At 70.7% G+C, this 57,671-nt stretch carries 45 protein-coding genes and 1 tRNA gene (2 of these 46 only partly in view); 16 read left to right on the top strand and 30 right to left on the bottom strand.

The window, feature by feature from the left end; translation table 11 throughout:
- The 3 genes from ACZ7PG_RS48830 to aceA form a co-directional block, all read right to left on the bottom strand.
- On the bottom strand, positions 1–163 hold the 5' portion of the coding sequence (locus ACZ7PG_RS48830; RefSeq protein ID WP_155545874.1) for an acyl carrier protein. It extends 110 nt beyond the left edge of the window; 163 of the gene's 273 nt are visible here — the first part of the coding sequence; it begins with the start codon at positions 161–163; the stop codon falls past the left edge of the window.
- Between the two features lie 57 nt (positions 164–220).
- Complete coding sequence (locus ACZ7PG_RS48825; protein WP_470246075.1) at positions 221–868, bottom strand: hypothetical protein; 648 nt, start codon at positions 866–868, stop codon at positions 221–223.
- 70 nt (positions 869–938) lie between these two features.
- Positions 939–2,234 carry an isocitrate lyase gene (aceA, locus tag ACZ7PG_RS48820; RefSeq protein WP_470246074.1) on the bottom strand — a complete coding sequence of 432 codons (1,296 nt, stop codon included), beginning with the start codon at positions 2,232–2,234 and terminating at the stop codon, positions 939–941.
- A gap of 190 nt (positions 2,235–2,424) precedes the next feature.
- Here aceA and ACZ7PG_RS48815 point away from each other — a divergent pair, with 190 nt between their 5' ends.
- A complete protein-coding gene (locus tag ACZ7PG_RS48815; protein ID WP_470246073.1) occupies positions 2,425–3,843 on the top strand; it encodes a UbiD family decarboxylase in 1,419 nt (472 codons plus the stop codon).
- A 91-nt stretch (positions 3,844–3,934) separates the two neighbouring features.
- Here ACZ7PG_RS48815 and ACZ7PG_RS48810 read toward each other — a convergent pair whose 3' ends face one another.
- From ACZ7PG_RS48810 to ACZ7PG_RS48770, 9 genes are all read right to left on the bottom strand, one after another.
- A complete protein-coding gene (locus ACZ7PG_RS48810) occupies positions 3,935–4,522 on the bottom strand; it encodes a UbiX family flavin prenyltransferase (protein ID WP_470246072.1) in 588 nt (195 codons plus the stop codon).
- On the bottom strand, positions 4,515–5,672 hold the full coding sequence (locus tag ACZ7PG_RS48805; protein ID WP_470246071.1) for a Rieske 2Fe-2S domain-containing protein: 1,158 nt from the start codon (positions 5,670–5,672) through the stop codon (positions 4,515–4,517). The genes ACZ7PG_RS48810 and ACZ7PG_RS48805 overlap by 8 nt, the downstream gene beginning before the upstream one ends.
- Positions 5,672–7,033, bottom strand: coding sequence for a M20 family metallopeptidase (locus ACZ7PG_RS48800; RefSeq protein WP_470246070.1), 1,362 nt, complete (start codon positions 7,031–7,033; stop codon positions 5,672–5,674). Before ACZ7PG_RS48800 ends, ACZ7PG_RS48805 begins: the two co-directional genes overlap by 1 nt.
- A complete protein-coding gene (locus ACZ7PG_RS48795; RefSeq protein WP_470246069.1) occupies positions 7,030–7,896 on the bottom strand; it encodes a VOC family protein in 867 nt (288 codons plus the stop codon). The genes ACZ7PG_RS48800 and ACZ7PG_RS48795 overlap by 4 nt, the downstream gene beginning before the upstream one ends.
- Positions 7,897–7,916: 20 nt before the next feature.
- A complete protein-coding gene (locus ACZ7PG_RS48790; RefSeq protein WP_470246068.1) occupies positions 7,917–8,786 on the bottom strand; it encodes an alpha/beta fold hydrolase in 870 nt (289 codons plus the stop codon).
- 57 nt (positions 8,787–8,843) lie between these two features.
- Positions 8,844–8,922: transfer RNA gene (locus ACZ7PG_RS48785), tRNA-Trp, on the bottom strand.
- A 56-nt stretch (positions 8,923–8,978) separates the two neighbouring features.
- Positions 8,979–10,067 (bottom strand): NAD(P)/FAD-dependent oxidoreductase, encoded by a 1,089-nt coding sequence (locus tag ACZ7PG_RS48780; protein WP_470246067.1) that lies wholly within the window; start codon positions 10,065–10,067, stop codon positions 8,979–8,981.
- On the bottom strand, positions 10,067–11,146 hold the full coding sequence (locus tag ACZ7PG_RS48775) for a hypothetical protein (RefSeq protein WP_470246066.1): 1,080 nt from the start codon (positions 11,144–11,146) through the stop codon (positions 10,067–10,069). Before ACZ7PG_RS48775 ends, ACZ7PG_RS48780 begins: the two co-directional genes overlap by 1 nt.
- A gap of 14 nt (positions 11,147–11,160) precedes the next feature.
- Positions 11,161–12,126 carry a hypothetical protein gene (locus ACZ7PG_RS48770; RefSeq protein WP_470246065.1) on the bottom strand — a complete coding sequence of 322 codons (966 nt, stop codon included), beginning with the start codon at positions 12,124–12,126 and terminating at the stop codon, positions 11,161–11,163.
- A gap of 231 nt (positions 12,127–12,357) precedes the next feature.
- On the opposite strand from ACZ7PG_RS48770, the gene ACZ7PG_RS48765 reads away from it, so the two are divergent.
- Positions 12,358–13,419 (top strand): LLM class flavin-dependent oxidoreductase, encoded by a 1,062-nt coding sequence (locus tag ACZ7PG_RS48765; RefSeq protein WP_470246064.1) that lies wholly within the window; start codon positions 12,358–12,360, stop codon positions 13,417–13,419.
- Positions 13,420–13,626: 207 nt separating this feature from the next.
- Here the strand turns inward: ACZ7PG_RS48765 and ACZ7PG_RS48760 are convergent, their stop codons facing one another.
- A complete protein-coding gene (locus tag ACZ7PG_RS48760) occupies positions 13,627–14,289 on the bottom strand; it encodes a GOLPH3/VPS74 family protein (protein ID WP_470246063.1) in 663 nt (220 codons plus the stop codon).
- Between the two features lie 312 nt (positions 14,290–14,601).
- Here ACZ7PG_RS48760 and ACZ7PG_RS48755 point away from each other — a divergent pair, with 312 nt between their 5' ends.
- The 3 genes from ACZ7PG_RS48755 (at position 14,602) to ACZ7PG_RS48745 (ending at position 18,101) form a co-directional block, all read left to right on the top strand.
- Positions 14,602–16,203 (top strand): beta-N-acetylhexosaminidase, encoded by a 1,602-nt coding sequence (locus ACZ7PG_RS48755; RefSeq protein WP_470246062.1) that lies wholly within the window; start codon positions 14,602–14,604, stop codon positions 16,201–16,203.
- Positions 16,188–16,943 (top strand): class I SAM-dependent methyltransferase, encoded by a 756-nt coding sequence (locus tag ACZ7PG_RS48750; RefSeq protein ID WP_470246061.1) that lies wholly within the window; start codon positions 16,188–16,190, stop codon positions 16,941–16,943. Before ACZ7PG_RS48755 ends, ACZ7PG_RS48750 begins: the two co-directional genes overlap by 16 nt.
- 150 nt (positions 16,944–17,093) lie before the next feature.
- A complete protein-coding gene (locus ACZ7PG_RS48745; protein ID WP_470246060.1) occupies positions 17,094–18,101 on the top strand; it encodes a hypothetical protein in 1,008 nt (335 codons plus the stop codon).
- Positions 18,102–18,160: 59 nt separating this feature from the next.
- Here ACZ7PG_RS48745 and ACZ7PG_RS48740 read toward each other — a convergent pair whose 3' ends face one another.
- Together ACZ7PG_RS48740 and ACZ7PG_RS48735 are read right to left on the bottom strand one after the other, a co-directional pair.
- Positions 18,161–19,594 carry an AMP-binding protein gene (locus ACZ7PG_RS48740; RefSeq protein ID WP_470246059.1) on the bottom strand — a complete coding sequence of 478 codons (1,434 nt, stop codon included), beginning with the start codon at positions 19,592–19,594 and terminating at the stop codon, positions 18,161–18,163.
- Positions 19,591–20,721, bottom strand: coding sequence for an acyl-CoA dehydrogenase family protein (locus tag ACZ7PG_RS48735; RefSeq protein ID WP_470246058.1), 1,131 nt, complete (start codon positions 20,719–20,721; stop codon positions 19,591–19,593). Before ACZ7PG_RS48735 ends, ACZ7PG_RS48740 begins: the two co-directional genes overlap by 4 nt.
- 86 nt (positions 20,722–20,807) lie before the next feature.
- On the opposite strand from ACZ7PG_RS48735, the gene ACZ7PG_RS48730 reads away from it, so the two are divergent.
- Positions 20,808–21,980, top strand: coding sequence for a macrolide family glycosyltransferase (locus ACZ7PG_RS48730; protein ID WP_470246057.1), 1,173 nt, complete (start codon positions 20,808–20,810; stop codon positions 21,978–21,980).
- A 59-nt stretch (positions 21,981–22,039) separates the two neighbouring features.
- Here ACZ7PG_RS48730 and ACZ7PG_RS48725 read toward each other — a convergent pair whose 3' ends face one another.
- The gene (locus ACZ7PG_RS48725; RefSeq protein ID WP_470246056.1) at positions 22,040–22,873 is read right to left on the bottom strand and encodes an ABC transporter permease; all 834 of its coding nucleotides are present in this window, start codon (positions 22,871–22,873) and stop codon (positions 22,040–22,042) included.
- A 1-nt stretch (position 22,874) separates the two neighbouring features.
- Entirely contained in the window at positions 22,875–23,846 is a 972-nt protein-coding gene (locus ACZ7PG_RS48720) for an ABC transporter ATP-binding protein (protein WP_470246055.1), read from the bottom strand.
- A gap of 271 nt (positions 23,847–24,117) precedes the next feature.
- Here ACZ7PG_RS48720 and ACZ7PG_RS48715 point away from each other — a divergent pair, with 271 nt between their 5' ends.
- A complete protein-coding gene (locus ACZ7PG_RS48715) occupies positions 24,118–24,333 on the top strand; it encodes a hypothetical protein (RefSeq protein WP_155545855.1) in 216 nt (71 codons plus the stop codon).
- A 75-nt stretch (positions 24,334–24,408) separates the two neighbouring features.
- Here ACZ7PG_RS48715 and ACZ7PG_RS48710 read toward each other — a convergent pair whose 3' ends face one another.
- The gene (locus tag ACZ7PG_RS48710; RefSeq protein ID WP_470246054.1) at positions 24,409–34,662 is read right to left on the bottom strand and encodes an SDR family NAD(P)-dependent oxidoreductase; all 10,254 of its coding nucleotides are present in this window, start codon (positions 34,660–34,662) and stop codon (positions 24,409–24,411) included.
- Positions 34,659–35,879, bottom strand: coding sequence for a macrolide family glycosyltransferase (locus ACZ7PG_RS48705; protein ID WP_470246053.1), 1,221 nt, complete (start codon positions 35,877–35,879; stop codon positions 34,659–34,661). The genes ACZ7PG_RS48710 and ACZ7PG_RS48705 overlap by 4 nt, the downstream gene beginning before the upstream one ends.
- Positions 35,880–36,043: 164 nt before the next feature.
- Here ACZ7PG_RS48705 and ACZ7PG_RS48700 point away from each other — a divergent pair, with 164 nt between their 5' ends.
- The 4 genes from ACZ7PG_RS48700 to ACZ7PG_RS48685 all read left to right on the top strand — a co-directional run bounded on the left by ACZ7PG_RS48700 (position 36,044) and on the right by ACZ7PG_RS48685 (position 41,396).
- Positions 36,044–37,489 carry an NDP-hexose 2,3-dehydratase family protein gene (locus tag ACZ7PG_RS48700; RefSeq protein ID WP_470246052.1) on the top strand — a complete coding sequence of 482 codons (1,446 nt, stop codon included), beginning with the start codon at positions 36,044–36,046 and terminating at the stop codon, positions 37,487–37,489.
- A complete protein-coding gene (locus tag ACZ7PG_RS48695) occupies positions 37,468–38,484 on the top strand; it encodes a Gfo/Idh/MocA family protein (RefSeq protein WP_470246051.1) in 1,017 nt (338 codons plus the stop codon). The genes ACZ7PG_RS48700 and ACZ7PG_RS48695 overlap by 22 nt, the downstream gene beginning before the upstream one ends.
- The gene (locus ACZ7PG_RS48690; protein WP_470246050.1) at positions 38,484–39,269 is read left to right on the top strand and encodes an NAD-dependent epimerase/dehydratase family protein; all 786 of its coding nucleotides are present in this window, start codon (positions 38,484–38,486) and stop codon (positions 39,267–39,269) included. Before ACZ7PG_RS48695 ends, ACZ7PG_RS48690 begins: the two co-directional genes overlap by 1 nt.
- A 489-nt stretch (positions 39,270–39,758) precedes the next feature.
- Positions 39,759–41,396 carry a beta-1,3-glucanase family protein gene (locus ACZ7PG_RS48685; protein ID WP_470246049.1) on the top strand — a complete coding sequence of 546 codons (1,638 nt, stop codon included), beginning with the start codon at positions 39,759–39,761 and terminating at the stop codon, positions 41,394–41,396.
- Here ACZ7PG_RS48685 and ACZ7PG_RS48680 read toward each other — a convergent pair.
- Complete coding sequence (locus tag ACZ7PG_RS48680; protein WP_470246048.1) at positions 41,330–42,688, bottom strand: glycosyltransferase 87 family protein; 1,359 nt, start codon at positions 42,686–42,688, stop codon at positions 41,330–41,332. The genes ACZ7PG_RS48685 and ACZ7PG_RS48680 overlap by 67 nt on opposite strands.
- Before the next feature lie 181 nt (positions 42,689–42,869).
- On the opposite strand from ACZ7PG_RS48680, the gene ACZ7PG_RS48675 reads away from it, so the two are divergent.
- The gene (locus ACZ7PG_RS48675) at positions 42,870–43,610 is read left to right on the top strand and encodes a ribonuclease activity regulator RraA (RefSeq protein ID WP_470246047.1); all 741 of its coding nucleotides are present in this window, start codon (positions 42,870–42,872) and stop codon (positions 43,608–43,610) included.
- On the opposite strand, the gene ACZ7PG_RS48670 is transcribed toward ACZ7PG_RS48675, so the two are convergent.
- The 5 genes from ACZ7PG_RS48670 to ACZ7PG_RS48650 form a co-directional block, all read right to left on the bottom strand.
- A complete protein-coding gene (locus ACZ7PG_RS48670; protein ID WP_470246046.1) occupies positions 43,607–44,869 on the bottom strand; it encodes a mandelate racemase/muconate lactonizing enzyme family protein in 1,263 nt (420 codons plus the stop codon). The two genes, ACZ7PG_RS48675 and ACZ7PG_RS48670, sit on opposite strands and share 4 nt — an antisense overlap.
- Positions 44,866–46,878: an ABC transporter permease gene (locus ACZ7PG_RS48665; protein ID WP_470246045.1), complete on the bottom strand. Its 2,013-nt coding sequence runs from the start codon at positions 46,876–46,878 to the stop codon at positions 44,866–44,868. The genes ACZ7PG_RS48670 and ACZ7PG_RS48665 overlap by 4 nt, the downstream gene beginning before the upstream one ends.
- Positions 46,875–48,311, bottom strand: coding sequence for an extracellular solute-binding protein (locus ACZ7PG_RS48660; protein ID WP_470246044.1), 1,437 nt, complete (start codon positions 48,309–48,311; stop codon positions 46,875–46,877). The genes ACZ7PG_RS48665 and ACZ7PG_RS48660 overlap by 4 nt, the downstream gene beginning before the upstream one ends.
- A gap of 102 nt (positions 48,312–48,413) precedes the next feature.
- Positions 48,414–49,562 carry a Gfo/Idh/MocA family protein gene (locus ACZ7PG_RS48655; RefSeq protein WP_470246043.1) on the bottom strand — a complete coding sequence of 383 codons (1,149 nt, stop codon included), beginning with the start codon at positions 49,560–49,562 and terminating at the stop codon, positions 48,414–48,416.
- A 50-nt stretch (positions 49,563–49,612) separates the two neighbouring features.
- The gene (locus ACZ7PG_RS48650) at positions 49,613–50,308 is read right to left on the bottom strand and encodes a FadR/GntR family transcriptional regulator (protein WP_470246042.1); all 696 of its coding nucleotides are present in this window, start codon (positions 50,306–50,308) and stop codon (positions 49,613–49,615) included.
- A gap of 123 nt (positions 50,309–50,431) precedes the next feature.
- Between ACZ7PG_RS48650 and ACZ7PG_RS48645 the strand changes: the two genes are divergently transcribed.
- The gene (locus tag ACZ7PG_RS48645) at positions 50,432–51,589 is read left to right on the top strand and encodes a mandelate racemase/muconate lactonizing enzyme family protein (protein ID WP_470246041.1); all 1,158 of its coding nucleotides are present in this window, start codon (positions 50,432–50,434) and stop codon (positions 51,587–51,589) included.
- Here ACZ7PG_RS48645 and ACZ7PG_RS48640 read toward each other — a convergent pair.
- Together ACZ7PG_RS48640 and ACZ7PG_RS48635 are read right to left on the bottom strand one after the other, a co-directional pair.
- Positions 51,571–52,428: a VOC family protein gene (locus tag ACZ7PG_RS48640; protein ID WP_470246040.1), complete on the bottom strand. Its 858-nt coding sequence runs from the start codon at positions 52,426–52,428 to the stop codon at positions 51,571–51,573. The genes ACZ7PG_RS48645 and ACZ7PG_RS48640 overlap by 19 nt on opposite strands.
- Entirely contained in the window at positions 52,425–53,585 is a 1,161-nt protein-coding gene (locus ACZ7PG_RS48635) for an FAD-dependent oxidoreductase (protein WP_470246039.1), read from the bottom strand. The genes ACZ7PG_RS48640 and ACZ7PG_RS48635 overlap by 4 nt, the downstream gene beginning before the upstream one ends.
- A 9-nt stretch (positions 53,586–53,594) precedes the next feature.
- Between ACZ7PG_RS48635 and ACZ7PG_RS48630 the strand changes: the two genes are divergently transcribed.
- On the top strand, positions 53,595–54,371 hold the full coding sequence (locus ACZ7PG_RS48630; RefSeq protein WP_470246038.1) for a TetR/AcrR family transcriptional regulator: 777 nt from the start codon (positions 53,595–53,597) through the stop codon (positions 54,369–54,371).
- A 60-nt stretch (positions 54,372–54,431) separates the two neighbouring features.
- Here the strand turns inward: ACZ7PG_RS48630 and ACZ7PG_RS48625 are convergent, their stop codons facing one another.
- The 3 genes from ACZ7PG_RS48625 to ACZ7PG_RS48615 form a co-directional block, all read right to left on the bottom strand.
- Positions 54,432–54,629, bottom strand: coding sequence for a hypothetical protein (locus ACZ7PG_RS48625; protein ID WP_470246037.1), 198 nt, complete (start codon positions 54,627–54,629; stop codon positions 54,432–54,434).
- 212 nt (positions 54,630–54,841) lie between these two features.
- Complete coding sequence (locus ACZ7PG_RS48620) at positions 54,842–55,222, bottom strand: hypothetical protein (protein WP_470246036.1); 381 nt, start codon at positions 55,220–55,222, stop codon at positions 54,842–54,844.
- 104 nt (positions 55,223–55,326) lie between these two features.
- Positions 55,327–55,605, bottom strand: coding sequence for a hypothetical protein (locus tag ACZ7PG_RS48615; protein ID WP_470246035.1), 279 nt, complete (start codon positions 55,603–55,605; stop codon positions 55,327–55,329).
- A gap of 276 nt (positions 55,606–55,881) precedes the next feature.
- Between ACZ7PG_RS48615 and ACZ7PG_RS48610 the strand changes: the two genes are divergently transcribed.
- Positions 55,882–56,982 carry a sensor histidine kinase gene (locus tag ACZ7PG_RS48610; protein ID WP_470246486.1) on the top strand — a complete coding sequence of 367 codons (1,101 nt, stop codon included), beginning with the start codon at positions 55,882–55,884 and terminating at the stop codon, positions 56,980–56,982.
- Positions 56,979–57,671, top strand: partial view of a response regulator gene (locus ACZ7PG_RS48605; protein ID WP_470246034.1) — the 5' portion only. It continues 111 nt past the right edge of the window; only the first 693 of its 804 coding nucleotides appear in the window; its start codon is at positions 56,979–56,981; the stop codon falls past the right edge of the window. Before ACZ7PG_RS48610 ends, ACZ7PG_RS48605 begins: the two co-directional genes overlap by 4 nt.

Raw genomic sequence — 57,671 nt, 5'->3', positions numbered from 1 at the left:
GGAGGTAGGCGACCAGCCGGGTGGTTTCGATCGAGTTGAGCAGGCCCCAGTCCAGCAACGGCGTGGTCGTGGTCAGTTCCCCCACGTCCTTGCCGTCCAACAGGTGCTTCTCGACGAACTCAACGAGCTTCCGCGTGATGTCCACGCGCTCGTCGTCTGCCATGTTCTTCCTCCAGTGACGGCACAGCTCCACGCACGGATGTGCTGGAATTCGGGAAAATCAGTCGGTGCCCGCGTCGTGCGTGGCCTTGTTGCGCGCGCCACGGCGGGGACGCTCGAGCCGCTCGGTCTCGGCGTTGATGTGCTTGCGCGGGGCGAAGGCGACGTACCGGCCGCCGGACATCTTGGCCTTGAAGTTCTTCATCCAGCCGTGGTGCCCGAAGTTGCCGTGCTTGTCGAAGCCGACCAGCGAAATGCCGCTGCGGTCGTAGTGACCGCCGACGAGCAGGCACCACTGCCGGAAGTCGGGGTACTCGTTGGTGAGGTGGCGGTAGGTGAGCACGAACGCGAGGTAACGGCGGAAGTCCATGCCGTCGAGACCCTCTTCGTCGTAGACCCGGGAGATCGCCTGCGTGCTCTGGCCGAGCATCTCCGGGATCGGCGAGGCCGAGCAGACGAGCCAGTGCGACTCGTCGGTCATCGGGCTCTTGATCATGTTCTGCTCGACTTCCCAGCGGAAGTTCGTGTTCAGCTTGCCGGTCTCGATCATCTGCGCCTCGGAGATCTCCTGGGGCACGTAGATGAGCATTTCGTTGGTGGTCTCGAGCTCATCGATCTCGGCCTGCGTGAACGGGCAGGGCTTCACCGCGATTTCAGTGGTCCCATAAACTCCGTACACCATGTCTTCGAGGTTTTCGGGCATGCGCATGAGCGACCGTCCTGAATGGTTTTTTGTGTCGTCGGCTTGGTTTCTAACACGGAACCGTCTTGGGAAACGCTCAGTAGAATTGGGACTTCTCCGTGGAGTCCATCAGCGCGACGGTGTTGCTGGACGGGTTGACCACCGTGCTCACCAGGTCGAAGTAGCCGGTGCCGACCTCGCGCTGGTGCCGCGTCGCGGTGTAGCCGGCGGCCTCGGCGGCGAACTCGCGCTCCTGGAGCTCGACGTAGGCCGTCATGCCTTCGTCGGCGTAGCCGCTCGCCAGCGCGAACATCGAGTGGTTCAGCGAGTGGAACCCGGCGAGGGTGATGAACTGGAACTTGTAGCCCATGTGCCCCAGCTCGCGCTGGAACTTCGCGATCGTCGCGTCGTCGAGGTGCTGCTTCCAGTTGAACGACGGCGAGCAGTTGTAGGCCAGCAGCTGGTCGGGGTACTCGGCCTTGATCGCCTCGGCGAACCGGCGCGCGACCTCGAGGTCCGGCTTGGACGTCTCCATCCACAGCAGGTCGGCGTAGGGCGCGTAGGCGAGGCCGCGGGCGACGCAGGGCTCGATGCCGCCGCGGACGCGGTGGTAGCCCTCGGGGGTGCGCTCGCCGGTCAGGAACGGCTTGTCGCGGTCGTCGACGTCGCTGGTGATGAGGTTCGCGGCCTGGGCGTCGGTGCGGGCGATGACGAGGCTGGGGACGTCGCAGACGTCGGCGGCCAGGCGCGCGGCCTGCAGCGTGCGGACGTGCTGGGAGGTCGGGATGAGCACCTTGCCGCCGAGGTGGCCGCACTTCTTCTCCGCGGCCAGCTGGTCTTCCCAGTGCACGCCGGCGGCGCCGCCGGCGATCATGCCCTTCATGAGCTCGAAGGCGTTGAGCACGCCGCCGAAGCCGGCTTCGGCGTCCGCGACGATCGGGGCCAGCCAGTGCGGGGCGTCCTTTTCGTCCTCGGCCCAGCTGATCTGGTCGGCGCGCAGCAGCGCGTTGTTGATCCGGCGCACGACCTGCGGGACGGAGTTGGCCGGGTAGAGGCTCTGGTCCGGGTAGGTGTGGCCGGAGAGGTTCGCGTCGGCGGCGACCTGCCAGCCGGAGAGGTAGATGGCCTTGAGGCCGGCGCGCACCTGCTGCACGGCCTGGTTGCCGGTCAGCGCGCCCAGCGAGTGGACGTAGTCCTCGGTGTGCAGGAGGTTCCAGAGCCGCTCCGCGCCCAGCCGGGCGAGCGTGTGCTCTTCGGTCACGCTGCCGCGCAGCCGCAGGACGTCCTCGGCGGAGTAGTCCCGGCGGACTCCGCGCCACCGGGGGTCCTCGGCCCAGGACCGGGCCAGTTCGGCCGCCGCGGCTTCGCGGGGCGGCGCTGCGGTGACGGTCATGTCGTTCTCCTGACGTACGACGACGCGCGGCTTCGTGGACGAATCCATTTAGCACCCGGCAACCCCTGCCGAGCGCCACCGCGGGACGAGGACGGAGCATTTCCCTAGTTCTTGCCGGTCGCGCCCCGCCGAGTCCGTGACCGGGGCCGATACTCGGTTCGCGAGCCACGGTGCGAACGGAAGGCGTTTGATGGCGAAGGATCTGCGGACATTCCTGGCCGAGCTGGACCCGGACCAGATCAAGGTCGTGCGCAAGCCGGTCGACCCCGAGTTCGAGGTCACCGCGCTCGTCGACCGCATGGAGGACGATCCCGCCTACCCCGGCTTCCCGGCGGTGCTGTGCGAGAACGTCGGCGGTTCCGAGATCCCGTTGCTCATCAACCTGCACGGCACCTACGAGCGGCTCGCGCGCAGCATCGGCTCGGACGTCCACTCGATGGTCCCGGAATACGCGCTGCGCGAAGGGTCCGGGATCAAGCCGGTCACCGTGGACTCCGCGCCCGTACAGGAAGTCGTGCTCACCGGCGACGACATCGACGTCGGCCTGCTGCCCCTGCTCAAGCACCAGGAGCTGGACGCGGGCAAGTACATCACCTCGGCCGTGACCATCTGCCGCGATCCCGACAGCGGAAAGATCAACGCGGGCATCTTCCGCCACCAGCAGCAGGGCCGCGCCCAGGTCGGCATCCAGGTCAACCCGGCCCACCACACGGCTTACGTGCTGCGCAAGCTGCGCGAGCAGAAGAAGCCGATGGAGGTGGCGCTCGTCATCGGCCACCACCCTGCGCTGCTGATGGGCGCGGTGTCCAAGCTGGAAGGCATCGGCGGCGAGCTCGACGTCGTCGGCGGCCTGCTGGGCGAGCCCCTCGAAATGGTGCCCTGCAAGACGGTCGACCTCGAGGTGCCGGCCCGCGCGGAGATCGTCATCGAGGGCGTGATCGACACCGACCCCGACGCGACGGCCGTCGAAGGCCCGTTCGGCGAGTACCCGCGGTTCTACACCCGCACCGGCCCGCAGCCGTACGTCAAGATCACCGCGATCACCATGCGCCGCAAGCCCATCTTCGTCGACGTCTTCAACGCCCACACCGAGCACAGCATGCTGGGCGGGCTCCCCCGGATGGGCAGCATCTACCGCCGGGTCAAGGAAGCCGTCCCGACGGTGACCGGCGTGCACCTGCCGCTGTCGGGCATGGCGCGGTCGCACCTGTACCTGTCGATGAGCAAGCGCGTGGAAGGCGAGCCGAAGCTCGCGGCGTGCGCGGCGCTGGCGGTGGACCCGTTGCTGAAGCACGTGTTCGTGGTCGACGACGACGTCGACGTGTTCAACGAAGTCGAGACGCTGTGGTGCCTGGCGACGCGCTTCCAGGCCGACCGCGACCTGACGATCATGCCCGGCTTCCTCGGCGGCCAGCTCAACCCGGTGACCTACGGGCACAACCGGGAGGAGAAGGGCCCGATGGAGACCAAGCTGATCTTCGACTGCACGAAGCCCGTGCCGCCGGCGGTGTTCCCGCCCTCGTGCCGGGTCCCGCCCGATGTCGTCGCGCGAGTGGACCACCGCGCACTGCTGGAAGACGGGGACGCGCTCGCGTCCTACTTGGACTGAAGGTCGCCCTCACCGGTCCACCGCCGGTGGGGGCGATCTTCCACCACCCACGAAGAAGGCCCCCTCCGGCGGAGGGGGCCTTCTCAGTAGGTCAGTGGGTCGACGGGCCGTGCCAGCGTTCGACCAGCTCGTCCGGCGGCTTGATCCCCAGCAGGTCGCACAGCCGGCCGACCTGGTGGTCCACCAGGTCGCCGAGCGACTTCGGGCGCCCGTAGAACGCCGGCATGAGCGGCGCGATGATCCCGCCCATCTCCGTCACCTGCGTCATCGCGCGCAGATGCCCGAGGTGCAACGGCGTCTCGCGCAGAGCGACCACGAGCTTCCGCCGCTCCTTCAACGTCACATCGGCCGCCCGCACCAGCAGGCTGTCGTTCTGCGACCACGCGATGGCCCCGAGACTCCGGACCGAGCACGGCAGCACGATCATCGCGTCGATCGGGAACGACCCGCTCGAGATCGGCGCCGCGATGTCGCCCGGCCGGTAGGTGCGGTCCGCGAGGGCCTCGACGTCACCGGGCTTCCAGTCCGTCTCGAACGCGATCGTCTGCCGCGCCGCCGGCGTGGCCACCAGGTGCGTCTCGACCTCGGGCATGCCCTTGAGGATCTCCAGCAGGCGGATCCCGTAGATCGCCCCGCTGGAGCCGGACATCCCGATCACCAGCCGCGTCGGCTCAGTCATGCTTCGCCCGCCTCCGCTCCGCTTGCTGCTCTTTCACGAGGTCGACCGGGCCGCGCCGGGCCTCCTCCTCGACCATCCGCCGCCACTCGGTCAGCGAGACGTCGGGGCGGTACAGGCGCTCCGGCGGGGCGTCGGTGACCTCCACCATCAGCCGGTCCTCGTCGTTGAACATGCCGTGGAACACCCAGCGGGCCCACGTCCAGTAGTAGAGCCAGAACTTGCGGTTGCGCCACTTGCCCTGGTTCATCACGGCGAGCTGGACGTACGTGTGGTCCTCCGCCGTCGCGGCGACCCACCACTCGAAGTGCGACCACTCCGCGTACTTCACCCGCAGCGTGCCCGGCAGCCGCAGCGACACCTTCGTCTTGTTGCCCTCGCGCCGCCGGTACCACTTCTTCTTGGGGAAGTCGCCAAGGCCGGGGAACGAGGCGCTGTAGTGCATCTTGTCCTTGCGGCGGGTGATCCACGGTCCGTCGCGGATCACCTTCATCTCGCTCCACACCGGCATCTTGACGCGCTTGGTCCACAAGGCGTTGCGGTGCAGCCATTTCGCGTGACCGTCGTCGAAGCCGTTCTCCGCGCCGAAGCGCCAGTTGCCCTCGCGCACGGTGATGCGGCCGACGACGACCGCGTCCGGGTCGAGCAGCTCCTCCGGGACGTCCTCTTCGAACGGCCGGGCCGGGCCGTCGCCGAGCCACACCCAGACCAGGCCGCGGGCCTCCTCGACCGGGTAGGTGCGCACGGTGACCTTGCCGCAGATCGGCGACTCGGGGCCGTCGGTGATCGCCGCGACCAGCACGCCGGTCTCCAGGTCGAACGTCCAGCCGTGGTAGCAGCAGCTCCACGTGCCGGGGAACTCCTGCGAGGACATCTTGTGGCTCAGCGGGACCCCGCGGTGCGGGCACCGGTCGTGCAGCGCGCGGACCTCGCCGCCGTCGCGGATCAGCATGATCTTCTCGCCGAGCACCCGGACCGGGTGCGGCTTCTTGCCGATCTTGCGCGACCACGCCACCGGGTACCAGTACTCGCGGAAGCCGAGCGCCGCGGCTTCGTAGCGCGGCCAGGTCGACCAGTCCCGGCGGCCGGGGCCACCGACGGTCGCCTGCCGGCGCGCCGGGCGGACCTGTTCGTCATCGACGGTGTCGGTCATCAGTTGTCTCCTCGACTGCTCGCGGGAGGCTCACACAGTTCGGCGCGCTGCCGGGTGGTCACGTCCACCACGACGCCGACCAGCAGGTCGACGAGCCGCCGCATGGCGGGCAGGTCCGCGACGCCCATCGAAAACCCTTCGAACGGCCCGGGTACGGCCGCCATCGGCAGGCCGATCCGCGCGGTCGGGATGCCGTGGCGGCGCAGCACGCCCCCGTCGGACAGCCCGCTGCCCGGCTTGCCCGGCACGTGCGGGCGGCCTTCGACCTCTTCCCAGGCCCGGACCAGCCGGGTGACGACCGGGCTGTCGGCGGGCGTGGCCGACCCCGCCTGGCCGGCCACCAGCTCGACCTCGATCCCGACGGCGGGCTCCGACGCCCGCAGCTCGGCGACGATCGCCTCGAACTGGCCGGCCACGGCGTTGACCGTGGTGCGCGGGTTGACCCGCAGGTCGACCCAGAACTCGCAGGTCGCCGGGTTGAACGCGGGCTTGGTGCCGTCGCCGGCCCGGATCGCGGTGACGGCGCCCTGCGGCGCCACCTGGCCGGATGAGTTGCGCGCGGTGTACTCGGCGAACCAGCTCTCCAGCCGCCCGACCATCCGGGCGGCGGCGACGATCGCGTTGTTGTAGCTGCCCTTGTGCCGGCTGCCGGTGTAGCCGACCGAACCGCGCACGACGACGCGGAAGATCGCGAAGCCGACCTCCTCGTGCACCACCGAGTAGCCCGGCTTGAGCACGATCGCGAGGTCCGAGGAGCACTGGCCGTGGTCCATCAGGAACTGGGTGCCGACGCCCATGCCCGAGTTGCGCCGCGAAGACAGCTCCCCCGCCAGCACCGGCATGCTGCCGCCGACGAGCGCGACCACCAGCTGCCCGTCCAGCGGCACGCCGGAGCGGTGCACGGCGAGCGCGGCGGCCAGCGCGCAGCTGGCGAACGCCTTGGGGTTCTCCGCGCCGAGCCCGACGACCTTGTCGCCGTAGCGCTGCGCGGGCAGCGTGAAGTCGTCCCGGGGCCGTTCCCCGAGCCACGGCGCGTCCTCGCGGCCCGGCGCGAACGCGGTGTCGAGCGGCGCCAGCACGAGCAGCTGCGCACCCGTGCGGCCGGTGCCGACGCGGGTGACGAGGTTGGCCTGGCGTTCGTCGATCGCCTGCACGCGGCTGTCGATCCCCGCCGAGGTCATGACGTCGCGGAAGTACTCGGCCAGCTCCCGTTCGCAGCCGGTCGGGCTGGGGATGTCGGTGGCCGCCTGGCACAGCAGCGCCAGCTCTTCGTCGTCGACCGAGGCGCGGGCGGCCTTGACCCATTCCCGCTGCCAGCCGGACAGCTGCGTGATGTCCGGGTCGATCGGGTCGGGGGTCATGAGGTCTTGATCTCGGTGCCGGACACGTGGTGGTGCCCCCACAGGCTGGTCGGCCCGGCCAGCTGCCGCGTCGACCAGTCGGCGGTGTCCACGTCCAGGCCGTCCCAGCCGTACTCGATCTCCCAGCCCGAAGGCGTCTCGAGGTAGAACGACACGGCCCGGTCGTTGGTGTGGCGGCCCAGCGTGCGCGTGACGATGCGGCGGTCGTAGGCGACGTCGATGGTCGAGCCGACGTCGTCGAGCGTCGTCGTCTCCAGCATGATGTGCCGCAGGCCGGGCTCGTCGGTGTCCACCAGCGCGATGGAGTGGTGGCGCGGGTTGCAGTGCAGGAACGCGATGAAGCCCTTGAACGTGTCGCTGACGCCGAAGCCGAGCGTGTCCACCAGGAACGCCAGCGTCTCGGCGTAGTTCGTGACGCCGACGACGGCGTGGCCCATCCCGTGCTCGCCGGTCCGGTAGCCGGTCAGCGTGCGGGTCAGGCGCAGCGGCCGGAAGTCGGCCTCCTGCCCGTAGAACAGCTCGTGGCGCAGCCCGGACGGGTCCTCCAGCCACGCCATGCCCGCGACGCGGCGGTCGGCGCACTCGGCGGCGGTCGCCCGCGTCACCGCGACGCCGGCCGCGGCCAGCTCGTGTTCGAGCGCGGCGAGGTCGGCGGCGCTCGCCAGCTCCCAGCCCAGCCAGGACAGCGCTTCGCTCTCGCCGTGGCGCACGTCGAAGCGGTAGGCCCGCTCGTCCATGCGCAGCAGCAGGCGCCCGTCGTCGATCCACTGGCCGGGCAGGCCCAGGACGTCCGCGGCGAACGTCTCCCAGGCCGGAAGCTCCCTTGTGGACAGTCCGACGTAGGCGAGACTGCGGATGCGCATGGGATTCGTCCTCCTGCTGGTCACTCCGCACGGCCCAGGAAGTCGAGGACCACGCGGTCGTGCTCCTCGGGCTGCTCCCACTGCGGCCAGTGCGCGGCGTCGGCGACGCTGTGGAAGGCCGCGCCCGGGATGAGTTTCGCGATCCGGCGGCCCACGTCGGGCCCGCTGCCGGGGTTGTGGTCCGACCACAGCACCAGCGTCGGCACGCTCACCGTCGTCAGCCGGTCTTCGGAGATCTTCCGGTTCGGCCCGGAGCCGAACCCGAAGGAGTTCTCGAACACCGTGCGCAGCGCGGCGTTGGTCGCGGGCTCGGCGTAGATCCGGCGGCGGACCTCGACCAGCTCGTCGGTGACCCGGTCGGGGGTGGCCATCAACCACTCGAGCCGGGTGCGGATGGTCTCCGGGGTCGGGTTTTCGATGGCGGCCAGCGAACGCGCGCGCAGGGCCTCACGCCCTTCGGCGGGCCGCTCGTTGACCGAACCCGGCGCCCACTTGATGCCCGCGGTGGTGTTCAGGACCAGCTTCCCGACCCGGTCGGGGTGCTCCAGCGCCAGCGTCAGCGCGACCCAGCCGCCGAGCGACTCGCCTTCGATGTGCGCGCGCTCGATGCCCTGGGAGTCCAGCAGGTCGAGCACCTGCTCGACGTAGGTGCCGACGGCGTCGTGGGTGAACTCCGGCTTGGCCGAGAAACCGTGCCACAGCAGGTCCATCGCCATCGTGCGGTAGTGCCCGCCCAGCCGGTTCACGTTGCGCGCGTACGCCTCGGCGTGCCCGCCGACGCCGTGCAGCAACACGAGCGCCTCACCGTCGCCGGCCTCGATGACGCGGCTGGGGTAGCGGTCGCCGAGCAGGTGGGTCCGGCTGCCGAGCAGCTCGGTCCAGATGGTCACCTCGGTCACTCCCAACGGTTCGGCGGGACCGGCCGGAACCGGTGGCACTGGTGTTCGTGGCAGGGGCGGCAGGACTCGAACCTGCAACCGTCGGTGTTGGAAACCGCTGCTCTGGCCAATTGAGAGCTACACCCCTTCGCGACCGGTTTCCCGGTGCGAGATCATTATGCGGCGGATTTTTTGGGGAACTTTCTAGCTTCTCCCGAAGCGGTCCGGCGTGAAGACGTCGACGAGCTCATCGCCCACGCCGTCGACGATGCGACCGGCAAGCGCGCGGCCGAACAGCGGCCCGAGGGTGACCCCGGCGCTCGCGACGGCCTCGTAGTACCCCGGGACGGCCGCCAGCGGGCCGACGCTCGGGAGCTCGTCACGGGCGCACCGCGCGTCCACCACCTCGGCCGTCCGCACGGTCGCGGTGCCCAGCAGCGGGACCACCTTCGCCGCCCGGTCCAGGAGGTCCTTGACGTACTCGGGTTCGGGCTCGCCCGAGCGCGGGGGCAGGCCGCGATCGACGCGGTCCGAGCGCAGGACGACGCGGCCGGGCCCGTCCGGGCGGATGCTGACCTCGGGTGCGCGCAGGATGTAGTCGAGCGGGTCGCCGTCGACCAGCAGGTGGGCGATCAGGCTGCGCCGGGGTTCACCGAGGAACGGGCGGGCGCCGGCCAGCGCGCCGATCTCGTCCGCGGCCGAGCCGGCGGCGTTGACCACGGCATCGGCCTCGATCCGGCGGCCGTCCGCGAGCCCGACGCCGTCGCTCGACACCGACGTCACTTCGGCGTTCAGCTCCAGCGTGGCACCGAGGGAGACCGCCTCGTCCAGGAGGTGCCGGGTGAACGCGACCGCGTCGATCCAGCCTTCGGCCGGGAGGACGGCGACCGTGCCCGTCGAGGGGAAGACGACCGACGAACCGAGGGCGCCGGCCGCTTCCGCACCCGCGTGCCGGTCGACCGGGCAGCCCCACTCGTCGAGCTGGGCGAGGTAGCCGGCGAACGACTCGTCGTCGGTCCAGGCCACCGTCCCGGTGCGGTGCCACCACGGCGCGGGCGCGAACTCGCCGGCCAGCGCCGCGTGCTCGGCGATGCCGGCCTGGTTGAGCTCGAAGTACGACTTGGGGAAGCGCCGGTACGCCGTCGCGGTGGCGAACCCGATCTCCGTGGTGCCCGAGGCGGGCCGGTCCGCGCGGTCGACGCAGTGCACGCGGGCGCCGCGCCGGGCGAGGTGGTAGGCCACCGAGGCACCGATGACCCCGGCGCCGACGACGACCACCGTCGGCGGCGCCATCAGTAGAGCCCTTCCGGCGCGGCCTGGCTCACCTGCAGCGGGCGCACGTTGTAGACGCCGTCGACCGGCCATTCGCCCTTGGTGTCGTAGCGGGTCGCCTCGTCGCGTTCCATCAGGTTGGGCAGGAACAGGTCCTCGTGCAGGACGGTCAGCTTCAGCTGGCCCGACTGTCCTTTGTCGACGGTCCGGCGGAAGTCTTCCGGGTCCACCACGGACATCGTCACCTGCGGGTACGTCGGCGCGTAGGGCAGGATCGCGCCGCCGTCCTCCGGGTGCAGGCTGACCGCATTGCCGAAGGTGTTGCCGTAGCCCGACCGCACGAGCCCGCCGTCGAGGGCCTTGACGAAGTCCTGGTACATCTGCGGGCTCATGTGCGTGCCGCCGAGGCGGACGCCGTCGAGCGCGGCGACCAGCTCCGGCTGCCGCGCGATCAGCTTCTGCAGCAGCGCGGGGGTGGTGTTGAGGTAGTGGACGTGCTGGGAGCGCAGGCAGTCGACGATCTGGCCGAGGACGTGCTCGGTGTACTCCCCCAGCTCCTTCATCTTGCCGGCGCGGATGAGCTGCTTGATCCACCGCGGGTCCATGTCGATGCCGTAGACGAGGCCGGCCAGCTGCTCGGAGAGCTCGATCGCGCCGTTGCCGATCTGGTGCGGCCCGCTCGGCGTCGCCTGGAGCCAGGTGCGGCCGGCCTTATAGCCGTCGAAGAGGTACGACCAGCGTCGCCATTCGACGCGGTGGGTCATCATGTCTTCGGTGTAGAACACGCGCACGGGGTCGCCGGTGGTGCCGCCGGACTCCCAGACACGCCCGATCAGCGGGCGCGGCACGGTGCGCGGGACGAGGTCGCCGGGGTCCAGGCCGCGCAGGTCGCCGGGCGGGAACGGGCCGAACTCGGCGAGCTGGTCGTAGCGCGTGATGTCCATCGGGTCGAACGACAGCTCGGTCGCGCGCTTGAGCCAGTAGGGGCTGCCGAGCTCGGGGTTGAAGTGCCGTCGCACCACGTGCCGCGTCCACGCGTCGAGGTCGAGGGACAACCAGTGGTCGGTCAGGCTGGCACGTTCGTGCGTGCGGGTGCTCACGGTCTCTCCTTGCTTCACGCGCTGGGGGCGACGAGGTCGACCGCGTAGTCGTAGATCGCGGTCATGGCTTCGGTGACGTGGTGCGGCTCGGTGATGCGCACGACGGGGAACGGGAAGTCGAGCACACCGGCGGGCAGCGTGGGGCCGAGCACGAAGGCGAGCCGGACGCCCTGGTCCTTCATGCCGGCGCAGACGTGCGGCAGGCTCATCGTGGTGGTCTTGTTGCGCCGGAACAGATCGCGGACGTCGTCGGCCGTCGTCAGCGCGCGTTCTTCGAGGAACGAGCACACCGGGATCCGCGGGCCGGCAACGGTCATGGCCTCGACGGTCGGGGCCATGAAGTCGGTCGCGTACTGGCGCAGCGGGGAGTGCACGGCGAACGGCTGGCCGTCGATGACGCTGATCATGCCGGGCGGGCTCTGCGCGACGAGCTTGTCGAGGGCCTCGGCCGTGCCGCTGAGCATGAGCAGCCGGGCGGTGCCGTTGGAGAGGACGCCGAAGTCGCCGCCGAGGTACACGTCGGGGCGCCGGTCGCCGTAGTAGAACGTCGGGTCCTCGGTGACCGGGAGGAAGGCGATGGCCGCGCCCTGCGCCGGCGGGGCGGGGACGGGCAGCGGCGTCTTGGCCTCGCGGACCAGCAGGTCGAACAGCGTCCGGCGGTCCACGGCGCCCGCGACGGAGCTCGCGATCAGGCCGCCGAGGCTGATGCCGCCGGCGACGGCCGGGTGGATGTCGGACTCGGCGAGCACGTCGTGGATGCCGAACGCCAGCGCGGCCAGCCGGATGCCGGCGAGGCTGAAGCGGTCGTGGTCGTTGCGGGACTCGAGCTCGCCGCGCAGCAGGGCGCGCGGTTCGATGCCGGTCCAGTCGCGCACCTGCTCGTAGGAGCGGCGCATGGCCGGGTACGCCTCGTAGAGGTGCGCGCCGTGTTCGGGGTCGGGATCGGAGATGTTCGCGCCGAAGAGATATCCCAGAGTCACCGAATTCCCCTAACGTGTCCGACACGGCTGCCGCGACGCTACGCACGCTCTTGGGGGCGAAGCCGGGCTAGCATGGGGTCTCTAGGCAAAACCTCAGCTCCGGGCGCGGGACTCCTTAAGAGTTCCCCCAGGGTTCGCCTGCTAGGGCGGCTGTCGCGGGCGCGGCGGGTGGAAAAAGGTGGCAGCCGGCCCATCCAGGCTCGCCACCCTATTCGCCGGAGGTATCAGAACGTGGAGTATGGCGTCTCGCTGTTGCCGGACTGCGACCCGGAGACCACGACCGCCTCGCAGTACTTCCAGGATGTGCTGCGGGTCAGTGTGCTCGCCGATCAGCTCGGCCTGAACTACGTCAAGATGACCGAGCACTACCTGCGCTCCTACGGCGGATATTCCCCCAGCCCGCTGGCGTTCCTGTCGGCCGTGGCCGCGCGCACCGAGTCCATCCGCCTGATGACCGGCGGCATCCAGGCCTCGTTCCACCACCCCATCCAGATCGCCGCGCACGCGGCACAGGTCGACGTGATGAGCGGCGGCCGCCTGGACGTCGGTTTCGCGCGGGCGTTCCTGCCGTACGAGTTCGAGGCGTTCGGCGTCGACATGGACACCAGCCGCGAACGGTTCCTCGCCACGATCGAAGCGGTCGTGCGGCTGTGGAACGAAAAGGACGTCACCGAGAAGACGCCGTTCTTCGAATACGAGAACGCGAACTCGCTGCCGGCCCCGGTCCAGGAGGACGGCCCACCGGTGTGGGTGGCCGCGCTGGCAACCCCGGCCAGCTTCGACTGGACCGGCCGCAAGGGCTTCAACCTGCTGATCAGCTCGACCCAGCTCAACGAGATGGCCCGCAAGCGCGAGTACGTCGAGCTGTACCGCAGTTCGTTCCTCGAGAACCACGGAGATTCCGGCCGCAAGCCGAAGTTCGCGGTGAGCATCCCCCTGCTGATCGCCGACACCGACGAAGAGGCCCGCGACCTGGCGGTGCCGTTCATGGTGAAGTCGTTCAACGCCTTCAAGGAGGCGATCCTGTCCTGGCACAACGTGGAATCCCCGGCATACGAGGGCTACACGGCAATGGCCCGCCAGATGGCGAGCTTCGACCTGGAAACCGACGGACTGGAGTCCAAGGCGGTCGTCGGCTCACCGGAAACGGTACTGGGCCGCATCGAAGAGGTCCGCGACGTACTGGGCCCGGACGTGATCCTGTGGAACCTCGACTTCGGCGGCCAGTCGTACGAAACAATGTCCCGCACGTTGAACCTGTTCGCGGACAAGGTGATGCCGGCCCTCGGATGACCCCTCCCAGGGGTGAAGAAGCGGAAGGGCCCGGTGGCCGCAAGGCCACCGGGCCCTTCCGTCAAGCAACGGACGAACGTGAACCCAGACTCCCCCCTGCACCCCGATCCGAAGCACAAACACGGCCGGCGGCACCGGGTCAAGGCATCTTTCCCGCCTTGACGCGGTACCGCCGGCCGTAGTCACAATGAAGCTTCGGGGTGCCCGTCAGCCGCTGAACCCCAACCCACCCTGAGCAGCGATCATCGTCAACCGAATACCGCGCAGCGCCTTCTCCAACCCAGGAGCCACCTCACCAACCCGGTCAGTCAGCTCCTCGATCCGATCCTTGTACTCACCCTTGCTCTCCTTGCGCGTGACAACACTCGGCACCGTCCCAGCGGCAGCCAGCGCAACGAGCGCCGCGTCATCCGCACCGACCTGCGAAGCCGGGGTAGACCCGTGCAGCACCTCGACGGCGTGCTCCTGCAGCGCCTTGGCCAGCGCCGGGTCGGTGACGGTCACGTGGGTCTTCGGCACGACGCCCATGACCTTCTTCTCCTCGACCGTGAGCAGCTTCTGCTCCACCAGCTGCTCCTCGATCGCCTCGAGGGTCTCCTTGTAGTCGTGCCGCAGCCACGACTTCCAGCTGCGCTTCTCGTTGCCGATCTGCGCCAGCAGCCGGTCGAGCACCGGGTCGCCCGTCGGGTCCGACTTGACCAGCACGGCGTCGCCGTCGTCGTCGGCGATGTTGCCGCGCAACGCCAGCTCGGTCAGCACGCCGGCGCGGGTCAGGAACGCCGTGCGGGTGCGGTCGTAGAGGTCTTCCTTCTCCAGGTCGTAGGCGAGCAGGTAGGCGCGGTAGTGGACGGCGGTCGGCGTCTCGGTCATGTCGGTCACCCGTTTCTGTGTCGGTCGGCGGTACGGGCCGGGGTCCCCGCGTCCGGCCGGATTTCCCCCTGGCGGACGCGCCTGGCAGTGCGTGCTTACCCGATCTTGGCCGCTCGGACACCCGTGAAAAACGGCCAAAGGTTGACAGTCGGTGACGGAAGGTTGTCGGCTCACAACCTTAGTTGTTCCGGCGTCCGGAGTAGCGGGGCTTAGCAGTCTCCCCAGACGTCGGCCGATCGGGTGGACTCGCGCCCCACCAGGCCGTTAAGAGGTAGAGGCCACTCTCTTTCCACTATCCGCAATGGACGGCTCATGACCGCTCGAACTGCCAGGCGTGGGGTGCTGCTCCTCTCCCTCCTCGGCCTGCTCGCCCCCGGGGTGCCCGCCGGCGCCGCACCGCAGCCGGTTACGGCCGCATCCACCCTCCAGCAGATCGTGCCCGCCCCGGTGTCGGTGACGCCGGACCCGGCCGTCCGGTACCTGCTCGGGCCGGCGACGGTGGTGTTCACCTCCGGCGACGCCGACGCCCGCCAGGTCGGCGACTACCTCGCCGGGCTGCTCCGCCCGGCGACGCGGTTCCGGGTCCCCGTGATCCCCGCACCCGCGCTCCCCGGCGTCCCGAAGGCACTCCCCGGGATCTCGCTGCTGCTCGGCGGCGCCGACCCGCGTGTCGGGGCCGAGGGGTACCAGCTCGACTCCACCGCGACCGGCGTGACCATCCGGGCCGCGAAGCCCGCCGGGCTGTTCAACGGCGTGCAGACGCTGCGTCAGCTCCTGCCCGCGTCGCTGAGCGGGACGCTCACGGTGCCCGGCGGCCACATCCTCGACTACCCGCGGTACCCCTACCGCGGCGCGATGCTCGACGTGGCACGGCACTTCCTGCCGGTGGCCGACGTGAAGAAGTACATCGACGACATCGCGCTGTACAAGGTCAACAACCTGCACCTCCACCTCACCGACGACCAGGGCTGGCGGCTGCAGATCACCGGCTGGCCCAACCTGACCGTCAAGGGCGCGAGCACCGGCTCCGGCGGCGGGGCCGGCGGTTTCTACACCCAGGCCCAGTACCGCGACATCGTCGCCTACGCGCAGAGCCGGCACATCACGGTCGTGCCGGAGATCGACATGCCGTCGCACTTCGGCGCGGCGCTGGCGTCGTACGCCGAGCTCAACTGCGACGGGGTCGCGGGACCGGTCTACACCGGGCTCACCCCCGCGCCGCGGTCGGACCTGTGTGTCGACAAGCCGATCACGTACAAGTTCATCGGCGACGTGCTCGGCCAGCTCGCGGCCCTGACCCCGGGTGGCTACCTCGACGTCGGCGGCGACGAGATCCAGGACCTCGACGACGCGCAGTACACCGCGTTCATGGCGAAGATCGCGCCGATGGTGGCCAAGCACGGCAAGAAGCTGCTGGGCTGGGCGGAAATGCTCACCGCGACCCCGCCGCAGGGCGCGACCGGCGAGTTCTGGATCTACGACGGCACCCAGAACGAGGTCGGCGAAGCCAGCCAGAAGGGCGCGAAGCTGATCATGGCGCCGTGCGTCTACACCTACCTGGACATGAAGTACGCGCCCAACGTTCCCGCCGGTGACCTCGGCCTGGAGTGGGCGGGCGACATCAGTGTCCAGGCCGCGTACGGCTGGGACCCGACCGCGGTCGTGCCCGGCGCACTGAACTCGAACATCGACGGCGTCGAAGCTCCCTTGTGGACGGACACCGTGCGCAGCCTCGACGACGTGCGTCTCTTGGCATTCCCCCGGCTGCCCGCCATCGCCGAGATCGGCTGGTCGCCGCAGGCGAGCAAGGACTGGACGTCGTTCGCGTCCCGGCTGGCGGCGCAGGGACCGCGCTGGAAGGCGCTCGGCGTGAAGTACTACGCGGCCCCGGAAATCCCGTGGCCGAAGAACTGACCCGGCGGGAGAAGCCGACGATGGCGAACAAGGACGGGCAGGTCTGGGAGGCCTACTGGAAGGACCTCCCGGACCGCGTGGGCGCGGCGTTCTGGGACTGCGAGCCCGCCGACGGAGCGGCCGCGCACGCGGAGCTGTTCAAGGCGCACTTCGACCCGGCGCTCCCGCTGGTCGACCTGGGCTGCGGCAACGGCACCCAGACGAAGTACCTGGCCGGGCTGTACGACCGGGTCGTCGGCGTCGACATCGCGGAAGCGGCGTTGAGCCGGGCGCGGGCGGAGAACGCGGCGGACAACGTCTCGTACGAGCTGCTCGACGTGCTCGACAGCGCGGCCGTGGCGGAGTTCCATTCGCGCTATGGCGATGTGAACATCTACCTGTCGGGCGTGATCCACCAGCTGCCGGTCGAGAAGCGGGTGGCGTGCGCGCGGAACCTGGCCGCGCTGGCCGGGGAACGCGGGTGCGTGTTCAACCAGGAGCTGACACCGGCGAGCTACACGTACATGCAGCAGCTGATCGCGGACCCCGCGAACGACCTGCCCAAGCTGGAGCGCGTGTCGATCTACTTCGGCATCGGCCTCCAGCCGGCGGCGGGCGAGGCGGAGCTGGAGACGGTGTACGAGGTGGGCGGCTTCACCATCCTCGACGGCGGCGAGCTCCTGCTGCGCACAACGGAGACCCTGGCGGACGGCTCGGGGTTGAACCTCCCGACCCACTACGTCATCGCGCGAGCCTCCTGAGGGCTGCCGCAGGGGTCGTGAGTGAGAAACAGTGTTCTAACCCTGTTTCTCACTCACGACCCTCTGGGCGAGTTATCCACATCGGTCTCGGCTATCCACAGATTTCGCGAGTGGCGTTTCAGCGACGCCGCGAACCGGGATCGTCGTCCCATGCCCCAGAACTGCCGCTGGTCGGCGGACCAGATACCAGACTCTTCGCGTCCCGACTGGCTGACGCTGCTGGCCGACCAGCGCGGCGTGGTCAGCCTCCGGCAGCTGCGCACGTACGGCCACAGCTCGGACGACGTCTCCGCCAACCTGGTCGCCGGACGCTGGCAGCGCCTGCTGCCTCGCGTCTATGCCACCTTCACCGGAGACCCATCCCGGCCTGCGCGCCTGCAAGCCGCGCTGCTCTACGGCGGCACTCATGCGGTGCTCAGTCACCACACGGCCGCCGAAGAATGGCGGCTGCTGCCGATCGCCGACCGGCCTGTCGAGATCACCGTGCCCTACAGCAGCTCAGCTGTCTCGCAGCCGCCGAGTGTCGTCGTCCATCGTTCGCGAGCCTTGCGGCACACGACCCTCGACACCGCGCCTCCCCGTACCCGCGGGCCGGACACCATCCTCGACCTGGCTGTGTCACAGCGAACCGCCCGCGAGGCGACGATGCTCGTCGTCGATCTGGTGAGCCGGAGTTCGATTCCGCTACCAGCCGTTCAAGACTGTTTTCTACTGCGGCCCCCGTATCGCCATCGGGCAGCTATTCGCCGGGGGCTCGAGCTCATCGACAACGGGTTGATGTCCGCACTCGAGGTCGAGTACCTCGAAAGGGTCGAGGAACAGCATGGTCTGCCCCGCGGTGACCGGCAGACGCCATTCGCAGTGGACGGGAAGACCCTCTGGGAGGACGTGACCTATGACAGCCATGGCGCCACGGTCACGATCCGGCTGGATGGCCGTGCCACTCACGCAACCGGCGGCGTCGCCTTCCGGGATCGTCGCCGCGACAACGCCGCAGAACTCGCTGGTCGGGCCAGACTGGTCTACGGCTGGCAGGACGTGCACACTTCGCCGTGCGCCGTGGCTGCCGAGGTCCGGAGGATCCTGCTTCGCGAAGGCTGGGACCCGACGGGCAGTCGAGCCACGACCTGCCACCGCTGCAGGCCGGGGCGGTCGTGAGTGAGAAACAGTGTTCTAACCCTGTTTCTCACTCACGACCCCTGGAGACCACGGGAACGTCAGTGTGCGGCGGCCAGTGCGGCGCGGTCGGTCTTGCCGTTCGCCGTGCGGGGCAGCTCCGCCACCGCGCTCACCTCGTCCACGATCATGTACTTCGGCAGGTGGGCCGCGCAGTGGGCCTTCATGCCCAGCAGTGTCACGCGCTCGCCCGGGCGGGGGACGATCACCGCGCGCAGGCGGGCGTCGATGCCCGCTCCCGCGACGATCACCGCCACCTCGGCCACCGCCGGGTGGCGGGCCAGCGCCGTCTCGATCTCGCCCAGCTCGATGCGGTGGCCGCGGAGCTTGACCATCGCGTCGCGGCGGCCGGCGTACTCCAGCTCGCCCGCCTCGTCGTACCGGCCCACGTCGCCGGTGTGGTAGCCGCCCAGCTGCGGCGCCGCACCCCAGTACCCCAGCATCACCGTCGGACCCTCGACGACGATCTCGCCCTCGGGAGACAGCGTCAGCGTCGCCCCCGAGCACGCCCGCCCGATCGGCAGGCCACCGGTCCGCGCGAGATCTGCCGCCGTCACCTCGTAGCTGGTGACAACGTTCGTCTCGGTCGGCCCGTACCAGTTGAACAGCCGGACGTCCGGCCACGCGCGACGCAGCGTCTGCACCCCGGCGATCGGGAACGGCTCGCCGGCGAACACGCAGACCCGCAGGGACTCCGGCGCCGGCCGGTCGAGCAGGCCGCCGTGGCGCATCATCAGCAGCAGCGCCGACGGCACCGAGTACCAGACGCTGATCCCGCGCCCGTGCAGGAACTCCGTCAGCTCGGCGGGCGAGTACGACAGGTCCGCGCCGGCCAGGTCCACCGACGCCCCGGCGAAGAACGCGCCGTAGAGGTCGAACACCGACAGGTCGAAGTTGAACGGCGCGTGGTTGGCCAGCCGGTCGCCCGCGTGCAGCCCGGTCTCCGCCGCGGCCCACCCGACGAACGCGAGCGCGTTGCGGTGGCTGATGAGGACGCCCTTCGGCGCACCCGTCGAGCCGGAGGTGTAGAGGATGTACGCGGGCTCGTCCGGCCCGACGTGCTCGAGCGGCGGGCTCGGCCGGTCCACAACGGACAGTGCGTCGAACGAGCTCAGCGGCGGCGGGTTCGGGCCCCAGTCGGCCGTCTCGTCGGTGACCACCAGCGCGGGCGTGCAGCCCTCGGCGATGAGCCGCACCCGCGAGACCGGGTTCGACGGCGCGACCGGCACGTAGACCGCGCCCAGCCGCAGCGACGCCTGCATCAGCGCCACCACCTCGACGCTCTTCTCCGCCCAGATCAGCACCCGGTCGCCGCGGCGGACCCCGGCCGCGGACAACCCGGCGGCCTGACGGTCGGCCAGCTCGTCGAGCTCGCGGTAGGTCACGGTCGTGGCGCCGCAGTGCACGGCCGGGGCGTCCGGCGTGCGCTTGGCAGCGTCTAGAACCAGCTGGTGCAGCAGTTCCACCCTGTTCACATCCCCAGTTCCATCGCGACCAGCTGCCGTTGCACGTCGGAGGCGCCGGAGAAGATCGTGCCGCCGATCGCGTCCCGCAGCGCGGCTTCGATCCCCTGCTCGCGCAGGTAGCCGCGGCTGCCGAACAGCTGCACGGCGTCGGTCGCGCTCGCCACCGTCCCCTCGGACACCGCCAGCTTGGACAGCGCCGCGAACAGCGTCGCGTCTTCGCCCTGATCCAGCGCCCAGCAGGCCCGGTACAGCAGCAGGCGGGCGCTTTCGGCCCGCAGTTTCATCTCCACGATCCGGTTGGACACCGACTGGAACTCCGCGAGCCGCTTGCCGAACTGGCGGCGGTCGCGCACGTGCGCCAGGCAGCGCTCGATCAGCCGGTCCTGCACGCCCAGGTACAGCGCGAACAGGCAGGCGCGCTCCCAGCCCATCGAGTGCTGGAAGATCGCCGAGCCCTGGCCCGGTTCGCCGAGCACGGCGTCCGCGGGCACAAAACAGCCGCTGAAGGTGACCTCGGAGGCCACGCAGCCTTCCATCCCGAGCTTGGCGAACGGCTCGCCGAAGGTGATCCCCGGCGAGCGGGCGTCGACCACCGACGCCGTGATGCCCCAGTGCCCGGCGGCCGGGTCGGTGACCGCGTAGGTGACGAGGACGTCGGCGACGGGACCGTTGCTGACGAAGCTCTTGACGCCGTCGAGCACGAACCCGCCGTCCACAGGCGTGGCCGTGGTCCGCAGCGCGCCGACGTCGGACCCCGCTTCGGGCTCGGTCATCGCGTTGCCCGCGATCAGGTCGCCGGCGGCGAGGCCGGGCAGGAGCCGCTCGCGCAGGGCCTCGGGGGCGAAGTCGACGATGGGCATCGTGCAGGCGAACAGGTGCGCGGCCGCGCCGAAGACGAGGCCGGTGTCCGGGCAGCCGCGCCCGGCGGCTTCGAAGACCCGCGCGGTGTCGAGCGCGGTCAGACCGCCACCGCCGTGCTTCGCGGGCACGCTGGCGCCGAGGACGCCGAACTTGCCCAGCAGGGCCCACTTCTCGCGGCTGAACACGTACTCGGGTGCGGCCGGGAAGGCCGCCCGCGTGTCGGCCACCGTCCGGTCGTAGCGCTGCCGCTGGTCCGCGGTCCAGCCGAACTCCATCCGCCCACCTCCACCAGGGTTCGCGCCCGAGGCTAACGGCGGGACGTCTGGCGAAATCCCAGAATGCGCGGTGCGAGCATGGCCAGGTGACCCGACACGTCGTGCTCTGCACCCTGCCCGGCTACGGGCACGTGACCCCCGTCCTGGACGTCGTCGGCGAGCTGGTCCGGCGCGGCCACCGGGTCACGGTGGCGACAGGCAGCGCCTTCGCCGACCGGATCGCGGCGGCCGGCGCCCAGCCGCTCGTTTACCACGGACCGGCCGACGACCCGGGTTCGCACCGCCTGGCGGCCGCGCTGACCGGCGCGTCCAGCTGCCTGGCGCCGCTGGAGCCCGTCCGGAAGCTGCTGGCGGACGACCCGCCCGACGTGCTCGCCTTCGACTCGACCATGTGGATCGCGGGCCGGGTGCTCGCCCACGACGTCGCGTGCCCGACCGTCCAGCTCTCGGCGTGTTTCGCGTCCAACGAGCACTATTCGCTGCCGGCGCACGTGGCGCGTTACCCGGCTCCGGAGTCCACAGAGGACTCGTATGATTTCCTGGCCGACCTGAACGCCCTCCTGGCGGCCGAGGCGCCGGGACAGACGGCGGAACAGTTCCTTGACGACGGACGCGACCAAAAGCTCGTCCTGATCCCCCGCGACTTCCAGTACGCGGGCGAGACGTTCGACGCGCGGCACACGTTCACCGGCCCGTGCTTCGGCCCGCAGCGGCCGCTGACGGGCTGGGAGCCGCCGTCGAACGGGAACCCGGTGCTGCTGGTGTCCCTCGGGACGTCGGCGTTCAACGACCAGCCGGACTTCTTCCGCCAGTGCGCAAGCGCTTTCGCGGACCTGCCGTGGAACCTGGTGATGACCCTGGGTGGCGGCGTGGACCCGGCTTCGCTGGGCGCGTTGCCGCCGAACGTCGAGGCGCGCCCATGGGTTCCGCACCCGGCGGTGCTGCGGCACGCGTCGGCGTTCGTGACGTCGGCGGGCATGGGCAGCGTCATGGAGGCGTTCTACTGCGGGACGCCGCTGGTCCTGGTGCCGATGCACGGCGAGCAGGAGGTCAACACCGAGCGGGTGGTGGAGCTGGGCCTCGGCGTGCGGCTGCCCCGGGAGGACCTGGCGCCGGAGTCGATCCGTGACGCGGTCCTCGCAGTGGCGGCCGACGAAGGCATCAGCGCACGCATGCGGGCCATGCGGGACCACACGCACGACGGCGGCGGCGCGATCACGGCGGCCGACCGCATCCTCGGCGCAGCAAAAAGGTCGTGAGTGAGAAACAGGGTTAGAACACTGTTTCTCACTCACGACCTCTTGCCGCGGGAGACCGCTCAGCCCGAGTCGCGCTTGCCCATCAGGGAGAACGCCACCACCAGCGCCACCGCGACCCACGTCAGCAGCGTGCCGCCGCCGGTCAGCGGACCGAGGTACGTCGCCGAGTCCGTCTTCAGCTGGGCCGTGCTCAGCTGCTCCGCCGCCGACGCCGGGAAGTACGCCAGGATGTCGCGCTGGACCCACGCCGGCAGCAGCGCGCCGAGGATCGCCGGGGCGAAGATGAAGCCGATCGCCGTCGCGATCGCGCCCGCCGCGCTGCGCATCATCACGCCGAACGCCAGCGCCAGCAACGCGAACGCCGCGAACTCCGCGCCCCAGCCGAGCAGGCTGCGCAGCACGCCCGGGCCGCCGAGGCCCAGCGTCGGGATGGCCGGGTTGATGCCGAGGACCAGCTGGCCGATGAAGAACGCCGCCGCCGCGAACAGCGTGCCGAGCACGAACGCCAGCAGCCCGACGACCACGGCCTTCGAGACCAGGACCCGGCCGCGGTGCGGGGTGATGGCCAGCGTGAGGCGCATCATCCCGGTCGAGTACTCACCGGACACGGCGAGCACGCCGAGCACCGAGATGAGGATCAGGCCGAGGTTCATCCCGACCATGGCGGTGCCCGCCGAGTCGAAGTCCGCCGTCTGGCCCGCGGGCAGGTTCTTGTAGTCCTGCTCGGTCAGGAAGCTGAACAGCACGGAGAACCCGACGCTGACCACCGCCGCGGCGATGACGACGAGCCAGGTCGACCGGACCGACCTGAGCTTGGTCCACTCCGCGGCGAGCGTGTTGCCGATGCCGGGCGACGTCTTCGTTTCCGGCAGCGAAGCCGTTGCGGTCGTCACGTTACTCAGTCCCTTCCGACGCGAGCGCCCGCACCGTCTCGAGTACCTTGTGCTCCTCCGGCGGCGCGCCGTTGTGCGAGCGGTACTGCACGCTGTCCTTGGTGAGGTCCATGAACGCGGCCTCGAGGCTCGCGCGGACCGGCGTGAGCTCGTGCAGCCCGAGCCGGCGCTCCAGCGCGAGGTCTCCGATCTCCGGCGAGTCCAGGCCGACGACGTTGAGCGAACCGTCGTCGAGCTTCGTCACCTTGCCGCCCGCCCGCTCCAGGGCTTCGGCGAGCTCGGCGGCCTGCGGCGAGACCACGTGGACGTGGCTGCGCGCGCTGCGCTGGGTGAAGTCGGCGATCGGCATGTCGGCGATGAGCTCGCCCCGGCCGATCACGATGACGTGCGCGGCGGTCTCTTCCATCTCGTTCATCAGGTGGCTGGAGACGAAGACCGTGCGCCCTTCGGCGGCGAGGTCCTGCATCAGCGTCCTGATCCAGTAGATGCCCTCGGGGTCGAGGCCGTTGACCGGCTCGTCGAACAGCAGCGTCGGCGGGTCGCCCAGGAGGGCGGTCGCGATGCCGAGCCGCTGGTACATGCCGAGGGAGAAGTTGCCGACCTTCTTGCCGGCGACCTCGGTGAGGCCGACGGTGTCGAGCACCTCGTCCACCCGCTTGCGCGGGATGCCGCCGGCCTGCGCCACCCACTGCAGGTGCCGGTACGCCGTGCGGGCGCCGTGGACGGCCTTCGCGTCGAGCAGCGCCCCGACCTCCCGCATCGGCGCGGGCAGGTCCCGGTAGGCCTTGCCGTTGACCGTGACCGAGCCGCCGCTGGGGGCGTCCAGGCCGAGGATCATCCGCATCGTGGTCGACTTGCCCGCCCCGTTGGGCCCGAGGAAACCGGTCACGACGCCGGGCTTGATGTCGAACGACAGGCCGTTGACGGCCGTCGTGTCCCCGTATCGCTTCGTCAGATCTCGTGCTGTGATCACGCGCCTGCTCCGTATTCGATGCTGTAGTGCTTGAGGACGAGTCAACCCGTTGCCACCGCTGTCGTGCTACTGCACAAGGTGGCTTGTCGCCACAACCAAAGTTGCAACCCCCGTACGGGTGTGATCTTCCCAGTACCCAGGGCGACCGGCAACTCGGGAATGTCAACTTTCGATGGTCCGAAGACGACTTTCGAGGACTCACAACGCTGATCGCCGTGTGCTTGAATCGATGACAAGAAATTTCGTCGTCTACCGTTCCAAGGAGTTTCCCATGGCCAAAGAACAAGGCGGCCGTCCGTTCGTTTCCCTCGTCATGGGGCTGATCCTGGTCGCGGGCGGGGTCGCGATCATCATCAACGCGGGCGAGCACACCATCGGCGTGATCGGCGGCGGCGTCACCATCGTCGTGGGTCTGCTGTTCTTCGTCCGCAGTGCCACGTCGCGGAAAACGACGGCCGCGGGACGGCGTCGATTCTTCATTTCCTGAAAACAGTTCCAGGGGCGCGAAACGGCCGCCCTGGTGTCCCGGTCGGGGGGGTCACCAGGGCGGCCGCTCGCCGTTTCAGGCCTCGTCCGGGCCGAGCGCCATCCGCACGAGGTCGTCGACGTCCAGGTCGCCCAGTTCGTCGTCCTCGGGGTCGGCCACCGGGGCCGGTTCGCGCCCGCTCAGCTTCAGCAACGCGTCCAGCAGCCCCGCCTCACGGAAGCGCGCGACCGGGATCGAAGCCAGCGCCGCGCGGATCTCCCGCTCGTCGTCCGCCTCGCCGGCGTCGTCCGGGAACAGTTCCTCGCCCACGTACCCGGCCAGCGCCGCCGGGGTCGGGTAGTCGAAGATCAGCGTCGCCGGCAGGCGGATCCCGCTCGCCGCGCTGAGCCGGTTGCGCAGCTCCACCGCGGTCAGCGAGTCGAAACCCAGCTCCTTGAACACCCTCAGCGGGTCGACGGCCTCGCCGCCGCCGTAGCCCAGCACCGCGCCCACCTGCGCGCAGACCAGGTCCAGCAGCGCCTGCCGCCGGTCCTCGCCGGACGTTCCGGCCAGCCGCTGCCGCAGGTCTGGACCCGCCTGCGGGGACCCGCCGGCCGTCCGGCGCCGCGCGGCGGTCCGGACCACTGCGCGCAGCTGCTCCGGGACGTCCGCCGAGCCCAGCACGCGCGCGTCGACCAGCATCGGCACCAGCACCGCGTCGGGCGCGCCCAGCGCCGCGTCGAACAGCGCCAGGCCCTGGTCCGCGGGCAGCGGCGGCAGCCCGGACCGCGCCATGCGGCGCACGTCGGCGTCGGACAGCGCGGCCGTCATGCCGCCGGTCGGCAGCCACGGGCCCCAGGCCAGCGCCAGGGCGGGCAGCCCCGCCGCACGCCGTCGCCGGGCCAGCCCGTCCAGGAAAGCGTTTGCCGCCGCGTAGTTGCTCTGCCCGGGCGCCCCGAGCACCCCCGCCGCCGACGAGAACAGGACGAACGCCGACAAATCGAGGTCCCGGGTCAGCTCGTCCAGGTTGGCCGCCGCGGCCACCTTGGGCCGCAGCACGGCATCCAGCCGCTCGGGGGTGAGCGCTTCGACGAGCCCGTCGTCGAGCACCCCGGCCGCGTGCACCACGGCGGTCAGCGGGTGCTCCGCCGGCACGTCGGCCAGCAGCTTCGCCAGCGCTTCCCGGTCCGCCGCGTCGCACGCCACGACCGAAGTCGCGGCTCCCAGCGAGGACAGCTCGGCCCGCAGCTCTTCGACGCCCTCGGCCGCCGGGCCACGACGGCTCGCCAGCAGCAGGTGCCGGACGCCGGACTCCGCGAGGTGCCGGGCCAGCAGGCGGCCGAGTCCGCCGGTGCCGCCGGTGATGAGCACGGTGCCGCCGGGGTCGAGCGGCGCGGGCACGGTCAGCACGACCTTGCCGACGTGCTTGGCCTGGCTCACGTGCCGGAACGCCGCGGGCGCGCGCCGGACGTCCCAGGTGGTGACCGGGATCGGGGTCAGCACCCCGGCCTCGAACCACGCCAGCAGCCGGTCGAACAGCTCGCGGATCCGGTCGTACCCGGCTTCGACCAGGTCGAACGCCTGGTACCGGACACCTGGGTGGTCCGCCGCGACCCGCTCGGGGTCGCGCACGTCGGTCTTGCCCATCTCCAGGAACCGGCCACCGCGGGGCAGCAGCCGCAGCGACGCGTCCACGAAGTCGCCGGCGAGCGAGTCGAGCACGACGTCGACGCCGCGCCCGCCGGTCGCCGCGCGGAACTCCGCCTCGAAGTCCAGGGTCCGCGACGACGCGATGTGGTCGTCCGCGAGGCCCGAAGCCCGCAGCGTGTCCCACTTCCCGGCGCTCGCGGTGCCGTACACCTCGGCGCCGAGCTGCCGTGCGAGCTGGACCGCGGCCATGCCGACGCCACCCGCCGCCGCGTGCACCAGGACGCTCTCGCCCGGGCGCAGGTCGCCCAGGTCGGTCAGGGCGTAGAGCGCGGTCAGGAACACCACCGGCACCGAAGCGCCCTGCGCGAACGACATCCCGGCCGGCAGCCGGCAGAGCATCCGTTCGTCGACCTCGGCCACCGGCCCGAACGCGCCGCCGAACATGCCCATCACGCGGTCGCCCGGCGCGAACCGGGTGACGCCGTCGCCCACGGCCGTAACGACTCCGGCGCCCTCCAGCCCCGGCGCGGTGGCCGGGCCCGGGTACATGCCGAGGGTGTTGAGCACGTCCCGGAAGTTCACGCCGGCCGCGCGCACGGAGATCCGCACCGCGCCCGGCGCGACCGGCCCGGCGAACTCGGGGCAGGGCACGACGGTCAGCCCGTCGAGGGTGCCGCGCTCGGCGATGTCGAGCCGCCAGTCGCCGGCCGGGACGGTGAGCGCGTCGGATTCCTTCGCCAGCCGCGCCACCCGCGCCACGCCCGCCCGGACCGCGACCTGGTTCTCCCCCGCCGCCAGCGCGGTGGCGGGCTCGGCCGAGCCGTCGGAGTCCACCAGCACGAACCGGCCGGGGTGCTCCGACTGCGCCGAGCGCACCAGGCCCCAGACCGCCGCGAGGGCGGGATCGGCCGTCCCGTCGCCCTCTTCGGTGACGACGGCGCCGGAAGTCAGCAGCGCGAGCTTCGCCGCGGTGAAGCGGTCTTCGGCGAGCCAGGTCTGGACGAGCGCGAGCGCGTCGTGGGTCGCCTCCCGCACCGGCCGGGTCGCGAACGGGAGCACGACGACGTCCGGGACCTCGGTGACGTCGGCGAGCGAGTCGACGACCGTCCAGGACGGCTCGATGACGTCGCCGTCGTGGACGGGCCAGGTGAGCCGGTACAGCGCGTCCGGCCGGGCCACGAGCTGGTCCGGCGAGAACTCCCGCAGGGCCAGGGACTCCACGGTCGCGACGGCCCGGCCGGCGGCGTCGGCGATCGTGATCGCGAGGGACTCGGCGCCGGTCTTGGTGAGCCGCACCCGCAGGCCACGAGCGCCTTCGGCGTGCAGTGACACCCCGCGCCAGGAGAACGGCAGCCTGCCGTTCGGGGCGGGGGCGAACGGCAGGAACGCCGCCGCGTGCAGGACCGCGTCGAGCAGCGCCGGGTGCAGCCCGAACGCCGAAGCGTCCGCGTCCTCGGGCAGCTCGACCTCGGCGTACACGTCGTCGCCGTGCCGCCAGGCCCGGCGCAGGCCCTGGAAGACCGGCCCGTAACCGAACCCGCTGTCCGCGAGCCGGTCGTAAAGCCCTTCGGTGTCCACGGTTTCCGCGCCCGGCGGCGGCCACTCGGTGAGGTCGTCGCCGCGCGCCGGGACCGCCGGGGTCAGCACGCCGCTCGCGTGCAGCGTCCACGGGCTGTCGGGGGCCGCGTCCTCGGCGCGCGAGTGGATGGTCAGCGAGCACGCCCCGGACTCGTCCGGCGCGCCGGTCAGGACCTGCAGCGCGACGCCGCCGGTCGCGGGCAGCACCAGCGGCGCCCCGAGCGTCAGTTCTTCGAGCTGCGGGCGGCCGGCGCGGTCGCCCGCGTCGACGGCGAGCTCGACGAACGCCGTCCCGGGGAAGAGCACCGAGCCGCCGATGCCGTGGTGGGCGAGCCAGGGGTGGGTGCGCAGGGAAAGCCGGCCGGTGCCGAGGAACCCGGCGGACCCGGCCAGCTCGGCGGTCGCGCCGAGCAACGGGTGGGGACTGGCCGCGAGCCCCGCGGTCGCGACGTCGCCGGAGCGCCCCGCGGCCGCGGGCCAGAACCGGCGGCGCTGGAAGGAGTAGGTCGGCAGCTCGGTCCGCTCGCCGGCCGGGACCAGCGTCGTCCAGTCCGGGGAAAAGCCGTGGACGTGAGCCTCCGCCACGGCGGTCAGCACGGCCTCGACGTCGGGACGCTTGCGCCGCTGGGTGGCGGTGACGAACACGGGCCGGTCCACGCAGTCCCCGACCATGGCCGCGAGCACGGCGTCCGGCCCCAGCTCCACGAACCGGGTGACGCCCTGGGACGCCAGCCCGCCGACGCCGTCGGCGAACCGGACGGCGTCGCGCACGTGCCGGACCCAGTGCTCGGGCCCGGCGGCGGTGACGAGCCGGCCGGTGAGGTTCGAGACCAGCCCGATCTTCGGGTCCTGGTAGGACAGTCCGGCCGCGACCTCGCGGAACCGCGTGAGCATCGGGTCCATCAGCGGGGAGTGGAAGGCGTGGCTCGTGCGCAGCCGCTTGGTTTCCCGGCCCAGCCGCGTGAAGTGCGCGGCGATGCCGAGGACGTCCTCTTCGACGCCGGACACCACGACCGACGCGGGCCCGTTGACGGCGGCGATCCCGGCCGACGCGGTGAGCAGCGGCCGGACCTCGTCCTCGGTCGCCCGCACGGCCACCATCGCGCCGGTCGCGGGCAGCTCCTGCATGAGCCGGCCGCGCGCGGCGACCAGGGTGCAGGCGTCGTCGAGGCTCAGGACGCCGGCCACGTGGGCGGCCGCGAGCTCACCGATCGAGTGGCCCATGACGAAGTCCGGGGTCAATCCCCACGACTCCAGCAGGCGGAACAGCGCCACCTCGACCGCGAACAGCGCGGGCTGGGCGAAGCGCGTCTGGTCGAGCCGATCGCCGCCCTCGGCGATCACCTCGCGCAGCGGCAGGTCGAACCGCGCGCAGGCCGCGTCGAAGGCGTCGGCGAACACCGGGAACTCCTCGCGCAGCGCGAGTCCCATGCCCGTGCGCTGGGCGCCCTGGCCGGTGAAGAGGAACGCCGACCGGCCCTCGTCGGAGACGCGGCCGCGCATGACGCCGGGGCCTTCGCCGCCCTCGGCGAGCAGCCGCAGGTTCGCCACCGCGGTGTCGCGGTCGGGTGCCAGGACGACGGCCCGGTGGTCGAACGCGGTCCGGGCGGCCAGCGCGGAGCCGATGTCGTGCGCCGCCACCGGAAGCACCGCGGCGGCCTGCGCGGTCAACGCCGCCTCGGTGTGGCCGGACAGCGGCCAGAGCAGCGACGGCGTCTCGTCCACAGTGGACGAAACGTAGGCGGGCGCCTGTTCCAGCACGACGTGCGCGTTGGTCCCGCTGAAGCCGAACGCGGACACCGCCGCCCGGCGTGGCCGGTCCACCGAGGGCCAGGCGACCGGCTCGGTCAGCAGCCGGACGTGCCCGGCGGACCAGTCGACCCGCTCCGAAGGGACGTCGGCGTGCAGCGTCCGCGGCAAGACCTCGTGGTTCAGGGAGAGGACCATCTTGAGCACGCCGGCCACCCCGGCGGCGGCCTGGGTGTGCCCGAGGTTCGACTTGATCGCGCCGAGCCACAGGGGACGCTCGCGGTCCTGCCCGTAGGTGGCGAGCAGCGCCTGGGCTTCGATCGGGTCGCCGAGCCGCGTGCCGGTGCCGTGCGCCTCGACGGCGTCCACCTCGGACGGCGCCAGCCCGGCGTCGGCGAGGGCGGCGAGGATGACGCGTTGCTGCGAAGGGCCGTTCGGGGCGGTAAGCCCGTTGCTCGAGCCGTCCTGGTTGACCGCCGAGCCGCGCAGCACCGCCAGCACCCGACGGCCGTTGCGCTGGGCGTCGGAAAGCCGTTCCAGCAGCAGGATCCCGGCGCCCTCCGACCAGCCGGTGCCGTCGGCGGCGTCGCCGAAGGCCTTGCAGCGGCCGTCTTCGGCCAGCCCGCGCTGGCGGCTGAACTCCACGAACCCGGCGGGTGTGGACATCACGGTGACCCCGCCGGCCAGCGCCAGCGAGCACTCGCCGGACCGCAGCGACTGCGCCGCGAGGTGCAGGGCGACCAGCGAGGACGAGCACGCCGTGTCGACGGTGACCGCCGGACCTTCGAGCCCGAACGTGTAGGAGACCCGGCCGGACAGCACGCTCGCCGCGTTCCCGGTGCCGAGGTGCCCGGCGACGTCGTCGGCCGAGTCCCGCAGCAGGGTCGAGTAGTCCTGGCCGTTGGTCCCGGCGAAGACACCGGTGCGGCTGCCGCGCAGCGCCGACGGGTCGATCCCGGCGCGCTCGAAGACCTCCCAGGCGGTCTCCAGCAGCAGCCGCTGCTGCGGGTCCATGGCGACGGCTTCGCGCGGCGAAACCTCGAAGAACTCCGGGTCGAACCCGGCCGCGTCGGCGAGGAAGCCGCCTTCCCGCGTGTAGCAGGTGCCGGGGTGGTCGGGGTCCGGGTGGTAGAGCGTGTCGAGGTCCCAGCCGCGGTCGCCGGGGAACGGCGAGATGACGTCGCGCCCGGCTTCGAGGAGCTCCCACAGCTGCTCGGGCGTGCTGACCCCGCCGGGGAAGCGGCAGCTCATCGCCACGATCGCGATCGGCTCGTCGGCGCTCGTGCGCGTCGGTTCGGCGGGGACGAGGTCGGCCGCGCCGAGCAGGTGCTCGGCGAGCGCACGCGGCGTCGGGTGGTCGAAGACGATTGTCGAAGGCAGAGTCAGGCCGGTCTCGCGGCCGAGGGCGTTGCGCAGCTCGACCGCGGTCAGCGAGTCGAAGCCGAGGTCGGCGAACGGCCGGTCCGCGCGCACGGTCGCCGTCGACGCGTGCCCGAGCACGGCGGCCACCTGGGCGCGGACGAGGTCGAGGGCGGCGGGCAGCCCGGTCAGGCCGGCCGGTGTGCCACCACGTTTCCCGGTGAGCCCGCCGAGCAGCGGCCGGGTGTGGTCCAGGTCGTCGACGGCGAAGTCGATCGGCACGACCACCGCGTCGGGTCCGGCGATCGCGCGGTCGAACAGGCGCAGCGCGTCGCCGGCGGGCAGCGGCCGGATGCCGCCTTGGCGCATGCGCGCGACGTCGGAGTCGGTCAGCTGCCCGGTCATTCCGCCGTCCGGGACCCAGGGACCCCAGGCCAGCGACACCGCGGGCAGCCCGTTCGCCCGCCGGTGCTCGGCGAGCGCGTCGAGGAAGGTGTTGCCCGCCGCGTAGTTGCCCTGCCCGGCGCCGCCGAGAACCCCGGCGGCGGAGGAGAACAGGACGAACGCGGACAGTCCTTCGGTGAGTTCGTGCAGGTACCAGGCCGCGTCGAGCTTGGGCCGCAGGACGGCGTCGAGGCGCTCGGGCGTCAGCGAGGCGACGACGCCGTCGTCGAGCACCCCGGCGGCGTGCACCACCGCGCTCAGCGGGCCGATCTCGCCGAGCAGCCCGGCCAGTGCTTCCCGGTCGGAGACGTCGCAGGCGGCCAGCACCACGTCGGCGCCTTCGGCCGCCAGCTCGGCCTGAAGCTCTTGCGCACCAGGCGAATCTGGTCCCCGACGGCTGGCGAGAACGAGACGGCGGACGTCGTGAGCGCGCACCAGGTGCCGGGCGAGTTCGCCGCCGAGCGAGCCGGCCCCGCCGGTGACGAGCACGGTGCTTTCGAGGCGGCCGACTTCGTCCGAAGTGGACTCCACGAGCCGCGGGACGGTGACTTCGCCGTCGGCGTAGGTGGCTTCCGGCTCTTCGACGGCGAACGCGGCGGGCAGTTCGGCGGCGTCGGCCAGAACGAACCGGCCGGGGTGCTCGGCCTGCGCCGAGCGGACCAGCCCCCGCACCGCGGCACCGGCGAGCCCGCGGGTGACGAAGACGAGCTTGGAGTTCGCGTAACGGTCGTCGGTCAGCCAGGTCCGCAGCACTTCCAGGGCTTCCCGCGCCAAGCGGTGGGCGGCTTCGACGACGTCGCCTTCGGCCTCGCACCGGAAGTACACCACCGGCGGGACGTCGGAGCCCAAGGCGTGCCAGTCGACGGCCGGGCTGGTGGCGGTCGCCGGGACCCGCTCGACGCGGTACAGGGCACCGGCCGGCTTGACGGCGTGCTGCCCGTCGAGCCAGTAGCGCTCCCGCTGGAAGGCGTACGTCGGGAGGTCGACGACGCGCCCGCCGCGGCCGGCGAACACGGCCGCCCAGTCCGGGGAGAACCCGGCGATGTGCATCCGTCCGACGGCTTCGGTGAAGGTGCGCACCTCGTCCCGGTCCCGGCGCAGCACCGGCACCACGACCGCGCCCGGCACGCAGTCCCCCGCCATCGCGGCGGCCGCACCGCCGGGTCCGGGCGTGACGAACCGGGTCACCCGGTGCTCGGCGAGCCAGCGCATGCCGTCGTGGAACCGGACGGTGGCGCGGACGTGCTCGACCCAGTACGCGGCGGACGCGACGTCCGACGGCTCACCGGTCACGTTGGACACCACGGGAATCTTCGGCGCCGCATAGGAAACGGTCTCGGCGACCGCGCGGAACGCGTCCAGGATCGAGTCCATGTGCGGCGAGTGGAAGGCGTGGCTGACCCGCAGCCGCTTCGACCCGGCGAACCGCGCGGCGATCTCCTCGACGGCGTCGACGTCACCGGAGACGACCACGGACTCGGGCCCGTTGACCGCCGCGAGGGCGACCCGCTCACCCAGCAGCGGCCGGACCTGCTCCTCGGTGGCGCGCAGGGCGGCCATCGCGCCGGCCTCGGGCACCGACTGCATGAGCCGCGCCCGCGCCGCGACCAGGCGGCACGCGTCGGCCAGCGAGAACACCCCGGCGACGTGCGCCGCGGCCAGCTCGCCGATCGAGTGCCCCATGACGAAGTCCGGGGTGAGGCCCCAGGAGACGAGCAGCCGGTGGAGCGCGACCTCCACGGCGAACAGGGCGGGCTGGGTCACCTCGGTGCGGTCCAGGTCGCCGCCCTCGAAGATCAGCTCGCGCAGTCCGGCGAAGCCCGCGCAGACCTCGTCGAAGGCTTCGGCGAAGACGGGGAAGGCCGCGTACAGCTCGCGGCCCATGCCCGGCTGCTGCGCTCCCTGGCCGGCGAACACGTAAGCCGTCTTGCCCGGGGTGGTTTCGCCGACGGACGCCAGCTCGACGAGCCCCTGCTTCAGTTCCTCGGCGGTCTCCGCAAGCACGACGGCCCGGTGCTCGAACGCCGCCCGCGTGGTGGCCAGCGAATAGGCGATGTCGACCGGCCGGTGTCCGTCCACCTGCGACAGCAACCGGGCCGCCTGCTCACGCAAGGCTTCCGGGCTCTTCGCCGACAACACGGCGGGGACCAGCCCGGCAGGGCCTCCTGGCTCAGCGGGTTCGAGGACGGGGGCCTGCTCGATGATCGTGTGCGCGTTGGTGCCGCTCACCCCGAAGGACGAGACCCCGGCCCGGCGCGGCCGCTCACCCGCCGGCCACGCGACGGCCTCCCGCAGCAGCTCGACCTCGCCGGCGTCCCAGTCCACTTTGGACGACGGAACCTCGGCGTGCAGGGTGCGCGGCAGCAGCTCGTTGCGCAGCGCCATGACCATCTTGATCACGCCGCCGACCCCGGCCGCGGCCTGGGTGTGCCCGAAGTTCGACTTCGCGGAGCCCAGCCACAGCGGTGCCCCGCCGGCGCGTTCCCGGCCGTACGTCGCCAGCAGCGCCTGCGCCTCGATCGGGTCGCCCAGCGTGGTCCCGGTGCCGTGGCCCTCGACGACGTCGACGTCCGCGGCGGACAGCCCGGCGTCGGCGAGCGCGGCGCGGATGACGCGCTGCTGCGAAGGCCCGTTCGGCGCGGTGAGCCCGCTGCTCGCGCCGTCGGAGTTGACGGCCGAGCCGCGCACCACCGCGAGCACCGGGTGGCCGTTGCGGCGCGCGTCGGAAAGCCGTTCCAGGAGCAGGAAACCGGCGCCTTCGCCCCAGCCCGTGCCGTCGGCGGCGTCGGCGTAGGAGCGGCACCGGCCGTCCGGGGAAAGGCCGCGCTGCCGGCTGAACCCGATGAACGTCACCGGCGTCGACATCACCGCGACGCCGCCGGCCAGCGCCAGCGAGCAGTCGCCGCGCCGCAGCGCCTGCGCGGCCCAGTGCAGCGCGACGAGCGACGACGAGCACGCCGTGTCGACGGTGACCGCCGGGCCTTCGAGCCCGAAGGTGTAGGCCACCCGGCCGGAGGCGATGCTGGCCGCGCTTCCGTTGCCCACATAGCCTTCGAGGCTCGCGGGCAGGTCGGTCAGGCGCGTGGCGTAGTCGTTGTACATCACCCCGGCGAACACGCCGGTGCTGCTGCCGCGCAGCGACGCCGGGTCGATGCCGCCGCGTTCGAAGGCCTCCCAGGCCGTTTCGAGCAGCAGCCGCTGCTGCGGGTCGATCGTCTGGGCCTCGCGCGGGGAGATGCCGAAGAACTCCGGGTCGAACCGGTCCGCGTCGTGCAGGAAGCCGCCCTGGCGGGTGTAGATCTTCCCGGCGCGCTCCGGATCGGGGTCGTAGAGCGCGTCGAGGTCCCAGCCGCGGTTGACGGGGAACCCCGAGATCGCGTCGCGGCCCGAGGCCACGACGTCCCAGAGGTCCTCCGGCGAGCGGACGCCGCCCGGGTAGCGGCAGCTCATCGCCACGATCGCGATGGGCTCGTGCTCCCGGTCCTCCGCGTCGCGCAGCCGCTCGCGCGTCCGGTACAGGTCCGCGGTGACCTTCTTGAGGTACCCGCGCAGCTTGTCGTCGTCGCTCATGCCCGCTCTCCATGGGTGGCTCGCACGGCGCGTTCGAGCACGTCCGCCGCCCGTTTCGCGCCCCCGGACGCCGCGATGGCGGCCCGCATCCGGGCGACCTCGGCCGCCACGGCCGCGTCGGCGGCGACGGCCAGGACGGCGTCGCGGACGTCGTCCCCGGTCACGTCGTCGAGCAGCGCCCGGCCCAGGCCCAGCCGCTCGACCTGCCGGGCCGTCACCCGCGCTTCCGGGCGCTGCGGGACGGCGACCACGGGGACGCCGTGGCCGAACGCGTCCATCAGGGAGCCCGTCCCGGCCTGGCAGACGACGACGTCGGTGTGCGGGAGGACCGCGCGGTGGTCGAGCCAGGAGTGCAGCTCGACGTTGTCGGGCATGGCCGCCGCGACGTCGTCGCCGACGTGCCCGGCGGTCGTCATCACGACCCGCCAGCCGGTGCCCGCGAACGCCTGCCCGCAGGCGGTGAAGAACCCCGGGTTGCTGTTGGAGGAGGTGCCCAGCGACACCAGCACGACCGGGACGTCGCCGCCGGGCGCGGCCCAGCTGTCCGCGGCCGCGCCGTCGTCGCCGGTCGGGCCGACGAACACGAACTCGTCGCCGAAGCACTCCGGGCGGGGCTGGAAGGCGCGGGGCACGAACACGAGGTTCGCCACGACGTCCCCGCCGCCGGGCGGGAACTCCGGCGGGGTGTCCAGGCCGGCCTTCGCGAGCAACGCCGTGATGCGCTCGCCGCACGCCGCCAGCACGGGGTGGGCGGGGTCGAGCGGCGGGCCGTCGAGCTCGGTCTCGCTGCCGTTGAGGGGAACCTCGTCGTTGCCGCCGAACCCGGCGAACAGGCGCACGACGCCGCAGCCGGCGCGCCGCGCGACCAAACCGCCGACGTCGGTGCTCAGCACGTCCTGGACCACGAGGTCCACCGGGCGGTCCGCGAACGCCGCCCAGGCGGTGGTGAGCGGGGCGTAGGCCTCGTCGAGGTAGTGCGCGAGGACCTCGGCGAGGTCGTCGGCGGTGTGGACGTCCGGCATCGACTCCGGGAAGGCGGACGGGTAGGGCACTACCCTCGCGCCGGTCTCCGCGACCACGCCGGCGAACCGCTCGGCGACCACGTACGACACGTCGTGCCCGCGCGAAAGCAGCTCGCGCACGACGGGCAGCGTCGGCCGGAGGTGACCGAAGCCCGGAAAACCGAAGAAGGCGACATGCCCGCCGGAGACGTCCACGCTGGTCACCCTAGGTCGGCCGGGAGCACCCACCGGATCGTGCACAGCGAATCCAATGAATCGCCTAGTGTCCCTTCGGCGGCGCCGCAAAGACCAGCATTCCTCCTAGTTTCTCCTCGCTACAAATAGGACGTCCCGTCCGCCGGCCACGCGAGGTGAAATCCATGGAGCGTCACACTGGAACCGGCTTGCTCCGCAAACCGGACGTGACGTTGCCACACCGGCTCGCCAAGTCCGCGGCCGCCACCGACGGCGTCGCCACCCCGAACGACGTCGTGGCCAAGTGGATCGACGACCGCAACCTCGCCCACCGCCACGAGGTCCGCCGCATCGAGTTCGGCCAGCTCCGGCAATGGGGTTTCGATCCCGGCTCCGGGAACCTCCGGCACGAAAGCGGCCGGTTCTTCGGCGTCGAGGGACTCGAGGTCGACACCGACCACGGACCGGTCACGCACTGGTCGCAGCCGATCATCAACCAGCCGGAAATCGGTATCCTGGGCATCCTCGTCAAGGAGATCGACGGCGTCCTGCACTGCCTGATGCAGGCGAAGTCGGAGCCGGGCAACGTCAACGGCGTCCAGGTCTCGCCGACGGTCCAGGCGACCAAGAGCAACTACACCCGCGTCCACGGCGGGCGGCCGGTCCCCTACCTGGACCACTTCCGCGACCCGGACCCGGAAACCGTGCTCGCCGACGTCCTGCAGTCCGAGCAGGGCTCCTGGTTCTACCGCAAGCGCAACCGGAACATGATCGTCGAGGCCGCGGAGTTCCCCGGCGAGGACGAGCTGCCCGACGACTTCCGCTGGCTCACCCTCGGCCAGCTGCACGAGCTGCTCAAGCAGGACAACCTGGTCAACATGGACGCCCGCACGGTGCTGTCCTGCATGCCCGGCGGGCTCGAGGGCCGCGAGGCCGACGCCGTGAGCGACCTGGCCGCGGCCGTGGCGCGCTCCTCGGCCCAGCCCACCGGCAGCCTGCACACCCGCACCGAGGTGCTCAGCTGGATCACCTCGCGCCAGGCCCAGCACGTCGTGCGCACCAGCTCGCTGCCGCTGAGCGAGGTCGCGAACTGGGTCCGGACGCCCGCCGAGATCTCGCACGAGCTCGGCCTGTTCTTCAGCATCATCGCCGTCGACATCACCACCGACGGGCGCGAAGTCGCGCAGTGGACCCAGCCGCTGGTCCGGCCGCACGGCGCGGGTGTGGTGGCCCTGCTGGTGAAACGCGTCGACGGCGTGCTGCACGCGCTGCTCAACGCGCGGGTCGAGCCCGGCTACCTCGACGTGGTGGAGCTCGCCCCGACCGTGCAGTGCACCCCGGACAACTACGTGCTCACTCCGGCCGCGGACCGGCCGCCGTTCCTCGACATGGTGCTCGGCAGAAGAGAAGACCAGGTGCTGTTCTCCGCCCAGCTTTCCGAAGAGGGCGGCCGGTTCCACCACGCGTACAGCGACTACCAGATCATCGAGGTCCCCGCGGACTTCCCGGACGCCGGGCTGGCCGACTTCCGGTGGCTCACCCTGAACCAGCTCAACGAGCTGCTGCGGCACAGCCACTACGTCAACGTGCAGGCCCGCAGCCTCATCGCGTGCCTGCGGGGGCTGCGGTGAGCCGGGCCCTGCGGCTCGGCGCGCTCGGCTGCTCGTCGATCGCCGCGCGGCGCACGCTGCCCGCCGCGGCCGCCGTGGCCGAGCTGGCGCTGACCGCCGTCGCGGCCCGCTCGCCGGAGAAGGCCGCGGAGTTCGCCGGGCGCTTCCACGCCACCGCGACGACCTACGACGAGCTGCTGGACCGCTCCGACGTCGACGCGGTGTACGTCTCCCTGCCGACCAGCCTGCACCACGAGTGGACCAGGAAAGCATTGCTGGCCGGGAAACACGTGCTGTGCGAGAAGCCGCTCACGCTCAACCTCGAGCAGGCCGAGGACCTGGCCGAGCTGGCCACGAAGCAGAACCTGGTGCTGCGCGAGAACTTCACGTTCATCCACCACCCCCAGCACACGCGGGTGCGCGACCTGCTCGACGCCGGCCGGCTCGGCGAGCTCCGGACGTTCACCGCGTCGTTCGGCATCCCGCCGCTGCCCGCCGACGACATCCGCTACCAGCCCTCGCTCGGCGGCGGGGCGCTGCTCGACGTCGGCGTCTACCCGCTGCGCGCGGCGCTTTTCCTGCTGGGTCCCGATCTCCGGGTCACCGGCGCCACCCTGCGGTTCGACGAGGGCGGCGTGGACGTCGCCGGGCACGCGCTGCTCACCTCGGCCAGCGGCGTCACCGCGTCCCTCGACTTCGGTTTCCAGCACAGCTACCGCTCGCGGTACGAGCTCTGGGGCAGCGCCGCCGCGCTGTCGCTGGACCGCGCCTTCACGCCGCCACCCGGCCGGCAACCGGTGCTGCGCATCGAAGAACAGGACCACGTCGAAGAGCTCTGGCTCCCCCCGGCGCACCAGTTCGAGCTGTCGCTGCGCTCGTTCGCCGTCGCCGCGCTGGCCGGGCGCGACGACTCCGAAGCGGCTTGGCTCTCCTCCTCCGTGGACACCGCGCGGCTCGCCGACGAAGTGTTCTCGAACGCGGCCGGAGTGGCCGACGACCGGACGGTGACCCGCTGATGGAGATCATCGGAACCGGCTTCATCGCGCACCACACCCGCCGGTACTTCGGCGACCGCTACCCGGACGTCACGCTCATTGCGGCGGGCGTGTCGACGGTGCTCGTCAGCGACGTGTCCGCGTTCCAGCGCGAGTCCACGCTGGTCTACGACGTGATCGACCGCTGCCGGGCCGCCGGCCGCACGGTGATCTTCCTGTCCACCGCCTCGACCGGCATGTACGGCGCCGACCAGTCGGTCGGCAGCGAGGGCGGCGCGGTCTTCCCGCTCACACCCTACGGCCGGCACAAGCTGTGCCTCGAACACGTCTGCGCGCTGTCGGGCGCGCGGTGGCTCGTCCTGCGGCTCTCGCACATCGTCGGGCCGGGCCAGTCGTCGCACCAGCTGCTGCCGTCGCTGACCCGCCAAGTGCTCTCGGGTGAGGTCACGCTGCACTCCGGGGTCTCCCGCGACCTGCTCGACGTCGGCGACATGATGCGGATGATCGACTCGCTGCTCGGCCAGGGCATCCGGGACGAGGTCGTCAACGTGGCGTCCGGGCGGTCGGAGGCCATCGAGGACATCGTCGACGGCCTGGAGGAGCGCCTCGGCACGCGCGCCGAGCGCAAGCTCGTCGAGATGCCGGCCAAACGCGGCGACGTGCGGATCGACAAGCTGCGCGGGCTGGTCACCGGGTTCGACGACTTCGGCATCGGCCCCGGCTACCTGAAGACGCTGCTGGACCGCAACATCGACGAGCTGGCCGAGAGCGCCCGCCGCCACCTCCGGGCCGCGGCCACCGTCTGACGCTCGTCCGTCCGCTGTGGACGATCGCTTTCCCCGTGGCGGCACGACGTCCGGTGCACCGTACTGGGGGCTGGGCGCACCGGACGTCGTACCTTCGCAGGCGGGAGGGGGGAGTGCTCCCGCCGGGTCTTTTCAGCCGAGCACCGCCCGCGCGGCGCCCAGTGATCAGCTAACCGGTCCGGGCCGTGGTCCGGCTAGCGGAAAAGGTCGCTGCCCCTGACAACCTAAGTTGATCGCTCCGGATGAGTACGCCACGAATGGAGTAGGAAGCATCTCCGGAATTGCGTTCTTCGTGTTCCCGGTGGACATTTGCCACGCATTGCTCCGAATGGCGCACCTGTACGGGAGGGCAGGCTCGGCGGCCGCTCGTACCACACCTGACCTGGTGGTGTTGACCACGTCGGCGTCACGTACTTAGCGTTCGGCTTCCCCCACCCCGCGGACACGTGTCGCCGCCACGCACGTCGCCGCCCTCCCCGAGGAGGCGCCATGCTGTCCAGGCGTACCTTCGTCACCGCCGGTCTCGCGGCCGCCGTGACCAGCGCGCCACTGTGGTCTGCCGTCACCGCGCCGAAAGCGCGGGCCGCGGCGGCCCTGCCGTTGACGTTGAAGAACAATTCCGGCAACGGAACCGTCTACGCCTACATCAGCGGCGCGGACAGTTCCGGCTGGCCCGGCTTCGTGACCGCCGACGGCCAGTTCCACCGCCTGTCCAACCCGTCCTCGCCGGTGACGCCGATCCCGGACTACGCCATCCCGCTGGGCGGCTCCGGGTCACAGGTCACGGTGACGCTGCACGACTACATCATCGGCGGCCGGGTCTGGTTCTCGGCGGACAAGAGGATCCAGTTCTTCGTGAACCCGGGCCCCGGGCTCGTGCAGCCGGGCTTCACCAGCTCGGACCCGAACTGGCAGACGAACTGGACGTTCTGCGAGTTCACCTACAACAGCGCGAACCTCTACGCGAACATCAGCTACGTCGACATGGTGGCGCTGCCGGTGTCCATGGCGACGACGGGCGCGGCCGGCGCGCAGTCGGTCAGCCCGCTGCCGGACGGCGCGCTCGGGGCGATCGCGGACGGGCTGCGCGCCCAGCACAACACGGACGGGGCCCCGTGGGACCGGCTGGTCGTCACCGACACGTCCGGCAAGGTGGTGCGGGTGCTCGCGCCCGGGCACTCCCCGACCGACTTCGGCGGCTACTGGACCGGCTACCTGAACGCCGTCTGGGACCACTACCGCTCGACCCCGCTGACGATCAACGGCCAGGGCAGCATCGGCTCCTACACGGGCACGGTCAGCGGCGACACGATCGTGTTCGCCGGCCTGAACACCAACGGCGTGCCGTTCACCAAGCCGAGCGCGATCGACATCTTCGGCTGCGCGAGCGGGCCGCTGTACAACTCCGGCGGGGACGCCCGCGGCGCGATCGCCGCCCGCCTCGCGGCCGCGCTCAACCGCAGCAGCCTGCTGGTCGGCGGCGGCAACAACCAGCCCGACGGCGTCCCGCCGTCCCAATACTACAAGGACCCCACGACGAACCACTACGCGCGGCTGGTCCACCAGCACGCGACGATCGGCTACGCCTTTCCGTACGACGACGTCGGCCCGACCGGCGCCCAGCCGGTCGACGGCCACCTCCAGGACCCGGCGCCGACGTCCTGGACGGTCGCGCTCGGCCCGGGCGCGGGCGGCGGCACGACACCTCCGCCCAGCGGCGGCACAAGCGCCTACTCGACGATCCAGGCGGAGTCGTTCAGCGCCCAGAGCGGCACCCAGAACGAGGCCTGCGGCGAAGGCGGCACCGACGTCGGCTGGATCGCCGGCGGCGACTGGCTGAAGTACTCCGGCGTCGACTTCGGTTCGAGCTCCCCGCGCCAGTTCGTCGCCCGCCTGGCCTCGGGCGCGGCCGCCGGGGTGAGCGGCGCGATCCTGGCCCGCGTCGACAGCACGTCGGGCCCGGTGCTCGCGGAGATCGACTTCGCCAACAACGGCGGCTGGCAGAACTGGCAGACGGTGCCGGCGAACATCGTCGGCTCAGCGACGGGAGTGCACGACGTCTACCTGACGTTCGGCGGCGGCTCGTCGGACTTCGTGAACATCAACTGGTTCACCTTCACCCGGTGACCACCGGGGGTCTGGCCGCGGTCAAGCGGGGGCGCGGCCAGGCCTCCCGGGTTCAGCCAGCCGGGACGGACGGCCGCTAGGACCAGCAAAACCGCCGCCAGCACGATGTACAGCGCATGAGCCGCGGCCTGCAACACCGGCGGATAACTCTCCGGAAGAACCACCAGCCCGACGATCGGAGCGTCCGCCCGGTCACTCACCCGCCAGCCGAACACCAACAGGTACACCACCACCAGCGCCGCCGCCGGCAACCACGTCCGGGACCGCCACGCACCACAGGCCGCCATCACGAAGAACGGCACCAGCCACACCCAGTAATGCGTCCACGTCCACGGCGTCACCAGCACCATCGCCACCCCGACCACGCACACCGCCAGCAGCTCACGCCCCTGCCGATGCGCACGCACCGCGACCCACAACGCCAGCAACGCCACCACCACCGCCACCGGAATCCACACCGGACCGGCCACGTCCGCGACACCCAGCAACCGGGACACCGCACCCCGGATCGACTGGTTCTCCGGCGAGATCGCACTGGCCGCGGTACCCGTGATCCGCGACGGATCCGCCACGTTCGCCGACCAGAACACCCCCGAATCGTGCGGCAACGCCACGAACCCGGCCAGCACGGTCAGCACGAACGTCCCCGTCGCCACCGCCGCGGCCCGGAACCGCCGCGTCAGCAGCAGATAGACGATGAAGAACCCCGGCGTCAGCTTGATCCCCGCCGCCAGCCCGACCCCGACGCCGCTCCACCAGCGATCCCGGCCGGTCAGGTCCGCCAGCACCAGCAGGACCAGGATCAGGTTCACCTGACCCACCGTGAAGTTCATGAGCACCGGCTGCAGCGGCAACGCCAGCGCCGTCAACGCCGCCGTCGCCGCGACCCGGCCGTGATCGGCCGCGTACCCCTGCTTGCCCAGCGCGATCCAGACCACCGCCAGCAGCGCGAACAGGTTCGCCAGCACCGCCACCATCGGCAACAGCAGCTGCGGAACCGCGGACAGCACAGCGAAAACCCCGGCCGCGAACGGCGTGTACTTGAAGGTGCCGCCGATCATCGGCAAGTGCGAGATACCCGGCTCGTACAGCGGCTGCCCCGCCCGCACCGCCCGGCCGGTGGCCACGTACGACACGAAGTCCTCGAGGTACACGCCGGTCGCGGTCCAGAGCCCGGTCCACACGGTGTACCCCACCACCGCCACCAGCAGCACGACGCCGGAAAGCACCGTCCACCACACCGGCGCCGGCAACTTGCGCTCGACCCGCACATCAGCAACGACGGTTGTCACCGCTATATCCCTCCCTAGATACGCGGGCCAGTCTAAACAGCGACGATCACTCGATCGGGTTCGGCCTTCCGCAGCGGGCTCGGATCGATCTTTGCCCCTCGGCGCGTCGCCGAGCGGGTAGGCTCGACTCAAGATCTCCTCCGGAAGTCACCGTCAGCGCGGACCTGAGGGAGCAACCGACGTGGTCGAGACGCACGACATCGTTCGCCCGCCCGCCGAGCTCAGCGCGGCGCTCGCGGCCATCGGCAGCGCGACGGCCAGCGGCGAGCTCAGCCGCATGGGCATCCGCAGCGCTTTCATCCGCGGCCCGGTTTCGGTGACCCCCGGCGTGCGTGTGGCCGGCCCGGCGCTGACGCTGCAGTTCCTGCCGAAGCGGGAGGACCTCTACCCCGTCGACGAGTACGAGGAACCGGAAAAGCAGCTGCACCGGCACGTCATGTACCACGCGCAGCCGGGCGACATGATCGTCGTGGACGCGCGCGGGGACATGGAGAGCGGCGTGTTCGGCGAGATGATGCTGACGTTCTTCAAGGGCCGCGGCGGCGCCGGCGTCGTGGTCGACGGGTGCCTGCGCGACACGGGCGAGGCCAAGCGGCTCGGCCTCGGGCTGTGGATCCGCGGCGCCACCCCGAACTTCCACACCCAGACCGGCATCGTCCCGGCCGCGGTCAACGTGCCCGTGGCCTGCGGCGGCACACTCGTCGAGCCGGGCGACATCATCGTCGCCGACGACGACGGCGCGGTCGTGGTACCGGTCAAGCTCGCCCCAGCTCTGGTGGCCCACGCCCAGGAACACGCGGAGTGGGAGGAGTTCTCCCGCATCCGCCTGTCCGAGGGCGGCGACATGCGGCTGTACTACCCGCTGTCGGACGAGGCCCGGCCCGAGTACGAGCGCTGGCGGGCGGAAAACGGCCGCGCCTAGCTCCACAGCCGGTCGTGGCTCGACTCTCCGTCCCAGTGCTTCGTTTCGGCGAAGAACACCGGGTCGCGCGGGTCGAGGTGGCGGCGCAGCACCTCCTCGTCGAGGTCGCCGAACCCCAGGCCCGGCGTGTCCGGCACCGTGATGCGGCCGTCCTGGATCAGCGGGCGGGGCAGGCCGGTGACGAGGTCGCTCCAGAACTCCACCTCGGCCGCGTGGTGTTCGAGCGCCAGGAAGTTCTCCGTGGCCGCGGCCAGGTGCACGCACGCCATCGTCGCGATCGGCGACGCCGCCAGGTGCAGCGCCATCGCGACCCCGCGCTCCTGCGCGTAGTCGCCGAGCCGCTTGGTCTCCGCGATCCCGCCCGCCGTCGCCGGATCCGGGTGCACGACGCGGATGGCACCCGCGTCCAGCAACGGACGGAAGCCGTCGAGCAGGTAGATGTCCTCCCCCGTGCACGTCGGGACGGCGACGGCCTCGGTCAGCTGCCGCCACTGGTCGGTCAGCTGCCACGGGATCAGGTCCTCGATCCACGCCAGCGTGAACGGTTCCAGCGCGCGGCCGATCCGGATGCACGAGTCGAGGGCGATGTGGCCGAAGTGGTCGGCCGCCAGCGCGACGTCGTAGCCGACGACCGACCGGACGATGTCCACATAGGACACCAGGTGCTCGACACCGCGCGCGGTGACCTGGATGCCGGTGAACGGGTGCATCGTCGTGACGTCCGAACGGGCGCCCGGCGGCGCGATCAACGCCCCCGGCACGTCCCACAGCAGGTCGACGCCGACGTCCATCTTCAGCATCGTGAACCCGCGCTGCTTGCGTTCCAGCAGCCGGGCCCCCATCGCGTGCGGGTCCGGCAGCGACGGCGTGTCCGCGTAGCACCGGATCTCGTCCCGGAACCGGCCCCCGATCAGCGCGTACGCGGGTACTCCGTACGCCTTGCCGGCCAGGTCCATCACTGCCATCTCGACGCCGGAGACCCCGCCGCCCTGGCGGCCGTGGAACCCGAACTGCTTGATCTTGCGGAAGATCTTGTCGACGTTGCAGGGGTTTTCCCCGACGAGACGGCTCTTGAGCATCAGCGCGTAGGTGGCGCTGGCGCCGTCGCGCACCTCCCCGTAGCCGACCAGCCCCTGGTTGGTGTCGATCCGGATGATCGACGAGCGGAACGGCACCCCGGCCAGGGTGGCCACCCGCAGGTCGGTGATGCGCAGGTCACTCGGCCGGGACGCGGTCGCGACGTGTTCCTCGCTGATCATCCCTTTACCGCCCCCGCGGTGAGGCCCTCGGTCAGGAACCGCTGCCCGAACCCGTACATGAGCACGACCGGGATGCTGACCAGCAGCGAGGCGGCGGCCAGCTGTCCCTGCGGCACGACGTCGCCGAAGATCATCGACTGCATGCCGACCGGCAGCGTCTTGTTCTCGTCCTTGGTGATGAACACGAACGCGAACAGGAACTCGTTCCACGCGTTGGTGAGCGTGAACAGCGCGACCGCGAGCAAGCCCGGTTTGGCCAGCGGCAGCACGATCCGGCGGAACGCCCCGAGCCGCGTGCAGCCGTCGACCAGCGCGGCCTCCTCGAGGTCGGCCGGGATCGACTTGAAGTAGCCGACGAGCAGCCACGTCGCGAACGGCAGGGTGAACGTCGGGTAGGCGAGCACCAGCGACCACAGCGAGTCGTTGAGCCCGATCCCGCTCATCAGCTGGTACAGCGGGATGAACAGCAGCGCGCCCGGCATGACGTAGGTGAGCAGGATCGTCACGGTGAAGCTCTCCGAACCCCGGAACTTCAACCGCGCCAGCGCATAACCCGCCAGTGCCGCGCAGACCAGGGCGATCACGGTGGACGCGACCGACACCAGGATCGTGTTGACGTACCAGGTGCCGAACGCCCCGGTGAACAGGTTGGTGAACTGCTCGGTGGTCCACGGGGCCGGCCAGAGGTCGTCGGTGCGCGCGACGATCTGGTCGTCGGACTTGAAGGCCGTGACCGTCATCCAGTAGAGCGGGGCGAGCACGAAACCCAGCAGGGCCACCAGCGCGGCCGCCGAGCCGGTGACGCCGACCACGCGGGCGGCCAGCCGGTTGCCCCGGATGGCGAGCACCGAGACGACCCGGCCGACGGCGGCCGCGAGCACCACGAACACGCCCAGCACGAGCGCGGCCTTCCACACGATGTGCGGCGACGCCCAGACCAGGACGAGCGCCGAGCCCGCGACGATCACCCACGGCAGGGCCCGGCGCTGGGCGGGACTCAGCCGCCGTCGCCCCAGGTCCGCGGCGCCCGGCTGGTCGGTGCGCCGCATCATCCGCACGAGGATCACCACCAGGACGGCGATGATCGGCAGCATCACCAGCGTGACCGCGGCACCCGCGCCCGGCTGCAGCTGCTGGATGGCCTTCGAGTAGGCCACCATCACGTACGGGGCGGTGGCGTCCCCCGGTCCGCCCTGGGTCATCAGCCAGATCAGGTCGAAGTTGTTGAACGTCCAGATCGACGACAGCAGCACCGTCACGATCATGACCGGCCGCAGCCCCGGCAGCGTGATGTGCACGAAGCGCTGCCACGGCGACGCGCCGTCCACCATCGCCGCCTCGTGGAGCCCGCTGTCGATGGCCTTGAGCCCGGCGAGGAACGTCACCGTGAAGAACGGGACGCCCTTCCAGACGTTGACCAGGATGACCGCCGGCAGCGCGAGCGCGGGATCGGACAGCCACTCCGCGGGCCACTTGTCGACGAGCCCCATCGCGGCGAGGGCGGGCCCGATCCCCGAGTCGGTCAGCAGGACGTTGACGCTGCCGAAGATCGGGTCGAGCAGCGACCGCCACGTGAACGCCGTGACGACCGTCGGGATCACCCACGGCAGCAGGATCACCCCGGCGATGAGCGCCCGCCCGCGCCGCATGTGGTGCAGCATCAACGCCGCGATGAGCCCGAGGACCACCTTGAAGATCTCGGCGTAGGCGGTGAAGACGAACGAGTTGAGCACGCCCTTGTGGAACAGGGCGTCGCCGATGAGCGCGGTGTAGTTGCCCAGCCCGGCGAAGACCGTTTCCGCGCCGTGGCGTTCCGTGAAGCTGGTGAAGACCGAGCTGACGATCGGCACCAGGATCAGGCCGGCGACCAGCACCAGCGTCGGCCCGATGAACACCGCCGCGAGGCGCCAGTCCCGCCCGAGCCGCCGCTGCGTCGGCGTGAGCGACGACGAGCTCGGCGCCGGCCGGGCCGGCGCGGCCGGTGTCCTCTTCGGACGCAGGATGGTCACTGCTTGTAGCCCTGCTGCTCGAAGATCTGCACGATCCGGGCGTGGGTCGAGGCGACGGCGTCGGCCGGCCGGGTGCCCTGGATGACCGACTGCATCATGTCGGTCAGCAGGTAGGCGGCGATGGACGCTTGCTCGCCGGGGCTCGGGGCCTGGGGGAACGCGTAGCCGGTCCGGGTCTTCAGCGGGAGCTTCACGCGGGTCTGCTCCCGCAGCGCCGCGAAGGCCGGGTCACCGGTGGTGTAGTACGGGTCGGAGTCCCACACCTTGTCCCACGCGGGGTTGACCAGGCACGGTGCTTCCTTCGCGACCCCGAGCAGCGCGCTCCCGCTGACCATGAACTTCGCCACCAGCTTGGCGAGGTCGGGGTTCTTCGCCCCCTTGAACACGACGAACGAGTTGGACTGGCCGTACGCGAGCGGCTGGTCGATCGCCGGTCCGGTGGCGCCGTTGAACGGGTGGGTGTTGGCGTAGACCGGGTTCTTCTTGGTCTTCGAGTCGGCGTAGACGCTGAACTGGTTGAGCGTGAGCCCCAGGATCTGGGCCAGCCAGTTCTCGTTGTTGCTCGAGTCGGTCCAGCTGCCGATCCCGGGTGGCAGCATCGGCGCGTACTTCGGGTTCGTGTAGATGTCGCCGATGAACGTGACGGCGGCGACCGTCTCCGGCGAGTTGAACACCACCTTCGTGCCGGTGTTGTCCGCGATCGCGCCGCCGTAGGTGCTGATGACGTTCTGGATGAAGCCGTTGGCGTCCCCGGAGCGGTTCACCGTGAGCCCCCAGCCGAAGCGCCGCTTGGCCGGGTCCGACACCGCCAACGCGTTGTCGCGCAGCTCTTCCCACGTGTAGTGAGGCTTGAGCGGGAGACCCTTTTCCGCGTACCAGTCCTTGCGCAGGTACATCCCGGACGCGATGAAGTGGTACGGGATCGCGAACCAGCGCCCGTCGAACACGCAGTAGTTGGTCGCCTCCGTCGCGGGCTCCCCGTAAAGCGCTTTCATCTCGGTGACCACGTCGGTGACGTCGGTCAGGGCGCCGAGGTTGTGGAGCTGGCCGACGAACCGCAGATCGCTCATGAAGGCCAGATCGCGGTTGGTGCCCGCCTTCACCTCGGCGTCCATCTTCGCGACCATGTCGCCGGCGTCCCCGGAAACCAGGTCGTTGCGGACCGTGGTGCCGGTGGCCTGTGCGAACACCTGCAGCGACTTGTCCAGCGCCTTGTTGGCGGCCTCCGAGTACAGCTTCTGCGACAGCATCCCCACCGACCCGCCGCGCAGCGCCGCCGCCTGGTCAAGCAGTGCCTTGGGCACCTGGACGTCGACCTGCGGCGCGGGTGCGGGACCGCTCCCGCAGCCGGCGAGACCGAGCACGCCCAGCGCGCTCACCCCCGCGCTCATCCCGAGGAAGGTGCGCCTCGACAGGTCAGTTTTCTCTTCCATGACAACTCCTCGTACCGACGGGGCGACGTTGCGACCGGCGGGGGCAGCGAGGCGAGTGCCACGCTGCGAGTTTTCAAAGCTGCGAGCTTCGAGCTGGGTCGTTCACGCGGCGAAGGACGCCGTGCTGCTGATGCGGTGTCCCGGCAGCCCGTCGAACAGGCCGGCCGAGCCGCGGGGCCGCCACAGCGGTACCGGGCCCGCGCCGGGCACGGGGTCGAGCGCCAGTGCGGCCGCCCGGTCCGCGGAGTCGAGCGCCCGCAGGACGACCATCGCGTTGGCCACGCTCTGGGCGACGCTGCCGACCGGCCGCACGCCGAACTGCACGGCGTCGGCGAAGTCGGCGAGCTCCGCGCGGTAGCCGTTGTCGCTGCCGCGGAAGACGGTCGTGTGGGCGGTGGCGTCGGGACTGCTGCGCGTCACGCGGCGCTCCGACTCGGATCCGCCGAGCACGAGCACGCCTTCGGTGCCGTACAGCCGCATGTCGTTGGGTTCGGGCGGCACCGGGATTTCGGGGAAGGACGCGGTGTAGTTGCCGATGGCGCCTCCGGTGAAGACGAGGTTGAGCGTGAGGTCCGACGGTGCGTCGATCGTGCTGTTGGCCGCCTGCACGGCACCGTGCACCCGCGCGACGTCGCCGCAGAGCAGCCGGATCTGGGCGATGTGGTGCACGCCGAAGTCGAGGTGCACACCGCCGCGGTACTGCGGCCGCTGCCGCCACGGCGTGCCGGTGAACCCGCCCGCCCGGGGCACCGACCGGCCGGCGTGCCGCCACGCCATCAGGTGCGGGCGGCCGATCGCGCCGTCGTCGAGCAACGCGCGGGCGTAGCGCAGGTCGTCGCGGTAGAAGTAGTTCTCCCCCACCATGAAGGTGCGGTCCGGGTGTCCGGCCGCCAGGGCCAGGAAGGCCGCGGCCTGCTCGGCGTCGCCGCCGGCGGGCTTCTCGCAGAACACGTCCTTGCCCGCCGCGAGCGCGTCGCACGCGACTTCGTACAGGTGCGGGATCGGCACCGAGATCAGCACGGCGTCGACGTCGTCGCGGGCCAGCAACGCGGCCCGGTCGGCGACGGCCCGGGCCGGATCGACCCCGCTGTAGGCGGCGAACCTCGTGCGCTGGTCGGCGGAAGAGTCGGTGAACGCGGTGACGGCGAACCGGTCGGCGAGCCCGCACAACGCCGGCCAGTGCAGCTTCTCGACCGCGAGCCCCGTACCGATCAGCCCCAGCCGGATCGGCGGGATCGCAGGTGCTGCCATGCCTCGTCCGTCCTCGTCGACAGTTGGCGGAACTCGGTCGTGCAGGGGTGCTAACGCCGCTTGGCGGCCCGCTTGCTTCGCTGCTTCTTCTCCGCGAGGAGCGTGGAGAAGTTGTTGCTCAGGTGCTTGCGCATCGCCTCGCGGGCCGCTGCCGGGTCGCGCGCCACGAGCGCCTCGTAGATCTCGGTGTGCTGGGCGGTGGCCCGGCGCAACCCGGCCGGCGCCTCGTTGGTGACGCGCCGGCTGGCCGTGCCGAGCCAGCGGGCGGAGTACATGATCCGGTCGAGGATGCGGTTGTCGGCCGCCCGGCAGATTTCCATGTGGAATTCGTGGTCGACCTCGAGGTAGGCCTCGGGATCCGTTTCGAGCGCGGCCATGCGGTCGATCTCGCCCTTGAGCCGCGCCAGCGTCTCGTCGGTGATGCCGGCCGCGGCCATCGCGGCGAGTTCGGGCTCGAGCAGTGCCCGCATTTGATACAGCTCCTGGAGCAGTTCGTCAACGGTCTCCGTCGGCAGCCACTCGATCAGCAACGGGCTCAGGTAGTCCCACTCCGCGCGCGGGCGGACGACGACGCGGCGGCCCTGCGCGACCTCGACGATGTCCAACGAGGCAAGGATCTTGAGGGTCTCCCGCGCCACCACGCGGGACACCCCGAACTCATTCGAGATGTCGAGCTCCGACGGGGCCCGGCCATCTTCGATTTCACCGCTGACGATGCGCCGGGTCAGGTGGGCCGCCACCTGCACCGGAAGAGTCCGGACCTTGACAGCGTCCGGAGACTCTTGTCTCCTTGGCATGTCATCAGCTTATAGGACAAGTTGGACTTCGCGACAGACCTTTCACCGGCACTACTCAGCGGCGGGAGAGCAATGCGGATCGTGAACGTCACGACGGCGGTGGTGGCCTACCACGGACAGGCCACCCTGGTGCGGATCGACACCGACGAGGGCCTGAGCGGCTTCGGCGAGGCCAATCCCGACGCCGGCGCGGGCGCGGTGGTCGGGATGATCGACTCCCTGACACCCCTCCTGATCGGCGAAGACCCGCGCAACGTCGAGCGGTGCTGGGAGAAACTGCGGCGCAGCAAGGTTTTCGCGGGCGCCCAGAGCGGGGTGTTCGTGATCGCGCTGTCCGGGATCGAGCTCGCGCTGTGGGACCTCGCGGGCAAGGCCGCGGGTCAGCCGGTCTACCGGTTGCTCGGCGGGAAGTTCCGCGACCGCATCCGCCTCTACGCCGACTGCGGCGACGGCGACGACCCGGCGGGTTCGGTCGCCGGGTGCGTCGACCGGGCCCAGCGGATGGTCGCCGAAGGCTTCACCGCCATCAAGTTCGACATCGACAACCTGAAGCACCCGGCCAAGTTCGACACTTTCAACCACACGATCAACGCCGCCGAGCTGCGCTCGATGGTCGAGCGCGTGGCCGCCGTCCGGGAAGCGATCGGACCGGATGTCGATCTGGCCATCGACCTGCACGCCCGCTACGACGTGCCGAGCGCGTGCCGGATCTCGTGGGAGCTCGAGCCGTTCCACCTGATGTGGCTCGAGGAGCCACTGCCGGCGGAGAACGTCGACGCGCTGGTGCGGGTGCGCGAACAGACCCGCACGCCGATCTGCGCCGGCGAAAACCTGTATCTGCGCTGGGGATTCCGCGAGCTGCTGGAACGCGGCGCCGTGGACGTCATCGAGCCGGACGTCCCGAAGTGCGGCGGACTGGCCGAGGCCAAGAAGATCGCCAACCTCGCGGAGCTGCACTATGTTCCGTTCGCCCCGCACCTGGTGTCGACGCCGCTGGGCACGATGGCCACGTCGCACCAATGCGGCGCGATCCCCAACTTCCTCGTCCAGGAATGGCACGCCCTCGAGGAACGCGCGGTGTGGGACAGCTACGTCCACGCCCCCGACGGGAGCGGCTCGATCGTCAAGGACGGCTACATCACGCTTCCCGACACCCCCGGCATCGGCGTGGAGCTCGACATGGACGGCGTCCGGGCCCACGCCGTCGAGGGCTACGGAGTGTTCGAGTAGCGCAGCAGGTTTCCGGACGGGTCAAACACTTCCAGCACGTCCGCCGAAAGCGCGTGCGGGTAGCCGGCCGCGGCGAGCCGTCCGGCCAGCGCGTGCACGTCGTCCGCCGTGGGCAGCAGCAGGTCGACGCCGACGAGGCGCGCGGTGTCCTCGGGGACGGGCACGCCACCGTCCGGGCTGAACCGGTTGGTGAGGACGAGCAGTGCCCGGTGCTCGCTCACCCCGATCGCGAGGAACATGGTGCCCAGCCTGCCCTGGACGTCGAACCCGAGCAGGTCGACGTAGAAGGGCTCGGTGGCCTTCAGCTCGGCGTCGGTCACCTTCAGCTGGACGTGCCCCATTTCGGTCCCCGCCGGCAGCCCGGTGAACGGCTCGTCCGCGCCGGGCTCGTCGGTGAAGTCGGTCAGCTTCATCGGATCGGCGACGACCGCCGGCTGGTCGCCCTGCCAGCGCCACTCCTCGCGCGGGCGGGCGCAGGTGACCTCCACGCAGTGACCGTCCGGGTCCACGACGTAGCACGAGTGCGCGACGCTGTGGTTCGCCAGCTCGAACTCGGCGTGCTCGGCCGCGTAGTGCTTCACGAACCGGGCCAGGTCGGCGGGCGCCGGAACCTGGGGCGCGAAGTGGCTGAGCCCCGGGCTCGACGCCGGCGGGAGGCCCGCACCGGGTCGTTCCCGCAGGACGGCGAGCACCCGACCGGGCACTCCCACCCACGCGCTCCCGGCCTCGCGGTCGAGGATCTTCAGGCCGATGGACCGCGTGTAGTAGTCCAGGCTGCGGTCCAGGTCGGCGACCGTCAGTTCGACGGCGCCCAGCGTCAGCCGGCCGGTGGTGGTCATCGGGCCAACCTCGAAACGGCGGACATGCCCTTGAAGAACAGGATCAGCTTCACCGGCCGGCCGTCGACGAACATCATGTCGAGACCCTTCTGCGACGCCGCGGCCGCTTGAGCACCGCGCGGGAACATCGTTTTCTCGTAGCGGGCGAGCGCGGTTTCGACGTCGGAGCCGTCGAGGATCTCCCGCGCCAGATCGGCGCCGTCGATCAGCGCGATGTTGGCGCCTTCGCCGGCGAACGGCGACATGAGGTGCGCGGCGTCGCCGACCAGCGTCACACCGGGGACCCGCTCCCAGGTGAGCCCCGTCGGCAGGGCGTGGATCGGCCGGGGCCAGATGGCGCCGTCGTCGCACTCGCGGATCAGGTCGGTCAGGGCCGGGACCCAGTCGGGGTACTCGCGCAGCAGCCCCGCGCGCACGGATTCCGTTTCGTGCCAGTCGATTCCGCTGTCGGTGACCCAGCTCTCGGGGACGCGCAGGCCGCAGCCGAACGCGATGGTGTTCCCGCCGTGCCCACCGATGTACCTGTTGTCGGACAGCGCGAAGAAGCTTCCCCGCCCGGTGAGCGCGAGCGCTTCCGGGTGCTCGACGGCCGCGTCGGTCAGGCGCAGCTCGACCACGGTGATCCCGGTGTAGTGGGGCTTCACCGGAGTCAGCAGCGACCGGATCCTCGACCACGCGCCGTCGGCGCCGACGACGAGATCGGCGCGGACCACGGAGCCGTCCGCGAACTCCAGCGCATGCCCGGCGTCGACGGACCGCGCGGCGACGACCTTGCGCCCCCAGGCGATGGTGTCCGGGTCCAGCGACTCGAGGAGCAGCTGCCGCAGCTCCGTCCGATCGATCTCCGGCCGCCCGCTGCCTCCCGCGGGTTCACGCCGGTCGACGTGCACCCGCCCGGTCTTGTCGAGCAGGCGCATGTCCTCCCCGCCGACGTGGGTCCGAGCGCGGAACGCTTCGTAGAGACCGGCTTCCTTGAGCGCGAGCTGCCCGGTGTCCTCGTGGATGTCGAGCGATCCGCCTTGCCGCCGGGAATCCGGCGTGGCATCGGCTTCGTAGACGGTGACGGGCATGCCGTTGCGCTGGAGGATGCGTGCGCAGACGAGGCCGCTCAGGCCCGCGCCCACGATGGCGATGGTGTTTTCGGACGTGGTGATCACCCCTAGGTCATGGAGCCGACCGCGGCTCTTAACGAACGTTATTCGTTACGATCGTTGTTCGTCAAGTTGCAGAACAAGGCTCGCGACGAATACCGTTCGCCAGTGCCCCAGCGTGATCCGTTCAGAGCCCCCGAGGTCGAGAGCCGCCGCACCAGACCGGCCAAGCCGCCCCTGAGCCGCGACGCGATCGTCGAGGAGGCACTGCGCCAGATCACCGCGGAAGACGGCGGCCCGATGAACCTCCGCAAGATCGCGAAGGCGCTCGACACGGGCCCGGCATCGCTCTACGTGTACGTGAACGACATGAGCGAACTCCAGGCGCTCGTGCTGGACCGCGCGCTGGCGGACGTCAAGATCGACGAGACGGAGGGCTCGTGGCGCGACCGCCTCGAAGGACTCCTCCGTTCGTACGCCGAAGTCCTGATGAGCAGCCCGGCGGTAGCGCTGATGGCGTTCCGAACGACGGCGGTGGGCCCCAACGCACTACGCATCGCCGAAGCCGTCCTGGAACTCCTGGCCGAAGCGGGCGTCGACCAGAAGACCGCAGCGTGGGCGATCGACATGCTGACGATGCTCATCACATCGGTAGCGGCAGAGCAGGCACTCGGCGCGGACCCGGGAGCCCCGGACGGCCCGGTAGCCCAGGCAATCAACCGAGCCCCGGCGACGGAGTACCCCCGCATCCACGCGGCGAGGACGGAGATCATGTCGGGCACCGGCGAGGAGAGGTTCGCCTGGTCGGTGGACGTACTGATCCGCGGAATCCTCGCGCGAGCCCAGTCCTAGGAGCCAGCGGCTCACCAGCTGCCCCATCACCGCCCACCGCGCCCCCGGCCTTGACGCTCGTCAGCCGTTGATCCCCCGCGCCACCGCGAGCTGCCGCTCCTTGTGCTGCCGCTCGCGAGCCAGGTCACCGGCGTACTGCGGAATGAGCACGTCCTCCACCGCGCGCTCGACCGCAACCCACGTGGGGACCCACCCGGCCCGTTCCTTGCACCGCACATCCTGGGTGGCGACGGCGGACGCCTCCAGCGATCCAGCCACGACGACGTAGCAGCGACCAACAGCCGGGATGTTGAGTGCACTTAACAAAAGGCGTTGAAGAGTCCTGACGACGGGCGTAACCGGCCACTGGCTGGTCGGCAAATTTCGCAGCAGAGAACCATCCGTTGATACGCAGCCTCGTGCCTATGTGGGTCGCCGGAGGGAAGCAGCCGGTCGCTCGTTTTACAGTCCCCTCCGGCGACTGACACCCGTCAGGCCAGCAACTGCGCCGTCTGGGCTGCCACACTAGCCCAATAGTCGGCCGCCCGGCGCGCACGCGTGGCGTCGGCTCCCGAATCTTCCAGTCGATACGCGGCCGCCGAAGCCTCAATCTTCTTGTTCTCCAGCATCCGATCCGTGAAACTGCGCGCATACGACCAGATGTAGACCTGCTGCGTGCGGTTCAGCAGCCCGGCGCCCGCCTGCGGCACGGGTATCGCCCCGGCTGCCGAGAGGATGTCAGGTGTCAGAGCGTCCGCATCCAACTCGGCCTGGGCTCGCTCGACGGCGCTCAGCCACGCCTTGAATCTCTCGGTGAAGTCCGATTCCACTGCCTGCATGGCGTTGACACTGACCGCCTGCGGCTGATCCACCTTGCGTTTGCTAAATAAGGACATCGCTCTCACCTCTCGATATACAATCTTGCCGTCTCGCGGGGGAAGAGAGACGGCACACGTTCGTTCGATGGGCTACGAGATCAGTAGGCGCAGTACCAGCTGTACGGATCGGAGTAGCTCCTGAAGCCGCCGTAAGCATTCGCCCTGTTGTACTGCGTACGGCATTGTTTCCACACATCGATGTCGCCGTCCGCGACCGGGACCGACCCGGAGACGCATTTCCAGCCGTAGACGTTCAAGGTTCTGATCTTCGCCAGCTGCCCCTGTCCGGAGTACTGGTTGTTGCACGCTGCCTGCATGTCCACGCCGCCGCGGACAGTGGCCGCCGATGCCGGCGCGGCGGCGACGGGCAGGAACACACCCATCAGGGCGGCGCCGATCAGTAACAAACCTCGCCCTCGCTATCTGCCGCACGTAACAGGAAGAGCGGCTGTCCCGATAGTGGTGTTCATAGCGATCCTTTCGCGGATCTGGATGGTGATGGGAATGTTTGACAAGCATCTGCGTTGCCCGCCTCGGTTTCCACCGGGAAAGTACGGTGTTTGCCGGGTGTTGATCTCACAGTCTTCCCGTTGGCGGTCGGCATGACGTCGCAGTCGGTCTCGCGCCTCGCTGAAACGAGAGCTGGCGTGGAAATGACCATCGTCTGGGGATTCACCGGCATCCGCGCCTTCGATCTGGCGCAGGCAGCGGTCGCCATGAGCAGCGGCTCGCTACGAACATCGACTGCACCCGGAGTTGATCTCGCCGTCCTCTGCCTTGTGCTCATCGAATCTCTTGCGCTGTGTTCCTGGTTGGTGCGGCGCCGATCCGTACGGCCATTGCAGTGGCCGGTCGCGGCGGATTTCGCTGTCGCCCTATTCGTGCTCTGCTCATCACTGATCTACGTCGCCCCCGAAGACCGCACGAACGTCTGGGCGATGTGGTCGTACCCGGTGACACTCTCCGCCACGGTCCTGATCGGAGCAGCGTCGGTGCGCTGGCAACACGCGCTCGCCACGTCGGTGCTTATCGCCGTGACCTACACCGGGGTCGTCGCATTGCCGCTGACGGGCAATCCTGCCGAGCAGGCCGCCTCGATCGCCAACGCGCTGGCCTACCCAGGGTTCGCGATCGTGTCGTACCTGTTCATGAGCTACATACGGCGGATTGCTGATACGGCCGACAGCGCCAAAGCGAAGGTGACTGAGCTGGAACGTGACCGGAGCAGGGCCATCGTCCACGACCTCCTGCCGTATTTGCGGCTGGACAGGTTCGCGGACGCCGACCTCGACGCTCGACTGGCGATGGTCGCACAGGCCGACCGTACGTATGAACATATGCGTTCGTTCGTCGACGGCACTCAGTACCCGTTGCGCGTGCAAGACCGGATCCAAGCCGTGCTGAATCGCTGGCCGCGTCCCAGCGTGCGGGCCGTCATCGACCTCGAGCCGTCGATCGAGCTGCCGGAGGACGTACTGGACCATTTACATCGCGCTCTGGACACCGCGCTGTCCAACGCAGAGCAGCACGCTCCGCGCGCGGTCATCGACGTCACTGCCCAAGCGGACGACACCAAGGTCATGGTGACTGTTCGCGACGATGGCCCAGGCTTCGACATGTCGACAACTCCGCCCGGGTTCGGCATCGCCGAGATCCTCGGCCGGCACCTCGCCGTGGTCGGCGGCGCGAGTCGGATCGAGTCGGCGCCCGGCCATGGCACCGAAGTCCACATCACCGTGCCGAGGAAGCAATGAACGCTGCGACCGGGGGACCGCCTCTCGCGCTGCCACTGGCAGCGCCGGACGAACCAGTGCACTACGTTCTCATCGACGATGAGCCTCGTTACCGGCAAGGGCTGGGACAAGTCAGCGAATTTCCGCTGACTCAAGTGGGCAGTTGGGGGACCATAGACGACTTCGTCCATCTCCAACAGAACGGTTGCCACGTCGTCGTGTTGGATCTGTGCCTGAACCGGCAAACCGGCGATACGGCAGTCCTGCAAGGCGTGCGAGCAATCAGCAAACTCGTGCACGACTACGGCCAGCGGGTCCTCGTCTACACCGCCGAAGCTCGGCCGGAGCCCATCGCACGCTGCGTGGCCGCCGGCGCGGCCGGGTACGTCAGCAAATACCTCGGCGACGACGGCGCACTGGCGCAAGCGGTGGCCGAGATCGGCCGCAATGGCACCATCGTGACCTCCGCCCTACACGACGCTCTACGCCAGTTAATCAAGCAATGCCGCGACGTCCGCCTATCCTTGCCACTTGAGGAGACACTGGCCCTGCTCGACCGAGGTCTGTCCGACCAGGAGGTCGCCGACCGCCTGCACAAGTCGAAACGGACGATCGAGGAACACAAACGGAAGATCCTTGAGCTGTTCGGCGAACAAATGGAGAACCGCAAACGCGGCTTCGGCGACCTGCGCCGCGAGTACGGCGTCGGA

This window comes from Amycolatopsis sp. NPDC114504 (genome assembly GCF_055633595.1).
Note: the sequence above shows the minus strand (reverse complement) of the source record. Positions and strands in the feature narration are given on the sequence as shown.

Coding starts and splice junctions, on each gene's coding strand:
- ACZ7PG_RS48735 (WP_470246058.1), bottom strand. CDS start 20,721: ATGGAGTTCGGCTGGACCGCGGACCAGCGGCAGCGCTACGACCGGACG.
- ACZ7PG_RS48815 (WP_470246073.1), top strand. CDS start 2,425: ATGGCGAAGGATCTGCGGACATTCCTGGCCGAGCTGGACCCGGACCAG.
- ACZ7PG_RS48710 (WP_470246054.1), bottom strand. CDS start 34,662: ATGAGCGACGACGACAAGCTGCGCGGGTACCTCAAGAAGGTCACCGCG.
- ACZ7PG_RS48755 (WP_470246062.1), top strand. CDS start 14,602: ATGACCGCTCGAACTGCCAGGCGTGGGGTGCTGCTCCTCTCCCTCCTC.
- ACZ7PG_RS48645 (WP_470246041.1), top strand. CDS start 50,432: ATGCGGATCGTGAACGTCACGACGGCGGTGGTGGCCTACCACGGACAG.
- ACZ7PG_RS48715 (WP_155545855.1), top strand. CDS start 24,118: ATGGCCAAAGAACAAGGCGGCCGTCCGTTCGTTTCCCTCGTCATGGGG.
- ACZ7PG_RS48825 (WP_470246075.1), bottom strand. CDS start 868: ATGCGCATGCCCGAAAACCTCGAAGACATGGTGTACGGAGTTTATGGG.
- ACZ7PG_RS48795 (WP_470246069.1), bottom strand. CDS start 7,896: ATGCGCATCCGCAGTCTCGCCTACGTCGGACTGTCCACAAGGGAGCTT.
- aceA (WP_470246074.1), bottom strand. CDS start 2,234: ATGACCGTCACCGCAGCGCCGCCCCGCGAAGCCGCGGCGGCCGAACTG.
- ACZ7PG_RS48690 (WP_470246050.1), top strand. CDS start 38,484: ATGGAGATCATCGGAACCGGCTTCATCGCGCACCACACCCGCCGGTAC.
- ACZ7PG_RS48610 (WP_470246486.1), top strand. CDS start 55,882: ATGACCATCGTCTGGGGATTCACCGGCATCCGCGCCTTCGATCTGGCG.
- ACZ7PG_RS48670 (WP_470246046.1), bottom strand. CDS start 44,869: ATGATCAGCGAGGAACACGTCGCGACCGCGTCCCGGCCGAGTGACCTG.
- ACZ7PG_RS48800 (WP_470246070.1), bottom strand. CDS start 7,033: ATGACCCCCGACCCGATCGACCCGGACATCACGCAGCTGTCCGGCTGG.
- ACZ7PG_RS48660 (WP_470246044.1), bottom strand. CDS start 48,311: ATGGAAGAGAAAACTGACCTGTCGAGGCGCACCTTCCTCGGGATGAGC.
- ACZ7PG_RS48805 (WP_470246071.1), bottom strand. CDS start 5,672: ATGACCGACACCGTCGATGACGAACAGGTCCGCCCGGCGCGCCGGCAG.
- ACZ7PG_RS48760 (WP_470246063.1), bottom strand. CDS start 14,289: ATGACCGAGACGCCGACCGCCGTCCACTACCGCGCCTACCTGCTCGCC.
- ACZ7PG_RS48655 (WP_470246043.1), bottom strand. CDS start 49,562: ATGGCAGCACCTGCGATCCCGCCGATCCGGCTGGGGCTGATCGGTACG.
- ACZ7PG_RS48630 (WP_470246038.1), top strand. CDS start 53,595: ATGGAGCCGACCGCGGCTCTTAACGAACGTTATTCGTTACGATCGTTG.
- ACZ7PG_RS48700 (WP_470246052.1), top strand. CDS start 36,044: ATGGAGCGTCACACTGGAACCGGCTTGCTCCGCAAACCGGACGTGACG.
- ACZ7PG_RS48745 (WP_470246060.1), top strand. CDS start 17,094: ATGCCCCAGAACTGCCGCTGGTCGGCGGACCAGATACCAGACTCTTCG.
- ACZ7PG_RS48640 (WP_470246040.1), bottom strand. CDS start 52,428: ATGACCACCACCGGCCGGCTGACGCTGGGCGCCGTCGAACTGACGGTC.
- ACZ7PG_RS48685 (WP_470246049.1), top strand. CDS start 39,759: ATGCTGTCCAGGCGTACCTTCGTCACCGCCGGTCTCGCGGCCGCCGTG.
- ACZ7PG_RS48810 (WP_470246072.1), bottom strand. CDS start 4,522: ATGACTGAGCCGACGCGGCTGGTGATCGGGATGTCCGGCTCCAGCGGG.
- ACZ7PG_RS48780 (WP_470246067.1), bottom strand. CDS start 10,067: ATGGCGCCGCCGACGGTGGTCGTCGTCGGCGCCGGGGTCATCGGTGCC.